The 57,671-nt window shown below is 58.4% G+C and carries 50 protein-coding genes, 3 tRNA genes and 1 pseudogene; 37 read left to right on the top strand and 17 right to left on the bottom strand.

Features of this window, described 5'->3' with window-relative positions; translation table 11 throughout:
• Positions 1 to 119: 119 nt before the first annotated feature.
• From mfd to VB144_06845, 11 genes and pseudogenes are all read left to right on the top strand, one after another.
• The gene (mfd, locus tag VB144_06895) at positions 120 to 3,608 is read left to right on the top strand and encodes a transcription-repair coupling factor (protein ID MEA4883367.1); all 3,489 of its coding nucleotides are present in this window, start codon (positions 120 to 122) and stop codon (positions 3,606 to 3,608) included.
• Positions 3,609 to 3,687: 79 nt separating this feature from the next.
• Positions 3,688 to 4,242: a stage V sporulation T C-terminal domain-containing protein gene (locus VB144_06890; protein ID MEA4883366.1), complete on the top strand. Its 555-nt coding sequence runs from the start codon at positions 3,688 to 3,690 to the stop codon at positions 4,240 to 4,242.
• 42 nt (positions 4,243 to 4,284) lie between these two features.
• Positions 4,285 to 5,892, top strand: a pseudogene (locus VB144_06885) (polysaccharide biosynthesis protein).
• Positions 5,893 to 5,899: 7 nt separating this feature from the next.
• Complete coding sequence (gene mazG, locus VB144_06880; protein ID MEA4883365.1) at positions 5,900 to 6,739, top strand: nucleoside triphosphate pyrophosphohydrolase; 840 nt, start codon at positions 5,900 to 5,902, stop codon at positions 6,737 to 6,739.
• Positions 6,740 to 6,802: 63 nt separating this feature from the next.
• The gene (gene yabP, locus VB144_06875) at positions 6,803 to 7,114 is read left to right on the top strand and encodes a sporulation protein YabP (protein ID MEA4883364.1); all 312 of its coding nucleotides are present in this window, start codon (positions 6,803 to 6,805) and stop codon (positions 7,112 to 7,114) included.
• A gap of 144 nt (positions 7,115 to 7,258) precedes the next feature.
• A complete protein-coding gene (locus VB144_06870; GenBank protein MEA4883363.1) occupies positions 7,259 to 8,167 on the top strand; it encodes a transglycosylase SLT domain-containing protein in 909 nt (302 codons plus the stop codon).
• Between the two features lie 67 nt (positions 8,168 to 8,234).
• Positions 8,235 to 8,738, top strand: coding sequence for a spore cortex biosynthesis protein YabQ (gene yabQ / locus VB144_06865; GenBank protein MEA4883362.1), 504 nt, complete (start codon positions 8,235 to 8,237; stop codon positions 8,736 to 8,738).
• 32 nt (positions 8,739 to 8,770) lie between these two features.
• A complete protein-coding gene (locus VB144_06860; GenBank protein ID MEA4883361.1) occupies positions 8,771 to 9,097 on the top strand; it encodes a septum formation initiator family protein in 327 nt (108 codons plus the stop codon).
• A gap of 130 nt (positions 9,098 to 9,227) precedes the next feature.
• Positions 9,228 to 9,626 (top strand): S1 RNA-binding domain-containing protein, encoded by a 399-nt coding sequence (locus VB144_06855; protein ID MEA4883360.1) that lies wholly within the window; start codon positions 9,228 to 9,230, stop codon positions 9,624 to 9,626.
• 120 nt (positions 9,627 to 9,746) lie between these two features.
• On the top strand, positions 9,747 to 11,477 hold the full coding sequence (locus tag VB144_06850) for a DUF501 domain-containing protein (GenBank protein ID MEA4883359.1): 1,731 nt from the start codon (positions 9,747 to 9,749) through the stop codon (positions 11,475 to 11,477).
• A 118-nt stretch (positions 11,478 to 11,595) separates the two neighbouring features.
• A tRNA-Leu gene (locus VB144_06845) sits at positions 11,596 to 11,681 on the top strand.
• 688 nt (positions 11,682 to 12,369) lie between these two features.
• Here VB144_06845 and VB144_06840 read toward each other — a convergent pair.
• A complete protein-coding gene (locus VB144_06840) occupies positions 12,370 to 12,816 on the bottom strand; it encodes a hypothetical protein (protein ID MEA4883358.1) in 447 nt (148 codons plus the stop codon).
• A gap of 1,037 nt (positions 12,817 to 13,853) precedes the next feature.
• Between VB144_06840 and VB144_06835 the strand changes: the two genes are divergently transcribed.
• The gene (locus VB144_06835; protein ID MEA4883357.1) at positions 13,854 to 14,057 is read left to right on the top strand and encodes an alpha/beta-type small acid-soluble spore protein; all 204 of its coding nucleotides are present in this window, start codon (positions 13,854 to 13,856) and stop codon (positions 14,055 to 14,057) included.
• A gap of 84 nt (positions 14,058 to 14,141) precedes the next feature.
• Positions 14,142 to 14,603 carry an Hsp20/alpha crystallin family protein gene (locus tag VB144_06830; GenBank protein ID MEA4883356.1) on the top strand — a complete coding sequence of 154 codons (462 nt, stop codon included), beginning with the start codon at positions 14,142 to 14,144 and terminating at the stop codon, positions 14,601 to 14,603.
• A 144-nt stretch (positions 14,604 to 14,747) separates the two neighbouring features.
• Here VB144_06830 and rlmD read toward each other — a convergent pair whose 3' ends face one another.
• Positions 14,748 to 16,121, bottom strand: coding sequence for a 23S rRNA (uracil(1939)-C(5))-methyltransferase RlmD (gene rlmD / locus VB144_06825; GenBank protein ID MEA4883355.1), 1,374 nt, complete (start codon positions 16,119 to 16,121; stop codon positions 14,748 to 14,750).
• Between the two features lie 248 nt (positions 16,122 to 16,369).
• On the opposite strand from rlmD, the gene VB144_06820 reads away from it, so the two are divergent.
• The 8 genes from VB144_06820 to VB144_06785 all read left to right on the top strand — a co-directional run bounded on the left by VB144_06820 (position 16,370) and on the right by VB144_06785 (position 25,948).
• Positions 16,370 to 16,780, top strand: coding sequence for an Rrf2 family transcriptional regulator (locus tag VB144_06820; GenBank protein MEA4883354.1), 411 nt, complete (start codon positions 16,370 to 16,372; stop codon positions 16,778 to 16,780).
• Positions 16,781 to 16,887: 107 nt separating this feature from the next.
• Entirely contained in the window at positions 16,888 to 18,549 is a 1,662-nt protein-coding gene (hcp, locus tag VB144_06815; protein ID MEA4883353.1) for a hydroxylamine reductase, read from the top strand.
• Positions 18,550 to 18,564: 15 nt separating this feature from the next.
• Complete coding sequence (locus VB144_06810; GenBank protein ID MEA4883352.1) at positions 18,565 to 18,888, top strand: cupin domain-containing protein; 324 nt, start codon at positions 18,565 to 18,567, stop codon at positions 18,886 to 18,888.
• A 76-nt stretch (positions 18,889 to 18,964) separates the two neighbouring features.
• The gene (locus tag VB144_06805; GenBank protein MEA4883351.1) at positions 18,965 to 19,237 is read left to right on the top strand and encodes an ATP-binding cassette domain-containing protein; all 273 of its coding nucleotides are present in this window, start codon (positions 18,965 to 18,967) and stop codon (positions 19,235 to 19,237) included.
• A 54-nt stretch (positions 19,238 to 19,291) separates the two neighbouring features.
• A complete protein-coding gene (gene galE, locus VB144_06800; GenBank protein ID MEA4883350.1) occupies positions 19,292 to 20,317 on the top strand; it encodes a UDP-glucose 4-epimerase GalE in 1,026 nt (341 codons plus the stop codon).
• Between the two features lie 16 nt (positions 20,318 to 20,333).
• A complete protein-coding gene (locus VB144_06795; protein ID MEA4883349.1) occupies positions 20,334 to 21,590 on the top strand; it encodes an MFS transporter in 1,257 nt (418 codons plus the stop codon).
• A 120-nt stretch (positions 21,591 to 21,710) separates the two neighbouring features.
• Entirely contained in the window at positions 21,711 to 22,901 is a 1,191-nt protein-coding gene (locus VB144_06790) for an exonuclease SbcCD subunit D (protein MEA4883348.1), read from the top strand.
• Positions 22,898 to 25,948: an SMC family ATPase gene (locus tag VB144_06785; GenBank protein MEA4883347.1), complete on the top strand. Its 3,051-nt coding sequence runs from the start codon at positions 22,898 to 22,900 to the stop codon at positions 25,946 to 25,948. Before VB144_06790 ends, VB144_06785 begins: the two co-directional genes overlap by 4 nt.
• A gap of 86 nt (positions 25,949 to 26,034) precedes the next feature.
• Here VB144_06785 and VB144_06780 read toward each other — a convergent pair whose 3' ends face one another.
• On the bottom strand, positions 26,035 to 27,411 hold the full coding sequence (locus VB144_06780) for a protein O-GlcNAcase (GenBank protein MEA4883346.1): 1,377 nt from the start codon (positions 27,409 to 27,411) through the stop codon (positions 26,035 to 26,037).
• A gap of 266 nt (positions 27,412 to 27,677) precedes the next feature.
• Between VB144_06780 and lysA the strand changes: the two genes are divergently transcribed.
• The 4 genes from lysA to VB144_06760 all read left to right on the top strand — a co-directional run bounded on the left by lysA (position 27,678) and on the right by VB144_06760 (position 31,875).
• Positions 27,678 to 29,048 carry a diaminopimelate decarboxylase gene (lysA, locus tag VB144_06775; protein MEA4883345.1) on the top strand — a complete coding sequence of 457 codons (1,371 nt, stop codon included), beginning with the start codon at positions 27,678 to 27,680 and terminating at the stop codon, positions 29,046 to 29,048.
• A gap of 166 nt (positions 29,049 to 29,214) precedes the next feature.
• A complete protein-coding gene (locus VB144_06770) occupies positions 29,215 to 30,084 on the top strand; it encodes a GNAT family N-acetyltransferase (protein ID MEA4883344.1) in 870 nt (289 codons plus the stop codon).
• Positions 30,085 to 30,107: 23 nt separating this feature from the next.
• The gene (locus VB144_06765; GenBank protein ID MEA4883343.1) at positions 30,108 to 31,445 is read left to right on the top strand and encodes a 5'-deoxyadenosine deaminase; all 1,338 of its coding nucleotides are present in this window, start codon (positions 30,108 to 30,110) and stop codon (positions 31,443 to 31,445) included.
• A gap of 211 nt (positions 31,446 to 31,656) precedes the next feature.
• Entirely contained in the window at positions 31,657 to 31,875 is a 219-nt protein-coding gene (locus tag VB144_06760) for a NifU family protein (protein MEA4883342.1), read from the top strand.
• A gap of 496 nt (positions 31,876 to 32,371) precedes the next feature.
• Here the strand turns inward: VB144_06760 and VB144_06755 are convergent, their stop codons facing one another.
• Positions 32,372 to 33,499, bottom strand: coding sequence for a peptidoglycan-binding protein (locus VB144_06755; GenBank protein ID MEA4883341.1), 1,128 nt, complete (start codon positions 33,497 to 33,499; stop codon positions 32,372 to 32,374).
• 165 nt (positions 33,500 to 33,664) lie between these two features.
• Between VB144_06755 and tdh the strand changes: the two genes are divergently transcribed.
• From tdh to VB144_06715, 8 genes are all read left to right on the top strand, one after another.
• Complete coding sequence (gene tdh, locus VB144_06750; protein MEA4883340.1) at positions 33,665 to 34,705, top strand: L-threonine 3-dehydrogenase; 1,041 nt, start codon at positions 33,665 to 33,667, stop codon at positions 34,703 to 34,705.
• Positions 34,706 to 34,833: 128 nt separating this feature from the next.
• Entirely contained in the window at positions 34,834 to 36,024 is a 1,191-nt protein-coding gene (locus tag VB144_06745; protein MEA4883339.1) for a glycine C-acetyltransferase, read from the top strand.
• Between the two features lie 58 nt (positions 36,025 to 36,082).
• A complete protein-coding gene (locus VB144_06740; GenBank protein ID MEA4883338.1) occupies positions 36,083 to 37,015 on the top strand; it encodes an alpha/beta hydrolase in 933 nt (310 codons plus the stop codon).
• Positions 37,012 to 37,809, top strand: coding sequence for a HesA/MoeB/ThiF family protein (locus tag VB144_06735; protein ID MEA4883337.1), 798 nt, complete (start codon positions 37,012 to 37,014; stop codon positions 37,807 to 37,809). Before VB144_06740 ends, VB144_06735 begins: the two co-directional genes overlap by 4 nt.
• A gap of 26 nt (positions 37,810 to 37,835) precedes the next feature.
• Positions 37,836 to 38,768, top strand: coding sequence for an ABC transporter ATP-binding protein (locus tag VB144_06730; GenBank protein MEA4883336.1), 933 nt, complete (start codon positions 37,836 to 37,838; stop codon positions 38,766 to 38,768).
• Positions 38,769 to 38,784: 16 nt separating this feature from the next.
• The gene (locus VB144_06725) at positions 38,785 to 39,531 is read left to right on the top strand and encodes an ABC transporter permease (protein MEA4883335.1); all 747 of its coding nucleotides are present in this window, start codon (positions 38,785 to 38,787) and stop codon (positions 39,529 to 39,531) included.
• 159 nt (positions 39,532 to 39,690) lie between these two features.
• Positions 39,691 to 39,767: transfer RNA gene (locus VB144_06720), tRNA-Met, on the top strand.
• A gap of 227 nt (positions 39,768 to 39,994) precedes the next feature.
• A complete protein-coding gene (locus VB144_06715; protein MEA4883334.1) occupies positions 39,995 to 40,633 on the top strand; it encodes a glycerol-3-phosphate acyltransferase in 639 nt (212 codons plus the stop codon).
• 7 nt (positions 40,634 to 40,640) lie between these two features.
• On the opposite strand, the gene VB144_06710 is transcribed toward VB144_06715, so the two are convergent.
• From VB144_06710 to VB144_06680, 7 genes are all read right to left on the bottom strand, one after another.
• Positions 40,641 to 41,492 (bottom strand): ABC transporter permease, encoded by an 852-nt coding sequence (locus tag VB144_06710; GenBank protein ID MEA4883333.1) that lies wholly within the window; start codon positions 41,490 to 41,492, stop codon positions 40,641 to 40,643.
• A gap of 60 nt (positions 41,493 to 41,552) precedes the next feature.
• Positions 41,553 to 42,374 (bottom strand): ABC transporter permease, encoded by an 822-nt coding sequence (locus VB144_06705; GenBank protein MEA4883332.1) that lies wholly within the window; start codon positions 42,372 to 42,374, stop codon positions 41,553 to 41,555.
• Between the two features lie 47 nt (positions 42,375 to 42,421).
• On the bottom strand, positions 42,422 to 43,462 hold the full coding sequence (locus VB144_06700; protein MEA4883331.1) for an ATP-binding cassette domain-containing protein: 1,041 nt from the start codon (positions 43,460 to 43,462) through the stop codon (positions 42,422 to 42,424).
• A 178-nt stretch (positions 43,463 to 43,640) separates the two neighbouring features.
• Positions 43,641 to 45,704 (bottom strand): S8 family serine peptidase, encoded by a 2,064-nt coding sequence (locus VB144_06695; protein MEA4883330.1) that lies wholly within the window; start codon positions 45,702 to 45,704, stop codon positions 43,641 to 43,643.
• A 288-nt stretch (positions 45,705 to 45,992) separates the two neighbouring features.
• The gene (locus VB144_06690; protein MEA4883329.1) at positions 45,993 to 46,811 is read right to left on the bottom strand and encodes a DUF2935 domain-containing protein; all 819 of its coding nucleotides are present in this window, start codon (positions 46,809 to 46,811) and stop codon (positions 45,993 to 45,995) included.
• 208 nt (positions 46,812 to 47,019) lie between these two features.
• Positions 47,020 to 47,466, bottom strand: coding sequence for a rhodanese-like domain-containing protein (locus VB144_06685; protein ID MEA4883328.1), 447 nt, complete (start codon positions 47,464 to 47,466; stop codon positions 47,020 to 47,022).
• Between the two features lie 79 nt (positions 47,467 to 47,545).
• Positions 47,546 to 48,574, bottom strand: coding sequence for a hypothetical protein (locus tag VB144_06680; GenBank protein ID MEA4883327.1), 1,029 nt, complete (start codon positions 48,572 to 48,574; stop codon positions 47,546 to 47,548).
• Positions 48,575 to 49,073: 499 nt separating this feature from the next.
• Here VB144_06680 and VB144_06675 point away from each other — a divergent pair, with 499 nt between their 5' ends.
• Positions 49,074 to 50,111 (top strand): hypothetical protein, encoded by a 1,038-nt coding sequence (locus tag VB144_06675; protein MEA4883326.1) that lies wholly within the window; start codon positions 49,074 to 49,076, stop codon positions 50,109 to 50,111.
• A gap of 124 nt (positions 50,112 to 50,235) precedes the next feature.
• Positions 50,236 to 51,336, top strand: coding sequence for an FAD:protein FMN transferase (locus VB144_06670; GenBank protein ID MEA4883325.1), 1,101 nt, complete (start codon positions 50,236 to 50,238; stop codon positions 51,334 to 51,336).
• 196 nt (positions 51,337 to 51,532) lie between these two features.
• Here VB144_06670 and VB144_06665 read toward each other — a convergent pair whose 3' ends face one another.
• Positions 51,533 to 52,888 (bottom strand): sodium-dependent transporter, encoded by a 1,356-nt coding sequence (locus tag VB144_06665; protein MEA4883324.1) that lies wholly within the window; start codon positions 52,886 to 52,888, stop codon positions 51,533 to 51,535.
• A gap of 527 nt (positions 52,889 to 53,415) precedes the next feature.
• On the opposite strand from VB144_06665, the gene VB144_06660 reads away from it, so the two are divergent.
• Together VB144_06660 and VB144_06655 are read left to right on the top strand one after the other, a co-directional pair.
• Positions 53,416 to 53,772: a GIY-YIG nuclease family protein gene (locus VB144_06660; GenBank protein MEA4883323.1), complete on the top strand. Its 357-nt coding sequence runs from the start codon at positions 53,416 to 53,418 to the stop codon at positions 53,770 to 53,772.
• Between the two features lie 433 nt (positions 53,773 to 54,205).
• Positions 54,206 to 54,281 (top strand) — tRNA-Lys (locus VB144_06655).
• A 90-nt stretch (positions 54,282 to 54,371) separates the two neighbouring features.
• Here the strand turns inward: VB144_06655 and VB144_06650 are convergent.
• From VB144_06650 to VB144_06630, 5 genes are all read right to left on the bottom strand, one after another.
• Positions 54,372 to 55,511, bottom strand: a complete 1,140-nt coding sequence (locus VB144_06650) for a site-specific integrase (GenBank protein MEA4883322.1) — start codon at positions 55,509 to 55,511, stop codon at positions 54,372 to 54,374.
• A gap of 18 nt (positions 55,512 to 55,529) precedes the next feature.
• Positions 55,530 to 55,961 (bottom strand): hypothetical protein, encoded by a 432-nt coding sequence (locus VB144_06645; protein ID MEA4883321.1) that lies wholly within the window; start codon positions 55,959 to 55,961, stop codon positions 55,530 to 55,532.
• Positions 55,958 to 56,314 carry a hypothetical protein gene (locus VB144_06640; protein ID MEA4883320.1) on the bottom strand — a complete coding sequence of 119 codons (357 nt, stop codon included), beginning with the start codon at positions 56,312 to 56,314 and terminating at the stop codon, positions 55,958 to 55,960. The genes VB144_06645 and VB144_06640 overlap by 4 nt, the downstream gene beginning before the upstream one ends.
• A 48-nt stretch (positions 56,315 to 56,362) precedes the next feature.
• Positions 56,363 to 56,725 carry an ImmA/IrrE family metallo-endopeptidase gene (locus VB144_06635; GenBank protein MEA4883319.1) on the bottom strand — a complete coding sequence of 121 codons (363 nt, stop codon included), beginning with the start codon at positions 56,723 to 56,725 and terminating at the stop codon, positions 56,363 to 56,365.
• Between the two features lie 570 nt (positions 56,726 to 57,295).
• A partial coding sequence (locus VB144_06630; GenBank protein MEA4883318.1) for an AAA family ATPase occupies positions 57,296 to 57,671 on the bottom strand: 376 nt, incomplete at its 5' end.

Raw genomic sequence — 57,671 nt, 5'->3', positions numbered from 1 at the left:
CGGAAATGCATATGGTACTGCTGAAGGCGCCGTCGGCTATGCCCCGGGTATTTGGGCACGGCGCGTCTTTGACGTTGTCTGTGCGTGTTGGAAGATCAGGGGGTGCGTATGTGTCAGGCATGCCTGGGCTCCTGCTGGAGTCATCAGAGTTCAGGGATACGCTCAACAGAGTGAAGCGCGGGGAGGCAAAGATTGACCTCGTGGGACTTTCCGGTTCCCAGAAGTCTTTCTTCATTGCGGGCCTGCTTTGCCATGCCTGCCGTCCTGTGTTTGTAGTGACTCCGAATCAGCAGGAGGCGGAGCGCCTCACAGATGACCTCGAGACATTCCTGGGCCCGGGGCGGGCGTACGTCTTCCCTCCCATGGATGTGCTTCCCTACGAGGAGACTGCCATGAGTGCGGACCTGGCTGCATCGAGGGCCAGAGCGCTTTCGGCTTTGGCCGCGGGGGCGCCCTGCGCAGTAGTGGCCCCGGCACGCGCCCTTGGCAGGAGGATGATTCCTCCGGAGGTGTACGCGAAGTCCATCTTCGTCCTGAGGAAGGGTGATACTCGGGATCTCCAGGACCTTGCAGGATCCCTGTCGGCGCTGGGATACGATCACCTGGGCAAGGTGGAGGGACGGGGCCAGGCGAGTGTGCGCGGAGGAATCATCGACATATTCCCGTTTGATGCCGCCAAGCCGTCGAGGGTCGAGTTCTATGGCGATGAGATAGAGTCTATCAGGTTGTTCGACGTCGAGACTCAGCGGTCATCTGAGGACACTGGTCAGGTGATAGTCAGTCCTGCCCGGGAGTTTCTGTACGACCACGAGCGACTCGAGCGCGGAATGAGGGCGATCTCAGAGGAACTCAGCAGGATCCCAGCTGGGGAACAGCTTCGGGAAAGGGTGGCCAACCATCTTGCCCGGCTTGAGGCGGGATCATGGTTCGATAACGAGGAGCAGTACCTGCCATTCTTCTACCAGGAGGTCGCTACGATCGTCGACTGGGCGCCTGGAGCGCTTCTCGTAGTCGACGAACCCACTCGGATCCGCGAGGCCCTGGCAGGCTACGAGGCGGATATAAGGGAGACGTATGCAGGTCTTCTAGAGGCAGGCATGCTCCTTCCCTCAGGGGTGCAGCTATACCTCGAGGCTGAGCAGGTTCTCGATATCCTCAACCGCCGGCAATTGGTGACTATGTCACTCCTTTCGAGGTCATCGGAAAGTGTGGGAGGCAGCAAGGCCGTGGCGGCTCCCATCAGGCAGGCGGAGATCTACGCCGGGCGGCCTGAAGACCTAGCGCATGAGATCAGGAATTTCCGTAAGCGCAGGTACCGCGTGGTATGCGTGGTGTCGACAGATGACAGGCGTGACCGACTCGCAGAGTTTTTCGAGGATAAGGGCATTCCCGCAGTCAAGATGCCTTCGCTCGGTTTCGTGCCGGAGGAAGGCGCGGTGAGCGTGATCGCCGGGGAGATGGAATCAGGGTTCCAATACCCGGACATCCGGCTACTGCTCCTGACTGACGCGGAGATATACGGCAAGCAGAAGAAACGGCGGCGATGGGAGAGCAATGAGGAAGGCGCGCGGATCGGAAGCTACACTGATCTCGTGCCTGGCGACTATGTGGTTCACGTGGCCCACGGGGTGGGACGATATGCAGGGGTGCGAACCCTGGAAGCGGCAGGGGTTCAACGCGATTACCTGCTTGTTCAGTACGCTGGAGAGGACAAGGTGTACGTTCCCACCGATCAGGTGGTTCTGCTCCAGAAGTACATAGGAATGGAAGATGCAACACCCAAGCTGAATAAGCTTGGAGGGGCGGAATGGACTAGGGCCAAGAACAAGGCGCGCGAATCGGTGAACGACATAGCGAAGGACCTCATCGCGCTGTACGCTGAGAGGGAGAGTGTACGTGGATACGCATTCTCCTCAGACACGGTATGGCAGCACGAATTCGAGGATGCCTTCGCCTACGAGGAGACTCCAGACCAGTGGAGGGCCATCGTAGATGTGAAGCGCGATATGGAGAAGCCCGCCCCAATGGATAGGCTGCTATGCGGTGACGTGGGCTTTGGCAAGACCGAGGTGGCGCTGCGAGCGGCGTTCAAGGCCGCGGCTGATGGAAAGCAGGTGGCGATTCTCGTTCCAACCACGATCCTAGCTCAGCAGCACTACAACACCTTCACCGAGCGGTTTCGCGGGTTTCCGATGAAAGTGGCGATGATGTCGCGTTTCCAGTCCGAACAAGAGCAGAAAGAGACTTTGCGCGGGATACGCATGGGCTCTGTGGACGTTGTGATTGGCACCCACAGGCTGCTCTCGCAGGATGTTAGGTTCCACAATCTAGGCCTTGTGGTTGTGGACGAGGAACAGCGATTCGGTGTCGCACAGAAGGAACGTTTTAAGGAACTCCGCAAGGAGGTTGATGTGCTGACCCTTACGGCCACGCCCATTCCCAGAACGCTGCACATGGCCATGGCAGGGGTTCGCGACATGAGCCTCATAGGGACTCCGCCGGAGAATCGCTTCCCTATCAGAACCTACGTCGTGGAGTATAACGAAGCCCTAGTTCGCGAGGTAATCCTAAGGGAGATCGACCGGGGTGGGCAGGTCTATTATGTTCATAACCGGGTGCAGAGCATCGAGGAAATCGCAGCCCGGCTCGGAAGGCTTGTTCCAGAGGCGTCGATCGGCATCGCCCACGGACAGATGACGGAAGATCGTTTGGAGCGCATCATGCTTCAGTTTCTGGAACGCGAGTTCAACGTCCTCGTCTGCACAACTATAATAGAATCTGGCATCGACATCCCGAACGTGAACACGATAGTCATAAACGACTCAGAGAACTTAGGCCTTGCGCAGCTGTATCAGTTGCGTGGTAGGGTCGGGAGGACGAACAGGGTAGCCTACGCCTATCTCCTATTCCGCCGCGACCGGGTGCTCACCGAGGTGGCGGAGAAGAGGCTCGCGGCTATCAAGGAGTTCACCTCTCTTGGCTCAGGCTACAAGATTGCCATGCGCGATCTGGAGATAAGAGGGGCTGGCAACCTGCTCGGAGCCGAACAGCACGGCCATATTGCAGCTGTTGGATTTGAGATGTACTGTCGGATGCTGGAAGAAGCGGTGAAGGAGCTAAAAGGAGAACCCAAGAGAGAAGAGCCTCCACAGATACTCATCGACCTTCCAGTTGACGCGTTCGTTCCCGATGGCTATGTGCCTGATTCACGGCAGAAGATAGAAGTGTACAAGAAAGTAAACGGGATTGAGTCGCCAGAGGATGCATCTGACCTGCACAAGGAGTTCCAGGATAGATTTGGCGCACTGCCGGCGCCAGTGGAGAATCTGCTCTCGATCGCGGCAATGAAAGTGCTTGCGAGGGAGCTTGGCGCCTCGGCCGTCTCAGGCGAGCGAAACGCGGTGGTCATCAGGTTTACACATGGAGTACGGTACGGAAGTCAGGACATGATGAGGATCACGAGGCAGTTCAAGGGCAGGGTGACCATGGCGCTTGGACGGTCGCAGACGATTCGGGTCAGAACCACAGGCTTGTCGGAGCGAGGCATTCTGAGCACCCTCCTTGATCTGCTGACCGAGATGAAGCAGGGCATCGCAGTGAATCAGTAACCTGAACCTGAAGGGGACAAGAACACTGGAACGAATCTAGGCCCCAACCACAACACAAACGCAGAAGGGGGATTGCCAAATGAAACCGACTGGAATCGTGCGCCGCATTGATGAGCTAGGAAGAATCGTGGTGCCCAAGGAGCTCAGAAGAAGCCTTCGCATTCGTGAAGGCGACCCTGTAGAGATCTATGTTGAGCCGGACGGGAGCATAGTGCTGAAGAAGTACTCTCCCGTGGGCCAGCTCAAGTCGGTTGCGGATGATATGGTCGAATCACTCGCGATAGGGAGCGGACAGGTGGCGATGATATTTGACCGCGACACTGCCATCGCTGCAGCGGGAGCCGCAGGCGTCAAGATCGTTGGCCGGCCAGTGGGCAGGGCGGTAGAAAAGGCCATGGCGGAGCGGCAGGTGCTGCTTGTGCACTACAGCGGCGGCGGCGATGCCTCTTCTATCCTCGAAGATGAGGGGTCGGACTTTATGATCGTGTCAGCAGCGATTGCACCGATCATATCAGATGGAGATTCCCTGGGCGCCGTTGTTGTAGGCACCACGTCTGACAGATGGACTGTGGGCGATCTTGAAGAGAAGCTGGTGGCGACCGCGGCGGGCTATATTGCGAGGCAGGTGGAATAGACGAGTACCGAGAGAGAGCAGAGGTCCTTTGTTCGGGGCGCCGCCATCATGGCGGCTGCCGGAATAGCCAGCCGAATACTTGGGGCGGTGTACCGAATACCGTTGGCGAACCTGATTGGCGACGAAGGGATGGGGCTGCTCGAGCTCGCGCAGCCTCTGTACAATTTCTTCCTCGTAGCCTCGGTCGCAGGCCTGCCCCTTGCCATCTCGAAACTCGTGGCGGAGAGGACTGCCCTAGGCGATGAGAATGGCGCGACCCGAGTGCTGAAGGTCGCCGTGTACATCATGTTAGTGACCGGCCTCGCCTCAAGCATGCTCATGTACTACTCAGCAGACTGGCTTGCCGGCAGAGTATACCGTGACCCTAGAGTCGCCTTGTCCATCAGATCCATTGCACCTGCGCTGTTCTTCGTTACAGTCATGTCGGCGTTCCGCGGATTCTTCCAGGGGAGGCAGCAGATGGGGCCGTCAGCTGCCTCACAGGTGGTTGAGCAGTTCGTCCGCGTCGGAACCATGCTCGTACTCGCGACCGGGCTTCTGTCCCGCGGAGTTGAGTATGCGGCGGCAGGGGCCGCGCTCGGCGCCACTGCAGGGGGAATGGCTGGGCTATTCTACCTGCTCGCTGTGTTCGCGGTGCGATCAAGGCGGGATGGCGGCGCTCGCACGGACGGGCCGGCGGTCACAAAGGCGGGCGCCAATGAACGTGTAGGCTGGGCAGCGGACAGCGCGATGCAGATTGTTGAAAGAATCTTCGCCATCTCGCTCCCAGTGGCCCTTGGCGCATCGGTGCTTCCGATCATCCGTGCTATCGATTCAGCAATCGTTCCCAGCAGGCTGGCGGCCGCAGGGTTCGGGGCGGAGCAGGCCACGGCCATGTTTGGGCAACTGAATGGAATGGCGATGCCGTTGGTGTATTTCCCGAACGTGCTCACACTGGGCCTGGCTACTAGCATCGTGCCTGCCATTTCTGAGTCACTTGCTCTGGGAGGACGGAAGGGTGTTGCCACTCGTGTGGGGGAGGCTACGAGGATCACTGCATTTATCTCGCTCCCAGCTGGGTTCGGCCTTGGAGTGCTCGCCTCCCAGATATGCATGTTGGTGTACCACCGTCCGGATGTGGGCAGAGTGCTCGCCTCCTTGGCGCCTGCGGCTGCCTTTCTGTGCATCCTGCAGACATCAGGCGCAGTCCTGCAGGGTATGGGGCATCCGTTGGATCCAGTGAAGAATCTGGTAATCGGCTCGGCGGCGAAGGTCGGTTTGGAATACTGGCTCACGGGCGCGCCGGGCATGAACGTAGTTGGGGCAGGGATAAGCACGTCCGTAGGTTTTGGCATTGTGGCCATCCTGAATTTAGCGGATGTTGCTAGAAGGCTCGGGCGCGGCGCAGGGCATGAGCTCGCTGGGGCTTTCGTTAAGCCTGCGGTCTCCGCCGGGATCATGGCGGCGGCGGTAAAGCTTCTGAGCATTGCTCTGATCAGTGTCACGGGCAGGGCCCGGCTGGCCACGGTTGCGGCGATTCTGTTGGGAGTAATCATTTACCTCGTGGCGATGCTGCTCGTAGGCGGGATCGATAGAGAAGACATCGCGATGATCCCGAAGATCGGGCCGCGTCTCGTCCGCTTGTTCGGTCGGTTCGGGCTGATGAGGTAGTGATTGAGTGGGAGATGAAATGATGGACAAGCCCCATATGAAGGAGGTCTCTGAAGCCTCTTCCCGGTATCCGGCCGACAGGCTGCTAGACATAATGGCCCGACTGCGGGCGCCTGAAGGCTGCCCGTGGGACCGAAAGCAGACTCACGCCACGCTCAAGCCGTACGTGATCGAGGAGGCCTACGAGGTAGTAGAGGCGATCGACGACGATGATCCGGACAAGCTCTGCGAGGAACTGGGCGACCTCCTGCTCCAGGTGGCGTTTCACTGCGAGATCGGACAGGAACAGGGTGAGTTCGGTTTCAACGATGTGATCGATGCAATCAGCGAGAAACTCATAAGGCGGCATCCGCATGTGTTCGGAGATGTGGAGGCAAAGGACGCCGGGACGGTCCTTCGAAACTGGGAGCGCATCAAACAGCAGGAGAAAGGGTCGGTCGATGGCGTCTTGGCGTCGATCCTCGATGCGGTGCCGAGGTATCTTCCTGCCCTGATGCAGGCTGTTAAGATCCAGGAGAAGGCGGCTCGGGTCGGATTTGATTGGGAGTGCGCGGAAGATGCTTCGAAGAAGGCTTGGGAAGAGGTGGACGAGTTCCGGGAAGCCCTGGAGAGCAAGGATCTCCATAGCATGCAGGATGAGCTCGGCGACGTATTCTTCGCGTTCGTGAACGTGGCGAGGCTCCTGAAACTAGATCCAGAGGAGGCGCTCCGCGGCACAAACCGGAAGTTCTCAGACAGGTTTCGTTTCATAGAACGCAGGGCTGACGAGCTGGGGCGGAAACTTGAGGACATGACGCTGGAAGAGATGGATGCCATTTGGAATGAGGCCAAGAAGAATGGTCTTTAGTGCATCATATGGCAGCTCGGGGCATAGACATCCATAGGACTATTGTCCGAAGGAGTGGTGCGCATGGCTGCCAAAGGACCGGAATCGTCGGAGGAGATCAGGAGAAAGCATCCTGGGCTGCAGCACAAGCTGGTTCTCATCGACCGAGAAAGCATGATTGTGGATGGCGTGATGAACGTTGAGAGCTTCGACGACGAGGAGATACTCCTCGAGACAAACGCCGGCATTCTTACGGTGACTGGGCATGACCTCCACATAAAGCAGCTCAACCTGGAAGATGGCAACATCGAGATCGATGGGTACGTGGAGTCGTGCGATTACACGGATGAGAACCCCAAGAAGACGAGAGGCCTATTCGCCAGACTCCTGAGGTAGGATTTGCAGGAGATTCGTCGAAGTATAGCTAGTGGTGCGACCTGGGCAGGAGCGGGGGCTGGAGTCAGGCTGGAGCGCGAGCCCGATCAGAGCCCTCAGAGGGGGGCCTAGCCAGTCAACTGCGTCGCGCCCGGGTGATGGTACATGCTTCAGAGTAGTGCGCCGAGGCATCGCAGGAGACCAGCGGCAAGGCCCAAACGGGCAGGGCTGGGAGTGAGGGTGGTCACGGGCATCCTTGGGGTTGCCATCAGCCCGGTGGTTCTGCTTGTGTCGTTGTTCAAGCCGTCCATGAAGGTTGGGCGGCGATGGATAGTATCGATAACCATCTTGGCAATCATCTGCGCGGGATTCGCGTGGGCCGCTGCGTCCACCGTGGACTACTGGTCGTCCAACGCCATTCGGGTACTGGGCGACTACTCGTCGGCGCGGCTTAAGGTGAGGGATCTGCCCTTTTCGCAGACCATCAACTACGAAGCCCTTCGCAATGGATTGGACCCGTGCCTGGTGGCTGCGGTGATCAGCCAAGAGAGCGGGTACCAGCCTGATACGGTGTCGTGGCGAGGCGCCCGTGGGCTAATGCAGATTACTCCAGCCACATGGAGGGAGTTTGTTCCCAACGCATCCTGTAAGGGAGAGCATGCTCCGCCCGCGTGTTCGGGAGAGTGCATCTATGCCGTCGCGCCGAATATCGGAGTGGGGTGCGCTTACCTTCGATACCTAATCGATGCAAGTCAGGGCGACATCATAACGGCCCTGGCATCATACAATTCATCGGCGCCAGCAATGATGCACGCATCGGACAGCGGCGCCACGGCGGTTGATGGCGGCTCCAAGCCTGCTCCCAGGCTGGCTTCCACAGCTTCAGAACCCCAGGGGCACACGAGGAATGTCATTCAGGCTTGGATCAACTTCAGGGGCAGAGTAGGCGCTTCTCGCGTTCGGATGGTGGGAGTGGCGAGGCTGGCACGTCCGATACTATCCTGGATCACCCTGGGCCTGTTGGGCTTGATGCTTCTGTGGGCTGCGATTAGGTATCCTGGCCTCGGGGCTTGAGGGCACAGGGAGATGAAGACGCGGGAGCGGTGGGCGAGTCCTCTGAAGGTGTGGGGGCGCGACCGACATGGACTTCCTTGTGCTGCAGGCGCGCACTATGGCTGCTGCATGCTTGGCTGGCCTGCTAGTAGGCCTTCTGTATGATTGTCTCAGTCTTCTCAGGGCTCTTGTGAGTTCCAAGAGGCAGGCTCTCGCTGTATGGGATCTTACCTTCTGGCTCTCGTCGACCGCGATGACGTATACGATACTCATGCACGCCAACCGTGGCGACGTGAGGCTGTTTGTTCTGGCGGTGGTCGCTCTTGGATATGGCCTCTATCGGGCCACACTGCGGCACATCGTGCAACCGGTGTTGGCGCTATTGGAGAAGAGCGTGCGCAGGGCAGCGCACAGAGCACGGCGGGCGGCGCGATGGAGTGGGAGGGTTGCGCGGAGCCATGTGGCGAGGGCGCGAGCAATCGCGCGGCGCCTGAGGAAGGCTACAACTACCCACTGTAGCTGGCAGGGATTCCGTCGACGCCGGCGAACAATACCTGAGGCACGGGATGACGTGGGGGAGCGGCATGAATAGCGCCTTGGCTCTCGCTGTGGGGGGATGCGAGCTTGTCATCGAGAACCGCCATCATACTGATATTGGCGTTAGCTGTATGCGCGGGTCTGGTGTACGCCAGTGGGCAGATCAAGCTTACAGTGATCGGTCGTCAGACTGAGCAGGCGCTTAATGAGTGCAGCGAATGGGAGACCAGGCTCGGGGAGCTCAAGAAGGAGATCGCCGAGGCGAGCAGCAACCAGTACGTGGAGAAGGCCGCTCGCGACAAGCTTGGGCTGGTGAAACCCGGAGAGACTCTGTATCTCGTTGCAGAGCCGGATCAGAGCGGATTCGTGCCTGTGCAGAGGCGCAGCAATGCTTCGCCTGAGATAGGGGACTGAACAGCCATTCCAACGCTCTACAAACGCTCATTCCAGTCATTGACACTCCTTGGGCTGTAGTATATAATGTAAATAACCCAAAATGGGCGTGACCAGAAGGTCACCGTACAACAGGAGGATCTCGTTTAGCATGTCACCAATTGAGGTCGGGGCTATCCTGGAAGGCCGCGTCACAGGTATCACCAGGTTTGGTGCATTCGTCGACATTGGCGAAGGGAGGACGGGCCTTGTTCACATTTCTGAGATAGCCGATGCCTACGTCAATGACGTGAACGACTATCTCAAACAGGGCGACGTCGTTCGAGTCAAGGTAATCGCAGTCGATAGCGGAAGAGTCGGACTATCAATCAAGCAGGCTGATCCGAACTACAGTCCGCAGAGGCCGCGGCGGGAAAGGGTATTCCAGCAGTCCTTCGAGGATAAGCTGTCGAAGTTCATGAAAGACAGCGAAGAGCGGCATCAGGACCTGAAACGCAATATCGACTCGAAGCGCGGTGGGCGTGGAACACGTCTTTCCAAAATGGTCTGAGTTTGGCCCCGGCGCGTCTCGGCACTCCGTAGGGAGTGCTTTTCTTTTGTGGTCTGTTTGCACTGACGAGATGGGGTGTGGCAAGCATTGTGTGCATCGAGAGAGTCAGGAGCGAAGGGCATGATGCAGCAGATGGCGAAGCCCAGTCAGGTAGACCTGGCCGTTATCCAGGCGCAGCTTGGGCGCTGCACTGAGGGCGCGATCGTGGGTGTGGCTGCACGATGCTCACATGGGCAGCCTCAGGTCATCGCGACTCATCCGGTGATCCTGGAAGGGGAGCGGTGCGGCACTGCTCGCATCCACGGGGCGGCGGGAGCGCCGAAAAGGCTGAGGCCCTTCCCCACTTTGTACTGGCTCACATGCCCACACCTCCGTGAAGCGGTTGCTCCGCTTGAGAACGCGGGCATGATAAACCGCATGCGCGAAGCCATCCAGAGCGATGATGGGCTCAGGCATGCGCATCGAGCGGCGAACCATCGATATGCGGCGCAGCGAGTCGCTCTCTTGGAGGCTAGTGAGCATGATGAGCTTGCCCGCGAGGCCCCTTGGGCTCTGGCGGTTATACGCACATCGGGAGTGGGCGGCCTGGCCCGGGTTGACGGGGTGAAATGCCTCCACATGCACCTAGCCCACTACATGGCAGAGTGTGCGCAGGGCATGGAAGCTGAAGACGCCAATCCCGTAGGCAGGATGGCAGCAGAGGAGCTCCGTTCGGCTGGCATTGACCCTGAGTGTGCATGCGGCAGGTGCGCTCCGATTCGAATTGCGGCGATCAACGCTGGATCCAACTCTGCGAAAGTGCTGGTTGCAGATGTAGTCCAGGCGAAGGGACGAAATGGGACTCTATTGGAGGCCCCGCTGCCCAGAGTTTTGAGGGTGACCTCGGCCGCGCGAGTCACCGGGTTGGGACAGGGACTCGGCGTCACTGGCACGCTATCGGCTGAGGGCAGAAAGGCAACGGTCGAGGCACTGAGGGAGTTCACGCAGGCAGCTAGGGATCTTGGAACGGAACGGATGTGGGCGACAGCTACTGCCGCTGCACGGGTGGCGGTGGATGTGGACGTTCTCGTCCGCGAGGTTCGAGAGGAGTGCGGTACGGCGCTTGAGGTCATATCTCCAGACCTAGAGGCGGAACTGGCCTTCACCGGAGTGCTTGCCGTGCCCTGGGATGGCCGACGAGCGTGGGATCCACGCCGTGTTGTGGTGGTGGATTCCGGCGGAATGAGCACGCAGTTCATGCGCGCTAAGCACATAAACGCGCGCGCTGCGGGGATTTGCGGCTCTAGGGAGTGTGCCTCGCGAGGCATTGGATACGGCGCAATTCAGTCCATCAGCATTCCCCTGGGAGCCGTGTCGCTCACAGACTCGCACCTCAGGTCCGACCCACCCACCTCTGAGGAGATTGCGGCGATGCGTGCGGGAATACGAGAGGCCCTATGCGATGCTGAGGGCGTGTTAGGGGCCTTGCCCAGCAGGAAGGACGGGCCGGAGATGCTCGTGATGGTCGGGGGATCAGCCGCAACCCTGGCCACGATACGACTTGGCGCTGATTCCTTCGAGGCTGATCAGGTTCACGGTTGCCGTCTGACGCGAGATGAGGTTGAGCAGCTCTTCGCCGAGCTGTGCGCGATGCCCCTCGCCGATAGGCAGCAAGTCCGCGGAATGGTGCACTCTGCACGAGCTAGGGTGATGCTTGGCGGAACCGCCATCATCCTGGGTGTTATGAACTTGGTCGGAGTGAATGAGATGACCGTCAGTGTAGCGGGGATTTTGGATGGAATGGCGGTCCAAATCGCATACGGGGGAGCGGGCCAGATCAGTGACTGGGGCGCGTGTAGTCCTTGCAGGTAGGAGCAGTTGGAAGAGTCGCTAGAAGAGCCGGCGGACAGGTGGCGGCGGGGCGTGGCGACGGATAGACTAGGCGATGATGATGAGGTTTGTGCTATACTTATCTACACAGACAGATCCGGCCGGAGTGGCGGAATGGCAGACGCAGGGGACTTAAAATCCTCTGTCCGCAAGGACGTGCGGGTTCGAGTCCCGCCTCCGGCACCAGCTACATATGGGTTTTGGCGGGGCGAGTAGCTCCGCCCGTTTGATTTCCGCTACACAATCGCTACACGCTTTGTAAAAGGCCAGCTAGAAAGCTTACATTTTGGGCAGTTTCTCGGACTCCGTTGCGCGCCCGCGCTGCCTAACGAGGCGCGACCGGGTCGTGGGGCGATAATGTCGACGAATCCAGCAGTGAGACGAGCTCAATGTCGATGGAATCGACGTTGAAGCGCCCGCGATGTCGATCAATCCAGCGTTGAGGCCCTCCGAACGTGCGCCCAAGCGAGATTGGGGGCAGGGAGCTTTCCCCGCAAGAGACATGGCATAATGTGGCACAGCTGACGCGCAGATAGACATGTTTTCAGGGATGGGCCGGGCGCGCAATGTAGCCCGCGCGAACCTCGACTGCTGGAGCCGGACCGTCAATGCCGACGGAATGGACACTGACCCCACGCTCAATGTCCAGTTGAGTCGCACTGAGCGCGCGACACTGCCGGTTTGATCGACATTGATCGCCCGCGGGACCCATAACTCAACGGGCGTGCTAACGGTGATCCTGCCTCGATGGTGTCCACGTATTGGCTTTGAGTGCGATTCATAGGTGCTTTACCGATTGATGCTCTGCCGAGCTCTGAACCCTCTCTGCAGGAGCTGTGCCGCGGTTTTCCACTACGGCTGTGAGAACGCATGATCACCGACCCGGTGCTGGGAGGGGAACCTGTGACACCTGCCCTGCACCTTTCTTCAGCTTTCGAAGGCTGGAGGTCTCGAGCTGAAGAACATCGACTTTGGCTTCGACGCGGCCGAGCACTTCCCTAATGTCTGCAATGGAATCGTTCTGCACCTCTCGCGCGTCGAACAAAGCACGGATTTTGTCGATGACGACGTTCTCCATTCTGGTCTCAATGCAGATCTGGCCCTGGTCAAGATCTTCCATTCTGGTCTCAATGCGGATTTGGCCCTGCTCAAAATCTTCCATGCGGCCCTCGAGCCTTTGCTGTCCCTCCTTGAGAACCGATACATCGGTCTTCAATGTAGAGACATCGGTTTTGAGGGTAGACACGTCGGTCTTCAAGGTAGAGACGTCGCTCCCGATCTGGTCGACTTTGCCCAGGATTTGCTTTAGGAGCTCCTGCACGGCGATTCCCCTTTCGCCCTGAACTCGTATTGCCAGGCCGATTCTTCGCTGGGGCGGGATTCTCTCAGATACGGCGTCGCTGCTGGCGGCTAGTTCGCCAAAAGGATGGGGTGAGGAACGCTGTGTAGTATCATGATACCAGTACGTTCTCGAATTCGCTATCGCCCGACGGAACTAGCCTCTGGGCTATCTTGTTTGGCGTAAGTGCGGGAAACGCGGTGAGGCTGGGACATGAAGCGCCTGCAGACTGACAGATCCGTGCACAGTTCCACAGGCGCCAGAAGCGGGGAACCCCGCCTCTAGCACCTGCGTATCGCCTCAATGGTCACAGCGCTTTTCTCGCACGTGAGGCTAGTAGCCTTGCTCACTTTCGGATACTGGCCCTGACTCGGTCTGCGGTCCCTGCTCCCAAGGATATTGCTCTGATGAACCCCACGGTCCTGGCCTTGGTCCTGGTCCTGGCCCTCCAGGCGGGGGAGCCCCTGGGCCGGGATAGCTCGGGTATCCGGGATATCCGGGACCTGGTCCGTACCACGGTCCGCCTCCTCCTGGGTATCCCCAGCCCGGCGAGGGCCTCCCCGGGTAGCCCCACCATGGATACCATGACGGCGGACGCGACCAAGGGCCTCCTCCACCCCAGCCAGGCTGCCAACCAGGCGCGCCCCAGGGCTGCTGATTCGCCTCATACGGGATGTATGTCATGCTTACCATCTCCGTTCGCGTGGGTGATCGCTGAGGAACGCTGCTCTGGTACAGCATATTCGCTATTGGGGACAACGCGAACGTGCCAGCAGTACTGATCCAGCGGATATGGGACATGCCACAATGCCAACAATTCGTTGTGTGTCCCAGGTGGCAACCTTACGCATCGCGATCAAGAAATGGCCCCGGGAAACTATGAGCGCCACTGGCACGAAGGCGCCAATGGTCGGATGACTGTCTAAAGTTTCCTCAATTGCCCAATATCGCCAACCTGGTCAAAATCTCGCAGGCTTAATCAGAGCACACTCAGGCAAGATATGACGGGGGTGAGTGCCTTGGGCAAGCGCCGACCCATCGTATCTGATGAGGTGAAGTACGAGATCGCCAAGGAGCTCGGCTTTGCTGACAAAATCCAGGTAGGTGAGGACGGCTACGACTACGGTAACATCACTACCCGTGAGGCGGGTCTCATCGTGCGTCGGCTGATAGAGAAGGCCGAACGTGCGATGGCGACCCAGCGAAACAGGCGGGGGCGCTGAGCCCCCGCCTCGTGGTGCGATTCTAGTCGATCCTGACCCTGGGTAGAATAACAGCGAGACTCGCTTTTGCAGGAGGTTGAAGAGATGGCGGATCTTGTGCCGTGGACTCCGTTCGATGACTTGCAGCGCATGAGGGATGAAATGAGCAGGTTCTTCGCCCCGGGGTGGCTGGCGCCATTCGGAGAACGGGCCACGGCCAACTGGGGACCATCGGTGGACGTCCGGGAGACGCCTACTCACATTGTTGTCAGCGCCGAAATTCCCGGCGTCAATCCAGACGATCTAGATGTGACTGTCACTGAAGGCGGGCTGAGTTTGCGCGGCGAGATTAAGCAGGAGAGCGACACCAAGGGACAAGGGTATCAGCGCATCGAACGTAGGTATGGGAGTTTCGCCCGGACTATCCCGTTCCCTGTGTCGGTCAAGCATGAGCAGGCGGCGGCCAGCTACAGAGATGGAGTGCTCCAGGTCACCGTACCGAAGGCTGAACCGGGCGGGGGGAAGGCAACCAAGCTGCGAATAAATCAGCCGAGGCAGATACAGTAGCAGGGCTGGAGTGGGCACCGCCAGGGCGTGAACGCCTGGATACTGGCAATGCCAGCAAACTAACCTCAGAGCTCGGCGGGGAGTTGTTGATTTCCTCTCGCGTACACCTTCCCGCCAAGCGAAGGTCGACAGGCGCGCCTACGCCTACCTTCTCACTGCCAGCGCCACCGCTTCGATATGGCTAGTGTGCGGGAACATGTCCACGGGCTGAACCTCTACGGCGGCGTAGCCGAGTTCGCTCAGGATTCTCAGATCTCTAGACAGGGTGCTCGGGTTGCAGCTAACATAGACCAGCCGCTGCACGCTGAGTCCGGCCAGCGCGTGCAGGGCTTCAGGCTCGCATCCAGCCCTGGGCGGATCCACGACTGCCACGTCGAAGTTCACTCCGGCAGAGGATAGCTCCGGGAGGACTTTCTCCACTCGGCCTGCAATGAAGCGGACGTTGGCGATGCCGTTCCGGACCGCGTTGTTGCGGGCATCCCTGACTGCAGGCTCCACTACCTCTACTCCGTAGGCCTCAATGGCGCGCCGAGCAAGGAGGAGCGTGAGGGCGCCCACCCCGCAGTATGCATCGAGCACGCGCTCAGAGCCGGTAAGCCCCGCGTACTCGATGGCCTTTCCGTAGAGCGCCATGGTTTGAAGGGGATTGACCTGGTAGAATGCGGTGGCCGACACCCTGATCTCCAGGCCATCAAGGCGCTCCATTATCCCATCGTTTCCCCACAGGACCACGCTTCGCTCTCCGAGAACTCGGTTCCCTGGGGCCGTGTTCACGTTTTGAACTACACTCTTCACCTCGGGAAACTCGGCTGCGAGTCGCGCTGCGAACTCGCGGCCCCTTGGGAAGTGCGGGCTGTTGGTCACGAGTACGACCATCATCTCATCGGTCCCGTGCGCATGCTTGACCAGCACGTATCGGAGAAGCCCCTTGCGCGAGATCTCGTCGTATACCGACAGCTCGAACTTGCTGGCCAGCCGCCGCACGCCCAAGATCACTTGGCTATTGGCTGGATGTTGGATGGCGCAGTCATCAGTGGGGACCACTCGGTGCGTTCTCTTGGCGTAACAGCCGGCTATGATCTCACCGTCGGCAACGCCGAAGGGATATTGAACCTTGTTGCGATAGTGCCACGGGTCCGCCATCCCCATAACGGGATGAACCACCACATCCGTAAGCCCTCCTATGTGGGTGAGAGTGTCGATGACACGCTTACGCTTCATCTCGAGCTGCCCCTGGTAGCTCAGGTGCAGCAACTGGCATCCACCGCAATCCCGATAGAGACGGCACACCGGGTCCACGCGCTCAGGCGAAGGCCTCTGAATTGCGGCAATATGCCCCCGGGCATAGCTCCTCTTTACCGTATCTATGACGGCCGTAACCTTCTCGCCGATGATTGCCCCAGGGACGAACACCGCGAACCCGTTCGGGCGCCCCACCCCTTCTCCTTCATTGGCGTAGCTCTCGATTTCCAATTCGACCTCGTCACCAGCGCTTACAGGCGGACGCAGCTCAATCATCACGCAACCTCCCAGGGAAGATGGCTTGCCTTCCAGAGATGTTCGCACTCAGCATGGCGAATCCTGCCGTAGTGTTCCCAGAGATGACAATGCAGTTCTGTCGCCATGCGACGATCACCATGCGACGCTTGTCATGAGACGTCCGCCATGCGAGGTCTGCAGTGGGAGGATGGCAACCCAAAGATAACCCTTGACATGATACAATATTATGGTACTATAATACTTGAATACGCAAGGGAGGACGACACATGTCAACTGCTCTTCAGATGTCCGAGGCAACGTTTCTCGCTCTTCACAGCATGACCATTGTGGCTCAGGCTGGCACAGGTTTCGTGGCAGTCAAGGAAATCGCGGATCTAGCAGGGTTCTCCCATGCGCATCTGTCAAAAGTCCTGCAGCGCTTGGTAAAAGCAGGTCTCCTTACGTCATCCCGGGGCCCGAAGGGCGGCTTCAGTCTGGCGCGGCGTGCTGATGATGTCACTTTGCTGGAGGTATACGAGGCGATGGAGGGGCCGCTCACCCCCTATAGATGCCATGTGCAGATCAGTCATGGATCATGCCCATTTGCAGAGTGCCTATTGAGCGGGTTGCCGGAGCGATTCACGAAAGAGTTTCACGACTATCTGGCTGAGAAGACTCTGGCAGACGTGTCGAAGTAGGGGCCTTTGGCCGGTCTAGCGCCGCCAACGTGGCAGCGAACTATTCCCGCACCTGGCAACCCAGGGTATTCCGGGTACGAATTCCATGTCATCAGGGGGGATTGTGCATGTTCTGTTACCAGTGTGAACAGAGAACCGCCAATGGATGTACGGTTGGAGGCGTGTGCGGCAAGGATCAGAAGACCGCATCTCTGCAGGACCTTCTGGTCTACGCGACCAAAGGAATCTCGATGTACGCACGGCGCGCCCGGGAACTCGGCGCGAAGGACCATGAAATCGACCTGTTTGTAATTGAGGCGCTTTTCACAACGGTCACCAATGTGAACTTCGACCCAGATAGGCTTGCTGAGCTGATACGTAGGGCGGCTGGGCTAAGGGACAAGGCTCGACACGTGTACGAGAGTGCCTGCGCCTCGGCGGGGGCAACGCCCACTAACCCGGAGGAGCTTGGAGGCTCGGCGTCCTGGAACCCCGCCTCTGACCTCGACGGATTGGCAAAGCAGGGCGAAGAGGTCACAGCAGCCAACATCGGGCGTTCGGCCGTGATCGGCCCGGACGCCACTGGCGTGGCTGACCTGATCCTGTTTGGGCTGAAGGGCATGGCAGCATATGCAGATCACGCGTACATCCTTGGAGTCGAGGATGATGGCGTATACGCATTCTTCCATGAGGCTCTGGATTTCCTGACCCGCATCTCCATTAGTCTGGATGAGGCATTGGGCATGGCCCTTCGGGTGGGCGAGGTCAACATTCGTGTGATGGCGATGCTCGACGAGGCGAACACCAGGGCTTACGGCAACCCAGCCCCAACCCGTGTGCGCGTGACGCCGGTTCAGGGTAAAGCCATACTCGTATCAGGCCACGACCTTCGAGACCTCGAGGAGATACTGAAGCAGACTGAGGGCAGGGGAATCAACGTATATACCCACGGAGAGATGCTGCCGGCCCACGGTTACCCAGGGCTCAAGAAATACGAGCACCTCGTGGGAAACTACGGCGGCGCCTGGCAGGATCAGCGCAGTGAGTTTGAAGTGTTTCCCGGCGCGATTATCATGACAACCAACTGTATCCAGAGACCCAAAGACTCCTATAAGCATCGGATCTTCACATCGGGCCTGGTAGCCTGGCCAGGTGTGGTCCACATTTCGGGCCGGGATTTCGCTCCCGCGATCGCCGCCGCCCTGGCTGAGCCCGGGTTCGCCGAAGATGCTCCGGAGAAGTGGATTACCGTTGGATTCGGACATGATGCGGTCATGAATGTGGCAGGCAAAATGATAGACGCAGTGAAGCAGGGCAAGATAAGGCACTTCTTCCTGGTCGGTGGGTGCGATGGCGCCAAGAGCGGCCGTAACTACTACACGGAGTTTGCGCAGAAGGCGCCGCAGGACTGCGTCATCCTGACACTGGCGTGCGGCAAGTATCGATTCAACAAGTTGGAGTTTGGGGAGATCGTGGGAACAGGTATACCAAGATTTCTTGACATGGGGCAGTGCAATGATGCCTACTCCGCAGTCGTCATAGCGCTTGAGCTGGCGAAGGCATTCGGAACCGATGTGAACGGCCTGCCACTCTCTCTGGTGCTGTCCTGGTATGAGCAGAAGGCGGTGTGCATACTCCTATCCCTGCTACACCTGGGTATAAGGAACATCCGGCTTGGACCCACTCTCCCTGCGTTCCTTACGCCGTCGGTTGTGGATGTGCTGCACGAGAAGTTCAACATAATGCCGATAACCACGGCCGACCAGGATCTCGCGGCGATGATTGGATAGTGAGGAGTGATCTCTGTGGAGGTAGTCCGCCCAAGCGAGGCTAGGGCCTCGGTGAACCCACGCGGTGAGGAAGTGCGTTTTCTGATCGACAGGCCATCGGTATCCGTGGTCATGCTGCCCCTGCGCCCTGGGCAGGAGGCGCCGAGGCACGTTACTCCTGTTGATGTCCTGTTCTATGTGGCCGATGGGGCAGGCGAGATAACCGTTGGAGATGAGTCGGCGCAGGTGTCGGCGGGTGACTTCGTGGTGAGCCCTGCTACGATACCTCATGGTCTGAAGGCTCCGGCCGACAGGGGATTCAGCGTGTTCGTGATCAAGGCTCCGAATCCGAAGAGGTAGGCGTCAACCCCGGGGTTGCTTATAGGCTACGGCCAAGGAATGGTATAGACCGAGGTAGATGAACAGATGAACAGATATGGCCGGCCGCCTCGACACAGGCGGTCGGCTGCTTGCTATCTTTCGCGCGTTCTTTCCGATTACCGCTTCTACTGACACGCTCATAGACATGGTCGGGCTCGGCGAGAAGGCTGATGCCCACGTGAGGGCGCTTTCCAGTGGGCAGAGGCAGCGCCTCGCAATCGCCCTGGCCCTTGTGAACCAGCCTGAACTGATATTCCTCGACGAGCCCACCACGGGTCTCGACCCACAGTCTAGGCGCTCACTCTGGGATCTCGTGCTCGAAAGGTAATCGCCGAGCTATTGTCGAAATCACCCCTAGTTCGGGCATAGGGGGGACGATTGGATGAGGGTATTGGCGGTCGGCGGCGCGGGTTTCGTCGGAAGCCACGTAGTGCGTCGCTTAACAGACGCTGGGAACATGGTTACTGTGCTTGATAACCTCTCAACCGGGTGCCCGGAGGCTGTGGAGATCGCAGGCAGGGGCCGGGTTGATCTCATAGTTGGAGAAGCCGGCGATACAGGCTTGGTCAAGGAAACGATCAGATCGCGCAGCATAGAGGTTGTCATGCATTTCGCTGCGGCTAGCCTTGTAGGGGAGTCGATGCGTGATCCATCAAAGTACTGGCGCAACAACGTAGGCTCCGCCGTCGGGCTGCTCGATGCCATGGTCGACACAGGTGTAGATAAGATCGTCTTCTCGTCAAGTGCCGCAGTGTATGGCGAACCTGTCAGGTCGCCCATCGCTGAGGATCATCCAAAGGCGCCGACTAGTACATACGGAATGACCAAACTCGCCATAGAGCACATGCTTGCAGGGTACGATCAGGCTTTCGGAGTGCGCTCAATCTCCCTAAGATACTTCAATGCTGCAGGTGCTGATGAATCGGGAGAGATGGGTGAGGCGCACGATCCTGAGACGCACTTGATCCCGATCCTATTGCGGACTGCTCTTGGGCTTCAGCCCAGTGTGAGAGTGTTCGGATCTGACTACCCAACGCCAGATGGCACCCCTGTCCGCGACTACATCCATGTGGAAGATCTTGCCGATGCGCATCTGCTGGCCATGAAGGCACTCGACCTGGGCGCCGCGACCACCGCATATAACTTGGGAAACGGCGAAGGCTTCTCTGTCCTGGCGGTTCTGCGCGAGGCGGAGAGGGTGGTCGGGCACGGCATACCTGCACTCCGTGAAGGCAGACGCGCAGGGGACCCGGCAGTGCTCGTAGCTTCATCTGATAGGGCACGGGCGGAGTTGGGCTGGGCTCCACAGCACTCGGACGTGAGAGACATCATTGCAAGCGCCTGGAACTGGCACAGTGCGCATCCGCAGGGGTTTGCTTCTCGGCACGGCTGGGGTAGTCTGCAGTAGAACGGGGGAACACATCGTGGTATTCCTGGAGGCACGGCGTCGTCGGCACGACGCACGGGTCAACTACGCGATATTCTTTGCGGATTCATTCGGCTACCCTCTTGCATTCTCCATCATATCCGTCACTACGATCATGCCTCTCCTGCTCACGAAGCTAGGCGCGTCGAACCTCGTGGTGGGGCTCCTTCCAGCACTCTCGGCGCTAGGCGCTTACATTCCGGGCTTGCTCTCAGCTACTCGGCTGGAACGTGTGCCGATCAAGAAACGGGTGCTGGTCACTCTTGGCATGATCGAGCGGCTATTCATACTGGCCATGGCTTTGGGAGTCATGCTATGGGCGACGCGGAAACCGAGCGCGGCGATAGGGTGGTTCCTTGTCTTCTGGACGCTGGCGAATGTGATGACTGGGCTCGTCCTGCCGGCATACCTATCCATGCTGGCAAAATGCATTCCCCCTGAGGAGCGAGGGGGCCTCATCGGCTGGAGTGGCGCATTGGCGGGAGTTCTTGGAGTGTTTGCCGCGGAATTGGCAGGGGTGATCCTCACCCGCGTGGCGTTCCCGAACAACTTCGCCATTCTATTCGTCGTCGCATTCATCATTCTCTCTGCAACCATTCTGCCGTTTTCCTTCACTCGCGAACCTGCAGATCCCACACCTGAGGAATGCCGGTCTGTGTGGCAGTATGCTCGGGACGCTCTGGTGAACGTGAGGTCGAATAGCAGCTACAGGTGGGCAATAGTGGCTCTGGCGGTAATGTCGTTCGCGCTGACTGCGGCATCGTTCTACTCTACATACGCTGTGAGGCATTTCGAAGCAGGCCCACGAGAGGTCGCGCGCTACGCCGGGCTGATTGTCGGAGCGAGTGTGTTCGCCCTACCTCTGCTCGGCAAGATCGGCGATAGGCATGGGCATAGATTGTCTCTGGCGATTACGGCTGCGAGTTTCGCCTGTGCTGCAGCGCTCGCTCTCGTATCTACGTCTGCGAACGGCATATATCCAGTGCTCATACTGGCCAGCATAGGCACGAGCGGGATCGCTGTGAGCCAGAACCTGATTCTGGCGGAGTTTGCTCCGTCCCATGCAGATGTGCCCATGTATACCAGCGTGTCTCTGTTGCTTCTTGCGCCAATCCGCGCTGCTGCACCGGTTGTCGCAGGCTGGATGTCCGATGTGTGGGGATTCCCAGTCATGTTCTGGGTGGCCCTGATTGCAGGAATCGCTTCGCTTGCCATCATGTGGTTTGCAGTCGCCGAACCTCGTCATACGTTCTAGACCCCACGTCCAAAGCCGCAGTCTTCTAGTTGCATGCTTCCAGTGATGATATCGTGCTGATGACATCCTGCCCCTGCGCTCGGAAGCGCCGAGACCATTGATTTACGGGGTGACGCTTTGATGAGAGTGATCCACACCTCCGACTGGCATCTCGGACGTATATTCCACCGCGTTCATCTCACTGATGACCAGTCCTACGTCTTGGATCAGTTTGTGGATCTGGTTCGCGATGAACGGCCTGACGCCGTGATCATTGCAGGCGACATATACGATAGATCTGTTCCTCCAGTGGAGGCCGTGCAACTACTGGACGAGACTCTGAGCAGACTGACGCTAGGCCTGAAGGTTCCCACACTCATGATCGCTGGGAATCACGACTCTCCGCACAGGCTCAACTTCGGAACACGCCTCCTAGCCAGGCAGGGCCTTCATGTTGTGGGCCTCCCTTCGGCGGAGGCCTCCTTCGCATCCTGCACTGTTGAACTCCGGGATTCGGATGGGCCAGTCAGATTCGTCCTAATGCCGTATGCGGAGCCCGCGGTGATTAGGGACAGGCTGGGAGTTGCCGATGCAGTGGATCACGAGTCGGCCATGCGCGCTCTTGTGTGTGCGGCGATGGGGGGCTCTGAGGAAGGTGCTGAACCGTGTTCTACAGGGGGCGTTCGCACAGTGGCCATTGCTCACGCATTCATCGCTGGAGGGTCTGTGTCCGAATCCGAGAGGCCTCTATCTGTGGGAGGGACGGGCGCCGTCAGTCTGTCTCACTTCTCCAGGTTCAACTACACGGCCCTGGGTCACCTACATCGTCCTCAGACCCTAGGCGGGGGGAGGGCAAGGTATGCTGGGTCGCTCATGAAATACTCGTTCGATGAGGCTGATCAGCGCAAGTCAGTCACGATTGTGGACCTTTCGAGCGAAGGGCTGCCCATTGTTAGAGAGGTTGCACTCACTCCGCGCCGGGACGTAAGGCGAGTAAGAGGAATGTTCGACGACATTCTGCGCGGTCCGACAGGCGGAGAGAGCAGGGAGGATTACATATCGGTCACGCTTTTGGATACCGGGCAAGTTCACGAGCCCATGGCGAGGCTCCGCGAGGTCTACCCGAGCATACTCGAGATCGGCCGGGAGGAATTCGGAGTCCAGCAAGGGGTGAGCGGCATCGGGCTCAGGCACAAGGAAATGACCGAGCTTGAGCTGTTCGCGGCATTCTTCGAAGAGACCACCGGCACTCCTCTCACTGAGGAACAGGAGAGGGCCTTCATCACGGTGCTGGAGGCCGCGGAGGCGCGGAGGGAGGTGGCCTTAGCGTGAGGCCGCTTCGCCTGGAAATGCAGGCCTTTGGGCCATATGTGGACCGGCAGGCGCTTGACTTCTCGGCATTGATGGGCAGGAACTTCTTCCTGATCCACGGCCCTACGGGCTCAGGCAAGACTACTATACTCGATGCCATGTGTTTCGCCCTGTATGGGCAGAGCAGCGCGACAGGCCGCGAATACAAGCAGTTGCGGTCGGACTTCGCTCCTGTTTCCCTGCCTACGCATGTGTTGTTCGATTTCGCTGTAGGGCCTGAGATATACCGAGTGGAGCGGAGATTCGTGAGGGATAGAACGCCCTCCGCCACCATATGGAGGAGGACCAGCGCCGCTGGCCCGGAGGATGAAGGCGCCGTCGTGGAAACGAGCACAAGCCGGGTGACTGCCAAGGTTGTAGAGATCCTAGGCCTCGAGCCGGAGCAGTTCCGGCAGGTCGTGCTTCTCCCTCAGGGTGAGTTCCGCAAGGTGCTGAGCGCGAAGACTACTGAGCGCCAGCAGATACTGGAGATCCTGTTCCAAACGGGCCGCTACCGCGAGATAGAGCAGGCGCTGAAGGACGCTGCGAAATCCATCTCCACCGATTTGGGCGGATTGACGGCAAGGCGAAAGCAGCTTCTCGAGGATGCTGGCGCTGAGAACGAGGATGCGCTTGCCGCAACGCACGAGAAGACCCTGGCGGCGCAGCGCGGTGCGAAAGATGACTGTCGGCGCGCTGCTGAGGAGGTGCAGAAGGCCTCAGCCGCTCTGGCTTCCGGCCAGCGGAATTGGGACAAGCTCGATGAGGAGCGCAAAGCCAGGGAAGTCATTAAGGCGCTGGAAGGTGCTGCGCGCGATGTCGACCGGATGAGAGACGAGCACAAGTGGGCTAAGCTTGCTGCATCCTGTGCTGAGAAGGAGGCCTTGTTTGGAGTATCGCAGGGCGATGCAAGAGCTGCAGCCGAAAGATGTGAGAAGGCCAAGAGCAAGCTGACAGAGGCAGAGGAGGAGAGCAGGAAATCCCAGGAGGCCTACGAGGCTGAGGCGCTGCCACAACGTGAAGAGGAGAGAAAGCGTGCTTCCCAGGCCGTGGTCCGCCTCGAGTCGCTCATCCCGGTGGTGCAGGCGATAGACAAGGCCCGAACCTGCGTCGTAGAGGCCGGCGCTGCCATGCAGAAGTGCGGCTTACGTAGGGATAAGACAGCCCGAAGTCGAGCTGCGGTTCAGGAAGAGCTCACCGGAGCAAGGCAGGGAAAGGATGAGGCGCAGGCCAAGGCGACTTACCTTCCAAAGTGGGAGGAGGACGTGCGAGCACTCCGGGAGGCACTAGGCCGGGCAGCGAAGATCGCGAAGCTCAATGCGGACCTAGGAGACAAGCGCACGGCGCACGGGAAAGCCGCGCGCGCGGTTGGGCATGCGGAGAACGAGCTTCTGGCTGCCAGGGCGGAGCTGGATGGCGTTCGCACGCGGTGGGCGCAGGGAAGGGCGGCGGCGCTCGCTGCTATGCTTACTGATGGGCAGCCGTGCCCGGTATGCGGGTCTATCCACCACCCGGCGCCGGCGGAAGGTGCGGAGCAGGCCGTGGCGGACGACACTCTTCGCGGGGCAGAATCGCGTGTGAAAGCCATGGAGACCGCAGTGGAGGCGGCGCAAGCAGAGTTGAGCCGGACGGACCGCGACTGCGCAGCAGTTGCCGGCAGGCTCGAGGAGCTACAGGCCGCGGACCAGGCTGCAACATGCGCGCGTGGTGTGCTTAACGATGACCTTTCAAAGGCTCTCGCGGATGCGCAGGCGCGGGTTCGGGAGGCCGAAAACGCCGCTTCCGCCGTTGCCAAGCTCGCGAAGGAGATAGTGCAGGCGGAGACTGCATTGAGAGCGGCCGAGGATGAGGTGGCTGCGGCGGAGAGTGAGTTCTCGGAGGCGCAGGCGATAGGCGCCGCGGCAAAGGCATCTCTTGAGGAGCGTGAGGCTGGGGTAGATCCAGATCTCAGGGCGCCTGATGCTCTGGAGCGTGCTCTTGCAGACGCGAAGAGAGTATCGAACGCGCTTGCCGATGCACTTGAGAAGGCTCGAAAGGCTGCAGAGCGAGGGATGCAGAACCTGGCATCGGCGCGGTCGGAGGCGGCCTTCGCTGCTGATGCGGCCTGCAGCGCCAATGAGGCCTTCGAGAAGTCGAAGGCTGCTCTTGAGATCCAGATCGCTGAATGTGGGTTTGCAGGCGCGGAGGAGTACGCGCACGCGAAGCGAAGCCGCAAGCACATCGAGGAACTCGAGAGCAGGATCGGCGAGTACGACAAAGCTCTGCATTCGGCCTCGGAGCGGCTAGCACGGGCGGTGGAGGCTGCATCGGGCCTCGAAGAACCGGACCTTGAGACTCTCGCACTCGATGCCGCGAGGATGCAAGATGAGTCGAACAAGGCGATCAGAGCCGAGTCAGAGCTTGCGCAGAAGGCGGACAGGGAGCAGCTTTGGCAGAAGGGGCTCTCGGATGTTGGACGCTCGATCGCACAGGCTGAGTCGGAGTATAGAGTGATGGGGCGGATATCTGAGGCAGCGAACGGTGGAAACAGCCTGGGCATCACCTTTGAGAGGTTCGTGCTCGCCTCCATGATGGAACAGGTGACTGATGCAGCGAACCAGCGTCTGGGGCTGATGAGCCGCGGGCGTTACTCTTTGCGCCGGGCAAGCGAGCGGTCGGACGGGCGGAGCGCTGGAGGGCTTGATCTTGAGGTGAATGACGCCTATACCGATGCCGCTAGGAGCGTGTCGACACTATCTGGCGGGGAGGGGTTTGAGGCCTCTCTGGCACTGGCTCTTGGCCTTGCAGACGTGGTTCAATCCCACTCGGGAGGTATTCACCTCGATACGATTTTCGTAGACGAAGGATTCGGGACTCTCGACCCCGAGGCTCTCGACCTTGCTCTCAACACCTTGATAGACCTTCAGCGTGAACGAGGCCGGCTGGTGGGAGTGATCTCTCATGTCCCGGAGCTTCAGGAGAGAATAGACGCGAGGCTCGAAGTTCAGCCCACAGACAGAGGCAGCACTGTAAGGTTCGTCGTCGGCTAGGCGGGCGGCGGCTGCGATGGACCTGATAGCTTCCGCGTGCGATGGGTTCAATGAGTGCGATGGCGCGATGAGCGGCTGCGCATGAACTAGCGCAGCCGCTTGACTGCCTCCAAGCCGATTTCGAGGATGGTGTTGCCGCAGGCCATTGTCTTGAAGCTCATCGTCTTGGCCATCATCTTCGCGAGCTTCTGCCTGTTCGAGGCGACCGACACTGCACGCAAACTGAAGGCTGATATCCCCGAGGCGGGGTTTAGGGACGCGAGGTACGAGGCGGCGACCTCGAGTGTCCTGGCAACTTGCAGCCCCACATCTGCCCATTGGGCGAACTCCCACAGCCATGGCTCGGCCTCATCCACGAACTTACGGTTGGAGCTGGTCCGGATCATCTCAGCTGCTGACTTCATCCTGAGCATGTACGACGACAGTATGCCTGCTCCCTCCGATAGACTCCCTCTGTGAAGGCGATCAGTCGCCTCGCCGATCGCGGCGGCCAATGCTGGGGGTTCGCCGGGGCTGAGTGGGCTTACTGCCATTGCGTCGCCGAACACGCGGAAAGCCTCGACTGCATGCTCGCCTAGGAGCTTCCCTGCGGCGGCCTCCCATGCCACGGTCGGGTTGTACGATGTTGGATCGGCGAGATAGGCTGCCGCTGCAGCCAGCGGAATCTTGGATGCCTCGGCCTGGTTCATGGGATTCAGGAATATGCCGCGTGATGCCTCTGGAAGGCGCGGATCGCGGCCTGTGTATGGGCCTATGTGAAGCTCCGCGGCCATGGCGGCGTCGTTCACTGGGTAGTTATCCCAGAAGGTCACGGGACGTTTGAAAGCTTCTGCCACTGCCTTGGTGTGCTCTAAGGTCAACTCGCGGGAGCATACGGCAGGACCGGTCCACATCAGATCGATCCCTGCTGCCAGCCCTTCGCCTAGCTTTCGCACGTACTCGGTGTTGGGGTCGCCATGGTACTGCGTTGGGCATACAATCAACGAGGCCTCGTCTGGCAGCGCCTTGAGCCGGGCGTACACCGAGTTGGCGAAGGAGACCTGTGCAGTTGCGAAGTCACCAAAGGCCCTCCTGTCAGCCTCTTGCATGTGTTCGGGTATGTCGTCATAGAGGAGTGCAAAACTCCTAACACCTGCGCCATAGAGAGCACTGAGCTTAGCCATGAAGGCATCGAGCTCGCGCCTGTCGGAGTAGTGAAGAGAGAGCCCGGGACTGACCGCGAAGATGAAGTTGATCCCGAGGCCTGATGCGTGGTCCGCGAGAGCTCTCAGATCTTCAAGGCGGGCCGCGGGATATGGAGCACGCCACTGCTGCCGGTGATACGGGTCATCCTTGGGCGCGTACATGTAGGCGTTCATCCCGCTCTCCGCTATGAAGGAGATCATGTCTACACGTTCATCATGCGTCCACGGCTTTCCATAAAAGCCTTCAACAATACCTCTCCAGGCAAACTCGATTGCCAATTGCCAACCCCCCCAGATCAGTGTGAACCATTGACGCTGAACCATTCAGTAAACCTGTGGATTTCTCCTTCCACCAGTATGCCCTGTCGTGCAAGATGTGGTCGCGGGCGCCTGGTGTTCATTATTCAGAACCATTCCTCGTGAGGATTGGTGTGCGAATATCCATTCAAGGCACTTGCATTCAGAGGGCATGGTGTGATAGGCTATATGAAATTTAGCTAGGCCCATGCTACAGGCGGCATTGGACCGGCAGGGAAGTGCAGCATTTGAACTTGCGTGGACACATGTCGATCAATAACAAGGGGCGCCTGGCGATTGGCGGATGCGACGCTGTGGCCTTGGCTGCCCGGTTCGGCACGCCTCTGTATGTCGCCGATGAGCTGGCCATACGGGAAGCATGTCGAGCGTATCGAAGGGAATTCGAATCAAGGTATCCCGATGTCAAAATCCTCTATGCAAGCAAAGCTTTCATGACCAAGGCGATTGCCCTTCTGGTTAGCCAGGAAGGTCTATGCATCGATGTCTGCTCCGGCGGAGAGCTGTACACAGCGCTTGCCGCTGGATGTAGGCCAGATTGCATATATTTCCACGGAAACAACAAGACTCCCGCTGAGATCAAATTCGCTCTTGACGCCGGAGTGGCCCGGTTCATGGCGGACAGTATTGACGAACTACTCCTTCTAGATCGACTCGCGCGCGAGCGGGGCGGAACGGCCGAGGTCATCCTGCGACTTACGCCGGGCATTGAAGCCCATACCCACGACTACATCAAGACTGGGCAGGTCGATTCGAAGTTCGGAGTAGTCATACCTAACGGAGACGCGCTTCGGGCCGTGGGGATGGCGAAGCAACTGGCGAACGTGCGTCTCACTGGCTTGCATTGCCACGTGGGATCGCAGGTGTTCGAGATCGAGCCGTTTGTGGACGCGGTGAACGTGATGATGGAATTCGCGCGGGAGGCGCGCGAGGCGACGGGGTTCATCATGGAGGAACTGGATATCGGAGGCGGGCTCGGAATCAGTTACAACTCCAAGGACGACCCCACCACCGTGGCGGAGCTCGCGGAGGCCGTGACGCCGGCAGTGCTTGACGCAGCCCGAAAGCATGAACTGCCAGTGCCCAGGCTGCTTCTGGAGCCTGGTCGCTCGATAGTGGGGGAAGCTGGCACTACTCTCTATACCGTGGGGTCCGTCAAGCATATCGAGGGGGTGCGAACCTACGTGTCGGTAGATGGCGGCATGGCGGATAATCCCCGAGTCGCGCTGTATCAGGCTGAGTATGAGGCCGCCGTCGCCAACGTGGCTTCTGCACATGATGAAGAGGTAGTGTCAATTGCAGGAAACTGCTGTGAATCCGGCGACATGTTGATATGGGATATCTCCCTGCCTCCAGTTCAAGTCGGGGACATAATCGCGGTCTTCTCTACCGGAGCTTACACCTACTCGATGGCCAGCAACTACAACCGATATCCTCGTCCGGCAGCAGTGCTGGTTCGAGATGGACATGCAGACCTCATCATCGAGCGCGAAACGTATGAGGATCTGGTTCGAAAGGACATGATTCCGGCAAGGTTAGCGAGGGCTGGGTGTCAATTGGATTCTGCAGGGGTGGTCGGCGCCAACCGACCGTTGGTTTGAACGGCGACCGGGCGAGGATCTGATTGAAGATATGTGGAATACACAGGCGATTATGAAGTAGGCGGTTTCTGCGCGGCATGGCTCGATTCTCCCATGCAGGAGAAGAGCATGCCGCGCGGAATTGTACAAGCTGGGTCAAATCCCGTGATTATTGGAGGTGCAGCGATTGGAACTGGATATAGCAGGGCGTGTTGCTGAGGCAGAGGACGAGTATTGCTTCCTCGGATGCGATGTGTCGAAGAATGAAGAGTACACAATCGTCGCCTCCGACATTTGCCCGGACATGTGGGACTCCAACCACGTGAGAAACGTGCGCCTATCCTCTGCCACTGATCCCGAGGAGTACGTGGCGCGGGTAGAGGCCCTGTTCCGCGATATGGGCCGCGAGCACTGCAGGATAGATACGGACTTTCGCACCCGCCCGCAGGAGATCACTAGCGTGCTGCGGAAGCGGGACTACACTCCGCTGCCCGGAGTGATCCAGGTATACCGGGGGCAGGGCAAGGCAGAAGGGCACGTCTCGTCAAATCACCCCCCGGAGGCTGGTCGAATTCGTATCGTGGAAGTCTCATCCGATTCCGGTCTGGAGGATTGGTCCCAGATGGTCCATCTCCAGTTTGCCGACACCAGCCCAGGTTCGGGGTTTGCAGAGCGCGCAGTCGACCTCTCAGTCCATAGGATCAGGTGGGCCTGGAGGGAGGGGCGCGACTACCGAGCTCTCCTCGCTTACCTAGGCGACGAAAGCGAGCCAGCTGGATGCTGCGAGCTGTTCCGCCATGCTGGGGCGGCCAAGATAGAGGGGCTATTCGTGCGGGAGGATAAGAGGCTTCACGGGATTGGCTCCGCATTGATCGGGCATGGGATTAAAGCGGCGGAGGAGGCTTCCGATAGCCTCATCTACCTGCGGGCGGCTGCCTTCGATGCGCCGAGGTACATGTACCTCGGAATGGGATTTGAGGATCTCATGGAAGTCACCGAATGGCTAAAAGCCTGGGGCTCGTCTGCCGCGGTGGCTGACAGCATTGTTTGGGACTAGCGCGAAGAGGAGGGCTGGTTCGAGTGTCGGCAATCTTGATCAAGGATGCCACCATCGTGACTATGGACCCTGAGCGCCGCGTGATAGAACACGGAGATATTCTGGTCGAGGCAGACAGGATTCGGGAAGTGGGTGTGGGCATTGCGGCTGATGTGGATCGGGTGATCCATGCCTCCGGACGGATTGTGATGCCCGGCCTAATCCAGACCCACGTTCATCTTTGCCAGGCCCTATTCAGAGGAATGTCGGACGACATGGAACTAATGGACTGGCTGAGGCGCCGAACGTGGCCTCTTGAGGCGTCTCATGATGATGATTCGATATACTTCTCCGCCATGCTGGGCATAGCGGAGCTGCTGCGCGGTGGAACAACCTCTGTGGTTGATATGGAGACTGTCCACCACACCGACAGCGCGTTCCATGCCATAGAACAATGCGGAATCAGGGCCATATCGGGCAAAGTCATGATGGACTGGGGAGAGGACGTGCCCAAGGGCCTAATGGAGACCAGGGAGCAGTCGATCTCTGAAAGCGTTGCCCTGGCTGAGAGATGGGATGGAGCATCCGACGGCAGGATCCATTATGCATTCACTCCTAGATTCGCGGTGTCATGCACCGACCGGCTACTGCGCGAAGTGAGCGAAATCGCGCGAGAGTTCGGATCCTACATTCACACGCATTCCTCTGAGAGCCTTGGCGAGATCGAGATCGTCAAGAGGGAGCGCGGCGCCAGGAATGTGATCTACCTCGACCAGGTCGGCCTGCTTGGCCCCAGGACCATCCTTGCTCACTGCGTGCACCTCGACCAATCGGAGCTGGAGACCCTCGCTCGAACCAGTACTCACGTAGTGCACTGCCCGTCCGTGAACATGAAACTGGCGTCGGGCATCGCCCCAATCCCGGAGATGCTGGCCATGGGCATAAACGTGAGCCTTGGCGCCGATGGCGCAGGAGGGAACAACAACCTGGATCAGTTTGTCGAGATGCGCCACGCCGCTCTGATACACAAGCCCCGCCTCGGCCCAACCGCGATGCCGGCCATGGCCGTTCTGGAGATGGCCACTGTCCGGGGAGCAGCAGCCATGGGAATGTCGGATTCGCTTGGAAGCATCGAGCGAGGGAAGAAGGCCGATCTGATCATCGTCGATCTGCGGAAGCCGCACGCAAGCCCTGGGGCTTGCGCCAACCCGGTGTCGCGGATTGTGTATTCCGCTCATTCGTCGGACGTGGTGATGACTATGGTGGATGGGCGAATCCTCTATGAAGAGGGTCGCCTTACCACCATCGACGAGGCGCAGACCCTCGCTAGCTGCGATGACGCGATCGTTCGCGTTGCGAGAAGAGCCGGCGTAGTGGCATAGGGGCTCCTCGTCCTGCCAGAAGGAGGCTGATGACCTGTTGCCGTCTGCCGTTGGCAGTTCGTCTCCGGGGCGACGCATTGCGTCGGCAGGGTCGAGCCCGAAAGTGCTGGCATTCGCGCTGAGGCGCGTGACGCGGTGACGTGCGTGCGTGTTGACCCTCACTCTGCGGAATGCTAGTATTGTGGCACAGACCGGAAGGGGGCTTTACAGGATGCAAGAGAAGGTAGCTGCGGTCATAGAGAGAATCAGGCCCTCGCTGCAGGCCGACGGCGGAGATGTGGAACTCGTCGGAGTTGAGGGTGGAATCGTTAAGGTGCGGCTTCGAGGCCATTGCGCCGGATGTCCGATGTCGGCGATGACTTTGAAGAATGGAATTGAACGCATTCTGAAGCAGGAGATACCCGAGGTCAAATCGGTTCAATCGGTGTAACGATTCCATTTCCTTCAGTGCAACCTGTGCCATGCGATGTCGGTGTAGGCCTAGTTCACATCGAAATGTGAGTCGTATGGGGCGGCAGTACGGATTTCGTACTGGGAACGCTGAGTACCTGTACGGATTTCGTACAACGCCAAAGGCGAAACCGGCGAATGGCCTTCGGAGCGCGGACGATTCTACCAATAAGAGTACCAAATACCAACAGCGGGATGGATAAATTGCAGAATTTGGGATTAAACGAGCACTTTCGGGTCCCGCTGGCGGCGGACTAGACCAAGCGCTGTACGGAATCCGTACAGGTTGCGCGGCGAACCAGTACGGATTCCGTACAGTACTCACAGTACGCATGAAACTGCCGCCTCGAACCGCAGAGAGTGAGCGTTGGGGCGCCTCGAGGCCCGGAATCCCTCGAATGCGAGCGTAATTGGGCTCAACCTGGGTCAGAAGCGTTCATCTTCGGCGAGAACCTGGGCGGCCTTGACTGGGGGCATTAGTCCACCACAGCTAATCCAAGCGCTTCGTAGGTTCGCATGTTCACAACTCCGGTAGCAGGCAGGCCCCGATCACGCTGCAATTGCATCACGGCTTGCTCAGTTCCGGGCCCATACACGCCATCAACACCAGCGTGGGAGTATCCCATTCTGCGCAGTCTGATCTGCACCTCATATACGTAACTGCCTTTTGCCCCAGGTTCTATCCTCGGCCTTGAATCTCCTAGGATACCGAAAGGGCCTGCGGTGATTATCACCTGGGTCCCGGTCTTGACCATAGAGTATAGCTGCTCTACATGGCGGTTTAGCATCCGTATGCAGCCGCCGGACTTGCGCTGCCCCACAGTCCACGGCTTGTTTGTACCGTGGATGCCATACTTGCCCCACGGTACATTAAGTCCCATCCAGCGTGTGCCAAACCCGCCTGCCCAGGCTGCCTTCTCGATGACGCGGAACTGCCCCAGTGGAGTGGGGGTGGAGGGCTTCCCAAGGCCCACCGGGTACTGTTTGACCGGGCGTCCGTTCTCGAGAAAGGTGAGGGTCAGATTCGATGTATCTATCAGTATTGCCTGCCAGGCCGAATCCGTTTGGCTCGCCGAGCCTACCACATCCTGGCACGGCTTGAGAGAGGCTGCGATTACAGGTTCACACACGCGCCCCAATGCCATCCAGGTCGACATGTCTACCACGCCGTCGGAGCCAATTCCAAGCCCAGTTTGGAAGCTGAGTACCGCGGCGGAAGTGGCTGGTCCGAACACGCCATCGGCGGGGGAGTCGAGGTAGCCTGCAACTGCCAGGCCCTCCTGGAGATCCCCGACATGCTCCCCAGTCATGGGAGGCTCAGCGAGCCACAGCTTGTATAGCACGTCACACGAGCACGACGCGGGCCTAGGGCCTTCCAAGGAGTCCTCACGGGCGCTGTTTCCGCCGCCAGGGGCGATCATGTGAGCGGCTTCTCCCGAGCTGGCTGGACCAGCCGCCGGAATGACCAGGCTGGGCTTACCCACTGCATCCTGCGGCTGTGGCCGCGGGATGTATCCTCTTGAGAACACCATTGCGCATGCGAGCCCTGCTATGATCAGTATTGCCAAGCGGACGGCTGATCCGCCTTCCGGCTTTTCGGCCATGAATATCACCTGCTGGCGAAGGAGTCGCTGTCACGGTAGTCTTTCCAGATGAGCTGTGTATAATGCCCAATCGAAGAAGGTATCAATACGTGTAACTAGAATACATATCACAGTACCTTAGAGGACCGGGTGCGCAATTCCGGCCCATTTGAAGGAGGCTTTTCCATGCGAGGAGAGATGCGGGCCATAGCCAAAATGTCGCCGGAGCCCGGCGCCAAGAAGGTGACGGCGCCGATTCCTCAGCCTGGCAAAGGTGAAGTCCTAGTGCGCGTGCGCGCCACTGCGATCTGTGGTACTGATGTCCACATATACGAGTGGGACCAGTGGTCACAGAATCGCATCAAGACACCTAGGATATTCGGTCATGAGTTCTGTGGTGACGTCGTAGAACTCGGCGAGGGCGTCACCAAAGTGAAGGAAGGCCAGTTTGTATCGATTGAGACACATACCGCCTGCGGAAAGTGTTACTACTGCCTCACTGGGCAGGCTCACATATGCCAGGAGGCGAGGATAGTCGGCGTTGACCGCGATGGGTGTTTCGCTGAGTACGTGGCAGTGCCTGAGTTCAACTGCTGGATATGGGATATCGATATACCTGAGGAAGTTGCAGCGATCCAGGATCCGTTCGGAAATGCGGTGCACACCACGTTGGCTACGGACCTCGCGGCTAAGACAGTCCTGATCACAGGAATGGGGCCGATTGGTCTGTGTGCAATCAAGGTAGCGAAGGCCGCCGGGGCCACCGAGGTTTATGTTACCGATGTCTCAGACTACAGGCTCGACCTTGCACGGAAGCTCGGAGCGGATCTCGCCGTGAATCCGAAGCGCGAGGATCCGGTCGCGGCAGTTAGGGCGGCCACTTGCGGCCTTGGCGCTGATGTGCTTCTGGAGATGTCGGGCAACCCCACAGCAATTAGGCAGGGATTCGACGCACTGAGAAAAGCGGGGTTCGTGTCTCTCCTGGGCATCCCGTCTGATCCCATCCAGATAGACCTTGCAACTTCGATCATATTCAAGAGCGCAACCGTCCAGGGAATCAACGGCCGCAAGATGTTCGAAACATGGTTCCAGGCGAGGGCCTTATTGAAGGCGGGGCTGGACATCACGCCGGTCATTACGCACAGAATGTCGCTATGGGATGATCTCGATCAAGGCATGAAGCTGATGATGTCGGGCGAGTGCGGCAAGGTAATTCTATATCCGTAATGGGCCGCGTCGACCGGGGTCGCGAGCCCGATCGAGGGCGATGCGGCCCTTGCTTCGCGACCAAGCATGCTACATGGCTGCGGAGAACACAATTAGGGCAGAGGCTGACACAGAGGGGGGCAACGCGTATGTCAGATGCGCTGGCGTACTTAGGTGAGGAGCTGGCCACATTGCGTGAGCAGAAGCTCTTCAGGTATCCGAAGGTCCTGGCCGGCCGGCAGGAGGCCGTAGCCACATATGATGGACGGAAGGTCGTGAACCTGTCATCCAACAACTACCTTGGTCTTGCGGCTCACCCAAGGATGATTGCAGCTGCGAGGAAGGCCGTTCTGGAGTTCGGGGCCGGGTCTGGAGCTGTGCGCACCATCGCAGGCACCATGGAGATGCACGTGGAGCTTGAGCGCAAGATCGCCGCATTCAAGCATACCGAGGCGGCCCTGGTGTTTCAGTCAGGTTTCACGGCGAATTCTGGAACAGTGTCGGCGATACTCGGCAAGGAAGACATGATCGTAAGCGACGAACTCAACCATGCGAGCATTATCGATGGATGCCGACTGAGCCGGGCTGCGATCAAGGTGTTCCCCCACGGTGATATTGCTGCTCTGAGGCGAACACTTGATGAGACTGATGCAGTGCGGGATGCGGGTCGCCATGTTCTGGTGATCACCGACGGCGTGTTCAGCATGGACGGGGATATCGCACGGCTTCCCGAGATCGTGAAGGCCGCCAAGGAGCATGGGGCCATCACCATGGTTGACGACGCCCATGCCAGCGGGGTTCTGGGGCGCAATGGCCGTGGGACCGTGGACCACTTCAACCTGCACGGGCAGGTGGATATCCAGGTCGGAACGCTTTCGAAGGCCATAGGCGTTCTAGGCGGATATGTCGCAGGCAGCAGGGCCCTTATCGACTACTTAATTCACAGGGGTCGACCCATACTGTTCAGCACGTCGCATCCCCCGGCAGTAACCGCTGCGTGCCTTGAGGCCTTTGACATCCTCATCGATGAACCCGAACGGATAGAGAGGCTTTGGGCTAACGCCAGATTCCTAAAGAAAGGCCTAGAGCACCTGGGGTTCAATACTGGAATCAGTGAGACCCCAATTACCCCCGTGATTGTTGGCGACGGGGCTCTGGCCATGAGGCTCTCCGACAAGCTCTTCGAGGAAGGCGTGTTTGCTCAGGGGTTGGCCTTCCCCACAGTCCCGCATGGCAAGGCCAGGGTGCGCACGATAGTGAGCGCTTCCCACACCGAGGAAGACCTGAAATACTCGCTCAATGCATTCGAGAAAGTGGGGCGGGAGCTGGGCATCATCTGACGGCGCGGCCGTGGCCTGCGATCTATTGCCTGATGGTGTGTCGTGAGGGGGAGTTCGCATGACAGAGATCGCGTACTCGGAAGAGATACTGAGAGCGCAGGATGGTATTGGCCTATTCTGCCGGTCGTGGGCGCCCATGGCCGCCTCGGCGGCGGTGCTGGGAAATGGGCCCGCTTCGCCATCGATAGCGTCTGCGTCAGAGCCCCTGTCAGTGACAGCGTCGCCGCCGAGGGCAGTGATAGTGATTGCCCACGGGCTTGCGGACCACTCGGGGCGGTTCACACACGTGGCGGAGCACTTCGCCGGGCTAGGCTATGCAGTGTACGCCTACGATCACCGTGGGCAGGGGAAGTCCGGTGGGGCGCGGGGCCATGTTGAGAGATTCGAGCAGTTCTACGATGATCTCGGGTGCGTAGTGCGCACGGCAAAGGAGCGCTTTCCAGGGAGAAAGCTCTTCCTCATAGGTCACTCCATGGGAGGGCTGATCGTGCTGGGCTATGCTAGCGCGCACCCTGCTGCCATAGACGGAGTGATTGCAAGCTCACCATGCCTTGAATTGCGGATGAAGGTTGCGGAGTTTACGAGGCGACTCGTAATGGCGATCTCCCGCATTGCTCCGAAGATCGCCCTGGACACGGGAATACCTGCAGAGAACCTGTCTCACGACAAGAAAATAGTTGCCGACTACAAGGCCGATGAAATTCGCTACCCCAAGATAACAACCAGGTTCTACGTGGAATTCGACAGGGCCATGAGGGATGTGCGCGCAGGCGCAGGGTCGTTCTCGACGCCATGCCTGTTCATGCCCGGCGGCGCCGATCCGATCTGTTCCACGGAGTCCACTGCCGCTTTCTACGAGGCAGATCCCTGTTCCGACAAGAAGCTTGTTGTGTGGGATGGGCTATTCCACGAGATTTTCAACGAACCTGAGAAGGATCAGGTGCTCGCAACTGCGGATGCGTGGATTTGCGAACGGGAGGGGCGGCAGTGAGAGTTCCGATTTTACATGCGCCGCTGACTGAATCTCAGAAGGAGAGATACAAGCGCCATATCTGCCTCGCGCATGTGGGCGAGGCGGGAGTTGAGAAGATCCGGGCCGCGCGCGTCCTCATCGTGGGCGCGGGCGGGCTCGGATCTCCTATTGCGCTCTACCTTGCTGCGGCGGGAGTCGGCGTTATCGGGCTTGTGGATTCGGACACAGTGGAGCTATCCAATCTGCAGAGGCAGATCATCCACTCTATGCCCGATATTGGCCGCGCCAAGGTGGAATCCGCGGCGGAGAAGATGAGAAGGCTCAACCCGGATGTCCTTGTTGAGGAACACCGGGTCGCTTTGAACGCGGCCAACGCGGTGGAGCTAGTGAACGGGTATGATGTGGCAGTGGATGCCCTTGATAACCTGGAGACGAGGTTCATTCTCAGCGACGCATGCGGCGCGTGTGGGAAGCCATTTGTTCACGGTGCGGTGCTGGGCTGGATGGGGCAGGCTATGACCTTTCTGCCTGGGCAGGGCCCGTGCTATCGGTGCGTGTTCGGAGGAGGCGCGCACGAGCGTTTGGGAGCTGACGAGGATCTAGGCCCTCTGAACCCGGCCCGTGCAGGGGTGCTGTCATCGGCGCCCGGAGTAATCGGAGCTGTGGAAGCCACAGAGGTTCTTAAGTTGATTACTGGAGTTGGCGAACCCCTTATTGGGCGGCTTCTGCTGTGGGATGCGCAGTGCATGGCTTTCGATGAGGTGCGCGTGCTTCGGGACCCAGAGTGCCACGCTTGCGGCCATCATGACTGAATCTGAACCGGGGGTGAGCGTTACCTGTGACAGACGGTCAGCCTGTAATCGAAGTGGAGCACTTGCGTAAGGCCTATGGCGCCACTGTGGCTGTTGACGACATATCGTTTGCGGTTGGAGCTGGGGAGATCTTCGGCATGGTTGGCCCTAACGGTGCAGGCAAGACCACCACAGTGGAGTGCCTGGAAGGCCTCAGAACGCCCGACTCTGGAAAGGCGACGGTGCTTGGGCAGGATCCTCGGCACGAGGGCCGGGCCTTGCGTTCTCGGATCGGGATACAGCTTCAGCATTCCGCCCTACAGGATGACATCAGGGTGTGGGAGGCGCTTGATCTCTATTCGTCTTTCTACCCGCGCTCTGTGGACTGGAAGTCCCTCCTAGGCCAGCTTGGTCTCGCGGAGAAACGGAACTCGTTCTTCTCGCGGCTTTCCGGCGGTCAGAAGCAGCGCCTCTTCATAGCGCTTGCGCTTGTTAACGATCCAGAGCTAGTATTCCTGGATGAGCTTACCACCGGCCTCGATCCGCAATCGCGCCATGCCGCCTGGGACCTGGTGAGGGGAGTGCGTGATCGGGGAAAGACCGTCTTCATCACTACTCATTTCATGGAGGAGGCAGAGCGCCTATGCGATCGGGTGGCCATAGTGGATCACGGACGAATAGTGGCTATGGACTCGCCCGCCAATCTGATAGCCAACTCCGGGGTTGACACCATAGTGTCCTTCAGCCCGAGCGGCGGCGGGGCTTCGTTCGATCCAGACTTGGTGCGTGGGGTAGCGGGTGTGGTGTCTGTGGAGATTTCCGGTGAGCGCGTTACCATCGTTGGCCATGGCAGCGGCCTGGTGTCTGACGTCGTCATGGCGCTGTCTGCTGCAGGGGTTCGCTTCGGGGACTTATCAACCAAGCAGCCAACCCTTGAGGACTGCTTCCTTGCTCTCACCGGCGGGAAGATGCGCGATTGAGGAGGCGGGCGGGAATTTGAGGAAGCTAGCCAAGCTCACCTGGGTCGAGTTCAAGCTTCTGTTCCGGGAGCCAGTTGTGGTCTTCTTCACCCTGGCCTTCCCGGTGATGATGCTCTTTCTGTTCGGCGCGATCTACGGCAATCGCCCTAGCCCGCTCTTTGGGGGGCTGGGAACCATCGACATATCGGTTCCAGCCTACATGTGCATGATCATCGCTACGGCTGGCCTCATCAGTCTGCCTGTTACAGTCTCTTCCTACAGGGAGAATGGAGTGCTTCGCCGCCTTTCGGCGACTCCAGTGGGCACGACGGCGATACTCACTGCTCAGGTTGTGGTGAACCTTGGCATCACGCTGGTTGGCGCGGCGCTTCTCGTGACCTCCGCGCGTCTGGCGTACCACGTTCGTTTCTCGGGGAGTGCAGCCAGTATCGTTCTTGCCCTGGTATTTGCGTCTTTGAGCTTTCTGTCGCTGGGTTTCATGCTTACTGGATTCACCTCTACCTCCAGGGCAGCGCTGGCCGTAAGCATGGCAGTGATGTATCCGATGCTGTTTCTCTCAGGGGCGAGCATTCCTAGAGAGATGCTGCCGTCAGGCGTGAAGCGGTTTGGGGAGTTCCTCCCCCTGACGCACGTTGTCACGTTGATGAGAGGGCTTTGGGTGGGAGACTCGTGGGGCGCTCATCTCAAGGAAGTGTGGGTGCTGGCAGCGGTGCTTGTGGTATCAGTGGCTGTGTCGGCAAGGACGTTCAGGTACGAGTCATAGGCCTCGCAGCCTGTGGTTCGGGCTCGTGGACTCGTGCGTGGACTCGCACAGGCGGCTCGGTGGCTCTGCCACGGCGGCCAGCGGCCGGCGCTGGCGGCTCGAACGCGTTGACAACCGCCTGGCCGGGTGATACAATCATGCTCGCAGGATTTGTAGTATGGCGGCGTAGCTCAGTTGGTCAGAGCATGCGGTTCATACCCGCAGTGTCACTGGTTCAAATCCAGTCGCCGCTACCATAAAAATCAGGCGCCGTCCTTTGTGGGCGGCGCTTTCCATTGTACGCCCGCCAGGGGGCGCCGAGAGCAATGCAGGAACTGACATGGTTTTGACGAATGTTACATTCTCAGCCAAGCCAAGTGCGGACACGCCGCGCCTCTCGGATAGCTGCGCTTCTCCCCAGAGGGTCAATGGGCGGCCAGATGACGGCGGCCACATGCGCCCAGGAAAGTAGAGGTATGCTGAATTGAGGGCTGCCTTGATCATCGTTGCGAATTTCGTTCTTGGTTCGGTCCCGTTTGCTGTATTGGTGGGCCGTGCACTGCGAGGAGTGGACATAACGCGGTATGGTGATCACAACCCTGGCACATACAATGCACTCCGAGCCGGCGGCCTTGCGCTTGCTGCGCCTGCAATGATCCTTGAGTTCCTCAAGGGGCACGTCTCTGGGCTCCTTGCCCAGGCGATGATGAAGGCGAACCCGGGCACGCCCTGGTGGGTATGGGTGCTGGCGGTAGCTGCGCCCATAGCTGGACATGCCTTCTCTCCGTTTCTGAGGTTTCGGGGAGGCAAGGCGCTTGCGGTTACCCTCGGCGTGTGGACGGCCATCGCCGGATGGCCTGCGATGCTATCCTATACAGGGGTCATCTGTGCGCAGGAGCTCACTTGGCCGAATGCTCCTGACGCCTTCAAGGTAGGATTGGGCATGGTCGCTCTGGCCGTGAGCATGTACGTGTGCAAACTCCCTGCCAGATACGGCATCACATGGACCGTTAACCTCGCCATCATCATGATCAAACAGGTGCAGTATGAAACCGTATTCCAGAGCACTGCGCAGAGATACGGCGCCGGGATTAACGACAATGCGCCGGGCGCCAAGGCGTGAGGGAACCTTAGTAGGTTCCCAGAACGCCAAGCCTTCTGCACCGTCGTTCAAGGGTTCGGAACAGGAAGTATCCTCCTATGCACATCGCCGTCATTGAGCCGATCATGATGAGGAACTCCTGACGCATGGGCATGAGTGTCTTGGTTCCCAGCAGAATTCCCCGGACTGCGTCGAACCCGTATGTGGTGGGCAGCGCCAGCGCGATGGCGAGGATCGGACGGGGGAGCATGGCGACCGGGAACTTGGACCCTGAGAGCGTCCCGACCAGGTAGTTGGAGATGTCGATCGCCGTGTCGGCCTCGCGCACAACCAGCACTATTCCAGCGAGGCCCAGGCCAAAACCTGCCAGGGCTATGAGCATGGGTATCATTGTGAGCACTGCAATCAGGACATCCCCAGTGAGGTTCAGCCGGAAGATGAGTGCGCCTAGGATGAGCACAACGAGGCTGTTTAGCGTCGTCCCGATCAGCATGAAGATACTGCGTCCTATGATGAGCGTGACCCGCCCGGCAGGGGAGACCCAGTTGGATTCCAGTACTCCCACGAGCATGTCTTCTTTCACGGAGTATGCGATCCCCCAGAATGCAGCGCTGATGTAGCTTCCCATGAAGGCGCCGATCAGCACGAAAGAGAAATGATCCGCGGTGCCGGTGAAGCCCTCGAATCCGACTGCACGCCCTCCCACAGAGAACCCCAACCCCATGAAGTACGCGGGAGTGAGAAACATAATGGGCTCAATCACAGTCATGATGGCGTTTGCGGGGTATCGGAAGAACACCAGAAGGTCCTTTCGCACAATTGCCCCCACTACTCGCATCTGAGCTGATATCCATTGCTGAAAACCCGACGTAGTCAACATGATCAGCACCTCGCTATAAATGAGTCGCAGCGAAACGGCGGACGCGAGAGGTCTGTCGCCCTAATACTGTCCGAGGGTTCCTGTGCGCTTCACGACTCGATCCACCGCAAGGAATGCGCCACATCCGAGTGCGAACAGCACTGCTGCGAAGCCGGCCAGGATGGCGAAATCCCGGGAGATGTCCGCGAAGCGCGCACCTGAAAGGCCGACCCGGCGCACAAGGTCGATCGAGTAGGTGAGCGGGAGCGCTCTTGAGACCGCCTGCATCCATCTGGGCAAGACGGAAATGGGATAGGTCATACCACAGAAGATCATAAACACCCCTCGTACGAAGAAGACCATGGCGTTGAGTTCCTTGAAGAACAGCACTAAGCTGGAGAAGAGGAGCCCAATGCCGTAAACTGCGATTGTGGAGGTGAAGAACACCAACCCCAGGAGCGGTGTGATCGACATATCCACGCGCCACATGATCCGGAAAAGGGGCAGTGCAATCAACAGGGGCGCCATTGTATAGAGCATTCGTGTGAGGCCGCAGCCGAACACGATCGCCAGGCGCGGAGCGGGGGTCAGCCAGTTTGATTCCAGGGTCCCCCTACGCTGCTCTGCGCGGAGCTGCCCACCCACCTGCCACAGCACGATGTTGAGCCACATCCACAGGATCATCCCGCTTGTGACGAAGCCTACGTAATCAGTGGTTCCCGATCGCTCTGCGAAGGCGATGAGCCCCGACTGGTCTGGCCCCGCGAGGGCTTTCGCGGCGTAAACCGAAAGCGACGGCATGAGAACTGGCCATACAAACAGGCTCGCAATCCAGTCCGGGTAACGCTTTAGCACCAGCATGTCACGTTTGGATGCGGCCAGAAAGATCCTGAGGCATCTCATAGGATCAGTTCACCTCCGGCATGGCTGATCTGTAGTTGCGGAATCGCTCACTCGCGGAGGGACTTCCCAGTCAGTGTGATGAACACATCCTCCAGCGTTGGCTCTGACGCTTTGAGATTCAGCACCTTGTCGCCGCCTAGGCGCAGCAGGTCGAGAAGGGCATCGAGGGTCTGGCGGCTGTCGTCTGTTATGACCCGGATCGTCCAGGTCTCCTGCCCGTTTTCCGATTGGAACGACTCCACACTGCGCACGAGGGGCAGGGCTCGCAGTTCATCCAGGATTCCGTTTGGAGCCCTGTCGATCTCAACTTCCAGGCTGTGTAGTTGCTGCACGCTGCCTTTCAGGGCAGTGGGTGTGTCAAGTGCTATCACTTTGCCATGGTCAATGATGGCGATGCGGTCAGAGAGCTCGTCGGCCTCAGCCATGTAGTGAGTGGTGAGCACGATGGTGTGCCCCTCATGCTTAAGATCGCGGACTATGCTTCGGAGGTTCCGCGAGGACTGAGGATCGAGGCCTGATGTGGGTTCGTCGAGTAGTAAGACAGGGGGATTGGCGAGGAGCGCGCGCGCGATGGAAAGCCGCTGTTTCATGCCTGTTGAGTACTTCTCAACAAGCTCATTTGCCTTTCCGGCGAGTTCCAGGCGATCGAGGAGCTCCGCTATGCGAGAATGGGCGACCGATGGAGGCACGTTGTACAGGGCCGCAAAGTACTCCAGGTTCTCGCGTCCGGTGAGCTTCCAGTATAGGCTGCGGTCGCCAGCGAGGACAGTGCCGAGCGAGGCTCGTACTTTCGCCGGCTCGCGCCGGATATCGTAACTGGCGACACGGGCGGCGCCAGATGTAGGCTCCAGCAAAGTGCACAGCATTCTTATGGTCGTGGTCTTGCCGGCGCCGTTTGGACCGAGAAGCCCGAATATCTCGCCCTGCCTGATTGCAAAGCTTACCCCATCCACGGCTACAATGGTCTTGGGCTGGTCGTTTCCATTGATCCCATTTAGCCGCTTGCGGTTCCACGGGAGCGGCCTGGGCCTGCGCTTGGCGAATGTCCGTCGAAGGTCTTCCACCTCAACTGCGTTCACACTGCCCATAGACAAACCCTCCTGAAGTCGGTATTGGCTGGCCTCTCGAGTAGGCTCAGGCAGTACGTTACCCCAAGAGCGGAATAATGTCAAGCATGCCATTGAATAAATTAAGTTTGTTTGCGATAAACTTGAGGCTATTGGCTTGTCACACTTAAGATGCTGCTGAAATGGTCAAGGCCGAATGCTACGGCGCCGGCGTCTGATGCACTGCAACCTTGGCGCCCGTGTTCGCGTTATCCACATAGGTCAGCGTCAGCATGGGCGCCAACACGGCGCCTGACGCGGGGATCGTGATAGGCGCCGAGCCGTAGTAATCGCCTCGGTCAAGCGTGCCGCTTTCATTTGAGTCGAGCCAGCCTGTGAGGGTGTGTGCGCCGGAGGGCGAGTTGCGTATCTCGAAAGTGCGGTCGAGGTTCCCGTAGACCGACTGGCTGATGGCGTGGCCTTCCTGATCCATAATGGCGAAGACCGCTCGATCCATGGTCGATCGAGTGAGTGCCGCATGGGCGTTGACTAGGCCGGCGCCGAAGTCATCGTCCCGTCCGGGCTGCCCCAGATCCATGGATGTGGATGTGATGAGCGAGGCAACCGAATCGGGAGTCATCGGACCGAACCTGGCGAGGATCAGGCCGATCAGGCCGCTCACATGGGGTGCAGCCATGGATGTGCCGCACATCCAGGAGTAGATGTTGCCTCCCCCGGCGCCATTGTAGAAGGAAGCGCTGAATACAGGATCGAACCCGGTCCCGCCAGGCGCGGCCACGGTGATGTCAGGCCCGTAGTTGGAGTAGGAGGCGAACTCGTTCGCGAGGCCGGTGGCGCTCACAGCGATCACTGTGGGGTAGGCAGCCGGGTACAGCACCCGTGAACTCGATTCATTCCCAGCTGCTGCTACGACGGTCACCCCGCGGCTGTATGCGTAATCGACCGCGGCTTTCACTACTCCGCTCCCGTCGTCTGGGCCTCCCAGGCTTAGGTTGATGATGTCGGCGCCGTGGTCAACGGCCCATCTTATGGCTTCCGCAACAAGGGAGTTGGCGCCGTCTCCATTCCCATTGAGCACGCGGATGGGCATTAGCGATGCTCCCCAGCTCACTCCGGCCACGCCAATTCCGTTATTGGTGGCTGCGGCGATCGTGCCGGCCACGTGTGTGCCATGGCTGTACTTGCCAGGGTCCGGCTCATCCTGGGGGTCTGGGTCGTCGCCAATGAAGTCCCAGCCAGGCACGAGTTTCCCTTGAAGATCCGGGTGCGTCATGCTGACTCCCGTGTCTATCACGGCAATCACCACATCTCGCTCGACGCCCCTGGCGAGGTCCCACGCGTACGGCAGGCTGATTGCGCGGTAGTGCCACTGGAACTCGGCATACATGGGATCGTTAGGGATGGCTGTCGCGTACATGGGGGAATCCGGAATCGCCCATTCGACGGAGGATAGCATCTCCAAGGCCGCTGCAGAGTGCTCTGGGGTGAGGTCCGAGATGGCCCGCGGGGCCGATGGGCTTGGCCAGGCGGATGAGCCCGGCGAGGCTGATGAGCGACCCGTGGCGTCGCCCGGGGTAGGCGAGCCTCCGGGCAGGCGAGCACCTCCCGCGTTTCCGCTGCTTCCGAGTGGCCGCACGACGATTATCCCGGACAAGGGCAGCACGTCCACTACTTCATAGCCGGCGTGCGTGAGTTCGGCCTTGGCATCAGCGACTGATAAGCCAGGCCGGAGCTGCACCTGTATCCGATCAATGGTGGTCGAACCCAAGAGGCTCGATCCGAGGGCCCGAGTCGTGGGCGACGGAGCCGGAGCGCGGCGGCTGGCGCTGCCAGCAGCGGCTGGATTGTAGTGGTTCGCGAGCGTAGCGCGTCCAGCCACCATCGGACTTGACGTGCCGAGCTGGATATCACATCTGATCGACTGCCCGGCATGCACGTCGGCGTATCCCTGCCAAGTTCCGAAGCCGGGCTTGGCGGCTGAGATGCTCTGGCGTTTTGCTGGGACGCCAGTGAGGTTGAACCTGCCATCGGCGGAGGTGAACTGCGATTGGCCGGATCCGAGGGCCACAAGCACTCCTGGGATCGGAGATCCAACCCCAGCTAGAGTGACCTTCCCTTGGATTGCCCCTGTGGTGGATGGACCGGAGCCGCCTCCGCACCCGGCCACGATGAACGGCAATAGGATGGCTATTGCTGCGGCGATGGCTACAGTGAGAGTTGCGGGCAGTACAGCAGCGTGGCGCGGATTGTGGCGTATTCGCATCAGGACACCTCCGGGATTCTGGAGAGCGGATATGGGATTGTGGGACACAAATCGTGAGAAGACCAGGTCGGAAATGAGCTCTATGTGGAATTCGGCGCCGGTCCGGTGTGTCCTGCATGGATGCGGACTGCGCCTGAGCAGGCATGGTGGGAGTGCGACTGGGAACTGAACCCAGCCGCGCTTTCACTTGCCAGGATTGCCCTGAAGCGACCTACAATAGGATTGTAGCTGCCCAAAGGCTGGCTGATATGTGGGCGACTGCCGACGCGCCGGCGAAAGCAGTTGAGGCTACGCTGGTAGAGTCCTTCGAATCTCGTCGAGCACTTCCAGAAAGTGCTCGGCCTCTCGAGCAACATGGTCCGCCAGGAGGGGCGGTAGGACCGCGATGATCTTGCATTCCAGCAGCAATTGGTGTGCGGCACGTTTGAAATCCCTGATCCGGATGGTTTCTTTGATCACCTCATCGGTGAACCGCGAGACGACAGGGAACCGGTCCGGCTCCGACTGCATCATCGATCGGTAGTCCTGGGCCTGGCGGAGCAGGCGATCGAAGACGTGGCTCAACTCACTGGCGTTCATCAGGAAACCCCGCTCCGATTGATCCAGAAGGCTCATGATGAACTTGGCATGGTCGGTCATGATTCGGAGCCAGAATGTCTCCTCGCCGAGTGCCACAGCGAACGGGTTGCTATTTCCCTGCCCCTGCATATCGAGAATGTGGAGGAATAGCGTAGCCTCACGTGCTATGTGATCGAGCAGCAGCGGGTAGTTGAACCCGCCCAAGCCGCCGACCTGGCATTTCAACGCCATTGCAATGAGCATCCGTTTGAAGGCCAGGAAACTAGCGACTGTGGCTCGGACGCACTGCATGTAATTCCTGACCTCAGTGGGATTCATGGCGGGGATGCTCCCGCTCCGAGCCAGAAACTCCCTGAAGGCCGTCTGGAACTGCAACGCCTGGGTTCGAAGGTCCTCCCGCTGGACTGGAAGTCCGTTCTCGATGAAGATGGCGTGCTCCATCATGATCCTCAGCCAGTAAGAGAGATTTCGCTCAGAGCAGGCGATGGGCATTCCGGTGATCTCGCAGACGCTGATCTCTGCGGGCATGAGGACTCCTCCTTCCGCATCGTCTTTCCATATGTTCTATTCCCTCGAGGGTGTGGAGGTGAGGATGCTAAGGAGAGTCCCCGGGCGCACTTGGGTGCACCCGGGGACTTCTGTCATTCATGGCCTACGGCTCGCGGCGTGTGTACGAACCTGCGTGGGGGTGAGCGGCGTGCGAGCCGGTTGGTCCGGGTTGCTGCTGGTTATCTGCTCAGTGCGCTATCGGATACCCTGCATCCTGCCACGCGAGGAATCCGCCGGGCATGTTGTACACACGGTTGAAGCCGAGCATGAGCAGTGCGGAGGTCCCGAACATGGAGCGGACGCCGCTGCGGCAGTATACAACGATCAGGGCATTCGGATCATCCGGCAGCTGGTCGATATGCTTCGCGAGTTCATGCACCTCGATGTTGACGGCGCCTTCGACGTGGCCGGCGGCGAACTCGTCGGGACGACGAACATCGAGCACGAAGATCTCTTCGCCAATGTCGAGCTTCTGGAGCAGAACTTCGGGCTTCATCTGGAACCAGTCAGAAGGCAGCTTGGTGAGGTAATTGTCCACCGCGGTGACGACCGGGTCAGGCTCGGCGAACGCTGGCATTGCGAGCAGGGAAAGTACGAGAATGGTTGCGAGTGCTACTGTGGTCAGCTTGTTCATCATCGTGTCCTCCTTCATACCGTATCTACGGTCTACTGCACCTATGGCCCACTGTGTTTCTCACTTGCCGCTCCATCAGCTAGAACTTGGGCGGCAGCTCACGCACGACCACGTTCTTGCTGGCCTCGGAATCGGCCGGATCCAGTCGGTCTTCGGTCAGGAATATCCGGCTGTTATTGTGGCACGACTTGCAGGTCTTGTTCCTCGGTGTGATCCGCTGGATATTGTGGACCATGCTCGTTTTCCAGTTTGGCGCCGAATTGTACTCGGCCATCAGTCCGGGTTCAAATGGATCCAACATCGAGTCGAGCCCTGGCATGTGCCTTACAACCGAGTACTTGCACTTGTGGTCGGGACGAGTGTTCATGCCGATCTTGAAGTCGATTTTCGACTTTGCGCCTTCCCCTACGTGGCAGTTGTAGCAGCTCTTGTTGACTGTTGCGTGACATATGTAGCAATCGAGAGTACCATCAGGGTGGGCGTTATGGGCCTCTACGTTGCCTTCCCCTGGAGCAGCATCTGGGTGGCAGTCCAGGCATGAAGGCTTGCCTGGCGCCTCGGACTTGTTGGCTGGCTGCGAGCCGTCGCCGTGGAACGACTTGCCATCGTGGCACGTGAGGCAATCGAAGCCCAGTTTCTCATAGTGCACGTCTCCTGGGAATCCTTCGATGCCGCCTTTGAACTCGTTCGAGACTCGGCCGCCGTGGCACGCGTTGCAGGTGGTGTTCTGATCGGGGCTACTGAAGAACTTATGCCCCTTGATTAGGCCTCCGTTGGCTGCTGCAGGCTTGGCTACGTGACAGGCGCCGCAGGTGGCATGGCACTTGAAGCAGTACTTATCGAATGCTGCGTGTGCCTTTTCCCGGTTGGCATTGCCAGTTAAAGCATACAGCCCGTTTTCGATGCCTTTGAGGGTAGCGTGTATGCTCGTGGCGCAGTTTTCGACAATGTCTGCGTGGCACGAACCGCAGTTATCATCTGCCTTGCTCGATGGCGAGCTGTTCACGCCTGCGTGCGCTTCTTCCATAGTCGACGCGTCGGAATTGCCTCCGTGGCACGACGTGCATCCGAGATAACCGTGGGTAGTGTTAAGAAAAGACGGGTCCACATAGACCGTCTCGTATGGTTCCCCCGCCGGGGGAGGAGGGCCCGCTCATGACTCCCCGGTCTCAGCGGCCGCTTGTTCCGTTTTGGGGATCAGCGATATGAGGACTTCCTTGTTCGTATGACAGTCCACGCAGCTCTCGCGAGCATCGGCCGCCGCCGGAGCGAGGCCTGCCACAACTGCGGATATGGCTGCCAGAACAGCGATGAGCAGCAACAGAAATCGAGACTTGCGAATCCCTATGTGTATCACCTCCCGTCGCGCTGGGATGGACGCGGATCGCAATGCGGGACCATCGGCCTGATCCGACATGGAGGAATACGACGTGGACTACCCTGTTCCCTCTTGTGCAAACGTGGGGATCATCGAATGCCATCGGGTGAGCATTTGGCGGAGTCGCCCTGGAAAATCCGCGCAAAATACTCAACCCCCCTAGCGTATTAGCGCCCGATATGGTAGCATTTACTCAGCTCCAGTTGCACTTGGGAAAGGAAGATCGTACATGAAGAAAGCGCTATCGATCACTATGCTTATTGCAGCGGTCTTTGTGTTGGCGTGCTTGCCCTCACCGGGAATCGCTGCAAACCCTGCTGTTAAGCTAGGGCTTGGGCACGTTATTTCCATCAAGAGCTCCAAGGATCTTTCGCTTGATAAGAACGGGAACGCAATTCCTCCAGTGGCTCAGGTCGATGCCGCCATTGCTGCTGTGGCCTTCGATGCTGCTGGCAGGGTAGTCAAGGTCACCATCGACACTGCTCAGACTAAGGTGAATTTCGACAAGGATCTTAAGGTGACTTCTGACCTGGCCGCCGAACTCAAAACCAAGGTTGAACTTGGCGATGGATACGGCATGCGCAAGGCTTCCTCGCTCAAGAAGGAATGGAATGAGCAGATTGCCGAGCTTGAGAAGTGGATGGTTGGCAAGACAGTCGACGAGATCAAGGCCCTCAAGGTCAAGCAGCGCGATGCTTCTCACCCTGCAGTTCCAGATGTTCCCGAACTCACTTCTCTCGTCACCATCACCGTTCAGGACTACATTGCTGTAGTTGAAGAGGCGTACAAGAACTCAGTTGCGGTTCCGGAAGGAGCTGTGAAGCTTGGCCTCGGGCACGAAATATCCATTGCCAAGTCCAAGGCTGCCTCTGCGCAGGTTGACATTACTATGATCGCCACTTTGTTTGACAAGAACGGTAAGGTCGTGCGCGCCATAGTCGACACCGCACAGACCAAGGTTCCATTCGGCAAGGATGGCAAGGTGACTGCGGACAGGAATGCTGAGATCAAGACCAAGAAGGAGCTCGGCGACCAGTATGGCATGCGCAAGGCTTCCTCGCTCAAGAAGGAATGGCATGAGCAGATGGCCGAGTTCGAGAAGTGGATGGTTGGCAAGACAGTCCAGGAGATCAAGGCCCTCAAGGTCAAGCAGCGCGATGCTTCTCACGTTGCTGTTCCGGATGTCCCAGAGCTCACTTCTCTTGTCACCATAACTATTGAGGACTATATTGCCGCGCTTTCAGAGTCCTACAATAACGCGAAGTAAGTGCATATAGTCGTTGATGGCTTTGGCAGCACAGGCCTCCCCTGTCTCAGATGGGGAGGTTTGTGTTTATTCGCATCTTGAAAGGCGAGAGTATGTTGTCTAACATGAATAGATGGTGATGTGGATGAGAAGAACAACCGTCGGATTCGTGGCGGCACTTGCAGCGGTGCTCTTGCTTGCGGCTGGAATTGGCCTCCAGCAGGCAAGGAGAAACAGGTACGCCAAGTACAGCGATAGTTTCTTTGATACCTTCGACACTCTGACGATGGTTGTAGCCTATACCGAGAGTGAACAGGAGTTCAACGCCTGCTTCGAAAGGGTTCACACTCGGTTCCAGGAGCTTCACCGGCTATATGACATCTACAACGATTATGATGGCGTAAACAACGTCAAGACGATAAACGACAACGCGGGCATAAGGCCGGTCAAGGTCGATAAGGATCTCACAGACCTCATTCTCTTTGCGAAGGACTGGTACAGACGAACTGGAGGGAAAACCAATATCGCGATGGGTGCAGTGCTGCGCATATGGCATGCGTATCGTGAAGAAGGACGAGACGACCCCGATAATGCCAGGATCCCGCCTATGGAAGAACTGCTCGAGGCTGCGAAGCATACTGATATCGACAAGGTGATCGTGGATGCCGAAAACAGCACAGTCTATCTTGCCGATAGAAAGATGAGCCTTGACGTCGGTGCAGTTGCCAAAGGCTATGCAACGGAGGTTGTGGCAAGAGAGGCAATCGCTCAAGGGCTGAAGTCAGGAATGATAAGCGCTGGCGGAAACGTGCGATCTATTGGAGGGCCTCTTGATGGTGTTCGAAAACGTTGGGGCGTAGGCATACAGAACCCCGACAAGCCGGTAATATCAGACGAAGGCCTGCTTGATGTCGTATTCGTTGATAATGCTTCAGTAGTGAGCAGTGGCGATTACCAGAGGTACTACATTGTAGACGGCAAGGTTTTTCACCACATCATAGACCCGACGACTCTAATGCCAGCGGACTACTACCGTGCGGTGACAGTGGTGACGGAGGACTCAGGCGTGGCGGACTTCCTGTCAACCGCCCTATTCCTGCTGCCCTACGAGCAGAGCAGGGAGCTTGTGGAGAGCCTCGACGGGGTTCAGGCTCTGTGGGTCATGCCGGACGGCGAAGTGAAAGCCACCGAAGGCATGAACAGAATGCTGAGGAGCAAGGGCGCATCGGGCTCGAAGCCTCTGTAGCGCTAGCAGGCATTGCGTCGACATTGACCGTCGGGATGAGGGTGCAGTAGAAGAACCGCGGCTGGGTTGAGCGCCCCGCCGCGGTCCATTATGTACGCGACACTGCCAGCGGAGAAGATCATGGGCGGGACGACCTAGGAGTCGTGCCCGCCCACAACATAGTGCGCGTATCTGCGCTATCCGAGAGCCGCCTTTCCTATAATCTGATGACGCCCAGTCCTGCCAGGAAGATGAGGCCCACTGATATTGGGGCTACGCACCTCAGTATCACGTTGGTCCATATGCTGGCCAGCGCGAATTTGACTCTCCCATCACTTGTGATCTCTTGGATGGCATTTCGGCTTCCCCAAATCCAGGATACAAGGATAGCAGTGAGTATTCCGCAGAGCGGCTGCAGGATCGTGGCGGATACCCAATCCAGCTGGCCAAAGAAGTTCAGCCCTTTAATTGTGAAGCCGGAAAGGGGGCCCATTGCCAGGGACGCAAGGCAGCCCACGACGAAGGAGACGGTCCCCGACACCAGTGTAGCGCGCTTGCGATCCCATCCGTGTTCTTCGATGAGATAGGCGATTGCCGCTTCTAGCAGAGATATGGACGACGTCAGGGCTGAGAGGAAGAACAGGAAGAAGAAGATGCTGCCGAACAGCTTTCCCGCCGGCATTTCGCTGAATATCGCGGGCATTGTGATGAACGTGAGCCCTGTTCCTGCTCCCGGCTGGAATCCGAATGAGAACACGATCGGGAAGATGATGATGCCAGCCATGAAGCCGATGAGGACGTCCACCAGGGTGACGATCAACGATAGGACGGGTATGTTTTCGTGTTTGCCGAGGTAGCTGCCGTATGTGAGTGTGGCGCCCATGCCAAGGCTCAAAGAAAAGAACACTTGTCCCATTGCGTCCATGAATGTCTTGGCGGTGACCCTGGAGAAATCGGGAACGAGATAGAATCTGAGTCCTTCTGCGGCTCCCGGGAGTGTGAGGGCGCGGACTGCCAAGGGAACGATTATCGCGAACAGGATGGGCATCATTATGGTTGAGGCCTTTTCAATGCCATTCACTACTCCCTTGTAGCATATGAGCATGGTAAGACCCATGAAAATGCCGTGGAGCACCAAAGGTAGGACTGGGTCAGCTGTGAAGTTGTTGAACAACTCCGCGGTGAGCGCTGGGTCTGTGATGTTGAGGCCTGCGATAGTGCGAAAGAAGTAATAGATTATCCAACCACCCACGACGCTGTAAAAGCACAGGATCAGGAATGCGGCCAGTGGCCCGAGTCCACCCAGCGAGGCCCATGACGGGCTTATCTTCCTGAATGCGCCCACATTTGAACTCTGGGTGGCGCGGCCTAGGACAAGCTCGCACATGAAGAGGCTGATTCCTATGAAGACTGCGATGACGAGATATATGATCAGAAATGCGCTTCCACCATTGGCGCCTACGAGCCAAGGGAAGCGCCACAGGCTGCCTAGACCGATGGCGGAACCTGCTGCTGCGAAGAGGAAACCTAGTCTGCTGCCGAAAATCTCACGTTTCTGGTCTTGCTGACTCAATCAGTGATCCTCCTAGGGTCGCTAGTGTACCTGAGCTGTACTGGCTGGGTAGGAGCCTGCTGCGTATGCTCCTCTGAGCACGAGTAAGTGTTAACAGAGGCACGAGATAGCAACCATATTCTGTAATGAGGCCGGGTTTCCTAGGTGGTACGCTGCAGTGGTCGGTGCTACGCGTGATGAGGCATGGATTTCGATAAAATTCGGTACGTTGTGGGAGATTAGATGCCGAACGGATAAGTCCTTCAAGCTGCGACGATTAGTGTTGGGCTGTGTACAGAAACCATCATTGCAGCACACACTCAGCTCACCTGGGTCATGGTTCACATCTGCGATGGACGAAGAGAGGAATTCTGGGCGGCGCGAGGAACTGCTATTGCACAGCAGATCGGCTTTGCCGGGCGATGCCATAGCCGTTGGCACATGCGCGGGCAATCCGATGATTTGAGAGGACAGGATGCTATTCATGCGCTGCATCAGAGGGGATGAGATGTGGGGTACTAATGCCCAGCGGGAGGGGGTGAGTCGAGTTGAAGGTATCGAACGAAAGAAAGAAGGAACTCCAGGAGCAATACAGGCTAACGAAGCCGGACATGGGGATATTCGCAATCATCCGTAGAAGCAGCCCCAAGTACTACTTGGAAGCCACGCAGGATCTGAAGAGTGCAATGAATGGCGCCGAGTTCAAGCTCAACGCCGGGATGCACCCTCGAAGGGAACTGCAAGAGGACTGGAAGGAAGCTGGCAAAGACGGATTCGAGATCAAGGTCCTTGAGCAAGCGGAGTATGACAAGGACGAGTCCAAAGTCGATTACGAGGATGACCTGGCATTGCTGAAACTGATGTGGGTGGAGAAGTTGACGGGAGAAGCCGTTGAACTCTATTGAGAGCCGGGGCTGCAGAGATTATTGGCATCTTCCGCATTTTCGCGAGGCAGGAACCGAGAAGGGCCCATATTCTTGGAACTGGAGCTTGCTAGGTGTCGAGTTTCTTGGCGCCGGTGGAGCTCCAGCGCAGGGAATCCAGTCCTGCCCTCCCGCGCCTCGGATTTCGCATAGGTGAACAGCCCCGCCAGCTGTCGCATCACCCCCTCGGGATCCTCCCCGGATCCTTCCGCTGGATTTACACCACTACCCAAGACACTAGCCCAACCACCCAACTAGCGGCGGCCAAGGCAGTTGACGCGCCGAACACATGCCAGAAACACACGCGTAACACACGCCGAAAACACTGTTGCATTCGCTTTGCGGGCATAGTATAATTGAAAACGCGCAGGAGGAGCGATCTTTCGAAGCCGAACCAAATAGCGTTTTGATGTGTGCGCCACTAGCTCAGTTGGTAGAGCAGCTGACTCTTAATCAGCGGGTCCGGGGTTCGAGTCCCCGGTGGCGTACCATTTTTATGCCCTAATGGGGCCGGGTTTCCCGGTCCCATCATTTCTGTTTTAGATGAAAATCAGGCGGTCACTTGGGCAAAACGGGGCAAATCAGTTGGTTTGAGCCGCCTCGCCGTGGAGTCGTTCGTGGTAGAGTGTGGCTGCTTGCTGGAGCGAGGAGCTGAAGACTCTGAGGTAATGTTTCGCGATCATCTCGGGCGTGGCATGGCCCACGGACTCCTGGATGACCGGGATCGGTATGCCCAGATCGCCCATCAGGCTGATGTAAGTGCTACGCAGGTTCTTGGGCGGTATGCAGTGCACACCGGCCCGTTTGGCCAGGCGGCGGATATATTTGCGGATGTAATTGAGATCCGGCACGTTACCCATAGCATCGGTCACCACCAGGTTAACATCTCTGTTATAGCCTGCAGTAGCAATGATGCGGACCTTCTGGTTAGCCTTGTGTTGTGTGAGTTTCTCGCTCAGATATGGGGTAGTGGCTACCAGCCGGACCTCGTCCGTCTTGGTCCCGCCGATCTTGTAGCCTTCAGGGGTTCGTTCCTTAACGGCTTGGTCGATCACCAAGTAGTCCGGGTGTATGCGATCCCACGTGAGCCCCATGATCTCCTGAGGCCGGAGGCCGCACTCGATTCCCAGTGCAATGAATATGTCGTAGAAGTTATCAAACGTCAAAGCTGCATATACCTTCTGAACCTGCTCAAAACTCCAGACGTCTTCTTCTTTCTTCGGTGCCGGCCTCGATTGTGTTTCGAGCTTCCGGAAGTCGAACTTCTGCGAGAGTTTGCCCATGTCTCTGCTCCAGTTCAAAAACGCTGACAGCGCTCTCTTGTTATGTTGATCGTTAGGATACTTAGCAAGCGCCTTCTGTAGATCGCCCAGCGTTATGTCCTTCAAGCGCCTATGACCCAGCTCTGGTAGTAAGGCGAACTCAAATCGTTGCTTGTAAAACCTCAGCGTATTGGGCGTTCTGTATTTCTCCACGTGCTTGACCCACTCATCATAGGCCTGCCGCACGGTCTGATAGTTTGTGACCTGGATGGTGTTGTCTAGGTACTCCACGTTCCGCCGAATCAGCAAGTTCATAGCATCCTGTTCGGTGCCCCGAACGGTTTCCCGTTTGATCTCCGGCTTGCCATCCTTGACGCCCAGGGACAACTGGACTCGGAAACTGTTCTTCCCACGCTTATAGATAGCTCCTCTAAGGCCGGCGGGGATTCTGATGCTCATAGGATCGCCTCCCTGCGTCTATCTGGTGGACCTCTCGTTATAATAGACTGTCCACGCCTCGGGGTTGGACGCATCCGCCTTTGTGGTAATGTACATGACTTCCCACTCTTTGCCATAAGTTGCATCCGACAAAGAGAGAACCACCATCTCATCATCTGGCAGGCTTTCAACACTCGGGACAACATACTTGAGGGCTTTCTCGAATTCCTTGCGCACCTGATCCACAGCAATTGACCCACGGCTCTGCATCACGAACACCATTCCCACGCCTGGAATATGAGTTCGCTGGGCGCTATATGTGAGGGTATTTTCAAGCGCCCCCTGCATCATCTTGGTATCTTCCCGAAAAGACGCCCATCCCTCGATCTGTTTGAACCTCTCCATGGCCGCAACGGATAGCGCTGAGATCAGAATTACCATAACCAGACCGACAGTCAGTCCTTTTCTCATGAAGTGGCAACCCCCTTGTTAGTTGATCTTTTCTTAGCCTTCACGATTGATATCAACTCCAGTGCAGCCAGCGTCCAAGCTATCCAGCCCCAAATGTACATGTCCGGATATAGCTCCTTGCCAGCAATCCATCTCGCATACATTCCTGCGATGAACAGAACAATCGTAGACAACACCGGAACTCCAAGACTGAATGCACCACCAAGCAGATAGAAGAACGCTACTCCCAAGCCAGCAGCTCCAGCGCCTTTCTCTTCCGGGCCAACGATAGCCCCCAACCCGTAGAGAGTAAATGCCTGAAGTCCGATGGCAGCCATAAGCACTAGTGAGATCACCATGACTGCTATACGCATAGATACCCCCCGTTTCTTCCTTAGTTGAGCGCCTGTTGCCCTACCTGCCTACCTGTCTACCGGCTCTCCTGACGTTTGCGCATCCAGAAGCGCCTGAGCAAACTCGTCAGCCTGGCGCTCGTACCTGCCAGACGGGATGAATGTGCTCTCCACAATTGGATAGTGCCCAACATGATCATGCAGGAGCGCATGACCGAGCTCGTGGGCGCGAGCATATGACAACTGAGACTCGTCCAATTGTGAGTTGACGACAGTCCCGACTTGCCCACTGACTGCGCAAGTAAAACCGTGGATGGATGCCGGCAGCGGTGTTTCGATGTGAGGGATATGTAGTAGTTCGATAAGCTGGCGTGGATCGTTGATGTAATGAGCAGCTACGAGCTGCCGTGCGAGTTGTTGCCGCGAATTCATAGAATCACCCGACTCCGTGGTACAGGCTCTCGCTCGGCTTGGTTCTTGTTGGGACCTGCCCAGTTTATGCATTAGTACTAGGTTGCTTCGACACCTTCATAGTTTTTCCTGCGGTTTTTCTCTATTCTTCTCATCCGCTCCATATTGGCCTTGGCTTGCTTCCAGTGTCGTACGCAAGAGGCGTATGGTCTGGACGGCTGCGAGCTTCTTGGCATACGTGTTTCATCTCAACCACGCTCCCGCACGAGGAGCGACAAGCTCCGGCCTAGATACCCAGCTCCACCCGCTGGATCTCCATCGTTTCCGCGGATGCCCGCCCGTGGCCGCCTGATCAGCCGCCTACTGCTTGAACCGTAACAGCGCCTCGTAGTTGCCTGTTGAAAATCGTTCTGAGATATCCTTGGATCTTCAGCTTGGAGTCTCCTCTTCGATGTACAATGTGACCGCGTACGGGTGAGCAGATCGTGACTATTCATTGAGCATGCCGGGCATCGGTCAGATTGTGATCACCCTGATGGCAGAGTTGAGCGCCCCCGCCTGAGGGGACGAGGACGCCGGGCAGGTGGCATTCTATGCGCCTGCGGAGACTCGCAAGCTATCTGCGGCAGCTTCTTGGACTATGAGCGGGTCGATGGCTCGAGCTTCGCGTGCGTATCCGAAAAGAAGGCATTTGGACGCTGCTTGGCTGATCAGCCGTGGAGCGCCGCCGGCTAGTTCGTAGATAGCTGTGATCGCATCTGGAGTGAAGATTGGACCTGTTGCTCCGGCCAGTTTTAGCATTGCTTCGATGTACGGCCCGGCCTCCTCCGAGCGCAGGCCTGAGAACTCATGGTGCACCACGATCCTCTGAAGGAAGGAGTCGTGGACTCGGATCCTGACCATTGGCACAATCGCAGGAGTGCCGGCAAGGATGAGCATGGCGAGGTTCTTGGAGTCCATGTGGAAG

It is taken from the genome of Clostridia bacterium, assembly GCA_034926675.1.
In the GTDB taxonomy this organism is placed as follows: Bacteria; Bacillota; DTU025; order DTU025; family DTU025; genus JAYFQW01.
Note: the sequence above shows the minus strand (reverse complement) of the source record. Positions and strands in the feature narration are given on the sequence as shown.

Excerpts from the sequence above, each read along its gene's own strand:
- VB144_06890 (MEA4883366.1), top strand. The coding sequence starts at position 3,688 with ATGAAACCGACTGGAATCGTGCGCCGCATTGATGAGCTAGGAAGAATC.
- VB144_06820 (MEA4883354.1), top strand. The coding sequence starts at position 16,370 with ATGTCAACTGCTCTTCAGATGTCCGAGGCAACGTTTCTCGCTCTTCAC.
- VB144_06705 (MEA4883332.1), bottom strand. The coding sequence starts at position 42,374 with ATGAGATGCCTCAGGATCTTTCTGGCCGCATCCAAACGTGACATGCTG.
- VB144_06675 (MEA4883326.1), top strand. The coding sequence starts at position 49,074 with ATGAAGAAAGCGCTATCGATCACTATGCTTATTGCAGCGGTCTTTGTG.
- tdh (MEA4883340.1), top strand. The coding sequence starts at position 33,665 with ATGCGAGGAGAGATGCGGGCCATAGCCAAAATGTCGCCGGAGCCCGGC.
- VB144_06640 (MEA4883320.1), bottom strand. The coding sequence starts at position 56,314 with ATGCGTATAGCAGTCATGGTGATCTCACTAGTGCTTATGGCTGCCATC.
- yabP (MEA4883364.1), top strand. The coding sequence starts at position 6,803 with ATGGCTGCCAAAGGACCGGAATCGTCGGAGGAGATCAGGAGAAAGCAT.
- VB144_06670 (MEA4883325.1), top strand. The coding sequence starts at position 50,236 with ATGAGAAGAACAACCGTCGGATTCGTGGCGGCACTTGCAGCGGTGCTC.
- VB144_06870 (MEA4883363.1), top strand. The coding sequence starts at position 7,259 with ATGCTTCAGAGTAGTGCGCCGAGGCATCGCAGGAGACCAGCGGCAAGG.
- rlmD (MEA4883355.1), bottom strand. The coding sequence starts at position 16,121 with ATGATTGAGCTGCGTCCGCCTGTAAGCGCTGGTGACGAGGTCGAATTG.
- VB144_06755 (MEA4883341.1), bottom strand. The coding sequence starts at position 33,499 with ATGGCCGAAAAGCCGGAAGGCGGATCAGCCGTCCGCTTGGCAATACTG.
- VB144_06805 (MEA4883351.1), top strand. The coding sequence starts at position 18,965 with ATGGCCGGCCGCCTCGACACAGGCGGTCGGCTGCTTGCTATCTTTCGC.
- VB144_06740 (MEA4883338.1), top strand. The coding sequence starts at position 36,083 with ATGACAGAGATCGCGTACTCGGAAGAGATACTGAGAGCGCAGGATGGT.
- VB144_06635 (MEA4883319.1), bottom strand. The coding sequence starts at position 56,725 with ATGAATTCGCGGCAACAACTCGCACGGCAGCTCGTAGCTGCTCATTAC.
- VB144_06645 (MEA4883321.1), bottom strand. The coding sequence starts at position 55,961 with ATGAGAAAAGGACTGACTGTCGGTCTGGTTATGGTAATTCTGATCTCA.
- galE (MEA4883350.1), top strand. The coding sequence starts at position 19,292 with ATGAGGGTATTGGCGGTCGGCGGCGCGGGTTTCGTCGGAAGCCACGTA.
- VB144_06710 (MEA4883333.1), bottom strand. The coding sequence starts at position 41,492 with ATGTTGACTACGTCGGGTTTTCAGCAATGGATATCAGCTCAGATGCGA.
- VB144_06790 (MEA4883348.1), top strand. The coding sequence starts at position 21,711 with ATGAGAGTGATCCACACCTCCGACTGGCATCTCGGACGTATATTCCAC.
- VB144_06745 (MEA4883339.1), top strand. The coding sequence starts at position 34,834 with ATGTCAGATGCGCTGGCGTACTTAGGTGAGGAGCTGGCCACATTGCGT.
- VB144_06690 (MEA4883329.1), bottom strand. The coding sequence starts at position 46,811 with ATGCCCGCAGAGATCAGCGTCTGCGAGATCACCGGAATGCCCATCGCC.
- VB144_06650 (MEA4883322.1), bottom strand. The coding sequence starts at position 55,511 with ATGAGCATCAGAATCCCCGCCGGCCTTAGAGGAGCTATCTATAAGCGT.
- yabQ (MEA4883362.1), top strand. The coding sequence starts at position 8,235 with ATGGACTTCCTTGTGCTGCAGGCGCGCACTATGGCTGCTGCATGCTTG.
- VB144_06850 (MEA4883359.1), top strand. The coding sequence starts at position 9,747 with ATGATGCAGCAGATGGCGAAGCCCAGTCAGGTAGACCTGGCCGTTATC.
- mfd (MEA4883367.1), top strand. The coding sequence starts at position 120 with ATGCCTGGGCTCCTGCTGGAGTCATCAGAGTTCAGGGATACGCTCAAC.
- VB144_06855 (MEA4883360.1), top strand. The coding sequence starts at position 9,228 with ATGTCACCAATTGAGGTCGGGGCTATCCTGGAAGGCCGCGTCACAGGT.
- VB144_06830 (MEA4883356.1), top strand. The coding sequence starts at position 14,142 with ATGGCGGATCTTGTGCCGTGGACTCCGTTCGATGACTTGCAGCGCATG.
- VB144_06685 (MEA4883328.1), bottom strand. The coding sequence starts at position 47,466 with ATGAACAAGCTGACCACAGTAGCACTCGCAACCATTCTCGTACTTTCC.
- VB144_06760 (MEA4883342.1), top strand. The coding sequence starts at position 31,657 with ATGCAAGAGAAGGTAGCTGCGGTCATAGAGAGAATCAGGCCCTCGCTG.
- hcp (MEA4883353.1), top strand. The coding sequence starts at position 16,888 with ATGTTCTGTTACCAGTGTGAACAGAGAACCGCCAATGGATGTACGGTT.
- VB144_06700 (MEA4883331.1), bottom strand. The coding sequence starts at position 43,462 with ATGGGCAGTGTGAACGCAGTTGAGGTGGAAGACCTTCGACGGACATTC.
- VB144_06695 (MEA4883330.1), bottom strand. The coding sequence starts at position 45,704 with ATGCGAATACGCCACAATCCGCGCCACGCTGCTGTACTGCCCGCAACT.